Annotated in this window: 55 protein-coding genes, 4 pseudogenes and 1 riboswitch (1 of these 60 running past the window's edge); of the genes and pseudogenes, 34 read left to right on the top strand and 25 right to left on the bottom strand. The window is 43.9% G+C overall.

The window, feature by feature from the left end:
* The 3 genes from DK423_RS08695 to trmL all read left to right on the top strand — a co-directional run.
* Positions 1 to 95: the 3' end of a MetQ/NlpA family lipoprotein gene (locus DK423_RS08695; RefSeq protein ID WP_005559253.1), read on the top strand. Its footprint begins 736 nt before the window's first position; only the last 95 of its 831 coding nucleotides appear in the window; the start codon falls outside the window, past its left edge; the stop codon is at positions 93 to 95.
* Positions 96 to 200: 105 nt separating this feature from the next.
* A complete protein-coding gene (locus tag DK423_RS08690; protein WP_005559251.1) occupies positions 201 to 698 on the top strand; it encodes a YbhB/YbcL family Raf kinase inhibitor-like protein in 498 nt (165 codons plus the stop codon).
* A 118-nt stretch (positions 699 to 816) separates the two neighbouring features.
* Positions 817 to 1293, top strand: a complete 477-nt coding sequence (gene trmL, locus DK423_RS08685) for a tRNA (uridine(34)/cytosine(34)/5-carboxymethylaminomethyluridine(34)-2'-O)-methyltransferase TrmL (protein WP_005559249.1) — start codon at positions 817 to 819, stop codon at positions 1291 to 1293.
* A 95-nt stretch (positions 1294 to 1388) separates the two neighbouring features.
* Here trmL and DK423_RS08680 read toward each other — a convergent pair whose 3' ends face one another.
* Positions 1389 to 2264, bottom strand: coding sequence for a VirK/YbjX family protein (locus DK423_RS08680; RefSeq protein ID WP_061885984.1), 876 nt, complete (start codon positions 2262 to 2264; stop codon positions 1389 to 1391).
* 134 nt (positions 2265 to 2398) lie between these two features.
* Here DK423_RS08680 and yihA point away from each other — a divergent pair, with 134 nt between their 5' ends.
* The 8 genes and pseudogenes from yihA to DK423_RS11050 all read left to right on the top strand — a co-directional run bounded on the left by yihA (position 2399) and on the right by DK423_RS11050 (position 8480).
* Complete coding sequence (gene yihA, locus DK423_RS08675) at positions 2399 to 3013, top strand: ribosome biogenesis GTP-binding protein YihA/YsxC (protein ID WP_005559241.1); 615 nt, start codon at positions 2399 to 2401, stop codon at positions 3011 to 3013.
* 114 nt (positions 3014 to 3127) lie between these two features.
* Positions 3128 to 3547: pseudogene (locus DK423_RS08670) on the top strand (magnesium chelatase domain-containing protein); the annotation flags it as partial.
* Between the two features lie 61 nt (positions 3548 to 3608).
* On the top strand, positions 3609 to 5357 hold the full coding sequence (locus DK423_RS08665) for a hypothetical protein (protein WP_061886717.1): 1749 nt from the start codon (positions 3609 to 3611) through the stop codon (positions 5355 to 5357).
* Positions 5358 to 5584: 227 nt separating this feature from the next.
* Complete coding sequence (locus tag DK423_RS08660; RefSeq protein WP_005585358.1) at positions 5585 to 5935, top strand: hypothetical protein; 351 nt, start codon at positions 5585 to 5587, stop codon at positions 5933 to 5935.
* 9 nt (positions 5936 to 5944) lie between these two features.
* Complete coding sequence (locus DK423_RS11400; protein WP_233428322.1) at positions 5945 to 6715, top strand: carbohydrate kinase family protein; 771 nt, start codon at positions 5945 to 5947, stop codon at positions 6713 to 6715.
* Between the two features lie 58 nt (positions 6716 to 6773).
* Positions 6774 to 7181, top strand: coding sequence for a nucleoside 2-deoxyribosyltransferase (locus DK423_RS11395; RefSeq protein ID WP_325048018.1), 408 nt, complete (start codon positions 6774 to 6776; stop codon positions 7179 to 7181).
* A gap of 35 nt (positions 7182 to 7216) precedes the next feature.
* Positions 7217 to 7813 (top strand): 7-cyano-7-deazaguanine synthase, encoded by a 597-nt coding sequence (locus DK423_RS08650; RefSeq protein WP_005559235.1) that lies wholly within the window; start codon positions 7217 to 7219, stop codon positions 7811 to 7813.
* Complete coding sequence (locus tag DK423_RS11050; RefSeq protein ID WP_005593449.1) at positions 7797 to 8480, top strand: nitroreductase family protein; 684 nt, start codon at positions 7797 to 7799, stop codon at positions 8478 to 8480. Before DK423_RS08650 ends, DK423_RS11050 begins: the two co-directional genes overlap by 17 nt.
* Here the strand turns inward: DK423_RS11050 and DK423_RS08645 are convergent.
* Both DK423_RS08645 and DK423_RS08640 read right to left on the bottom strand, forming a co-directional pair.
* On the bottom strand, positions 8418 to 9245 hold the full coding sequence (locus tag DK423_RS08645) for an 8-oxoguanine DNA glycosylase (protein ID WP_005559233.1): 828 nt from the start codon (positions 9243 to 9245) through the stop codon (positions 8418 to 8420). The genes DK423_RS11050 and DK423_RS08645 overlap by 63 nt on opposite strands.
* A 15-nt stretch (positions 9246 to 9260) precedes the next feature.
* Complete coding sequence (locus tag DK423_RS08640) at positions 9261 to 9920, bottom strand: DNA adenine methylase (RefSeq protein WP_005559230.1); 660 nt, start codon at positions 9918 to 9920, stop codon at positions 9261 to 9263.
* A gap of 271 nt (positions 9921 to 10191) precedes the next feature.
* On the opposite strand from DK423_RS08640, the gene tssI reads away from it, so the two are divergent.
* The 12 genes and pseudogenes from tssI to DK423_RS08580 all read left to right on the top strand — a co-directional run bounded on the left by tssI (position 10192) and on the right by DK423_RS08580 (position 24332).
* A complete protein-coding gene (gene tssI / locus DK423_RS11525; RefSeq protein ID WP_267895862.1) occupies positions 10192 to 13038 on the top strand; it encodes a type VI secretion system tip protein TssI/VgrG in 2847 nt (948 codons plus the stop codon).
* A complete protein-coding gene (locus DK423_RS08630) occupies positions 13013 to 13564 on the top strand; it encodes a hypothetical protein (protein WP_061886716.1) in 552 nt (183 codons plus the stop codon). The genes tssI and DK423_RS08630 overlap by 26 nt, the downstream gene beginning before the upstream one ends.
* Positions 13565 to 13571: 7 nt before the next feature.
* Positions 13572 to 14527: pseudogene (locus DK423_RS08625) on the top strand (hypothetical protein).
* On the top strand, positions 14527 to 15510 hold the full coding sequence (locus DK423_RS08620; RefSeq protein WP_061886714.1) for a hypothetical protein: 984 nt from the start codon (positions 14527 to 14529) through the stop codon (positions 15508 to 15510). The pseudogene DK423_RS08625 and the gene DK423_RS08620 overlap by 1 nt, the downstream one beginning before the upstream one ends.
* Before the next feature lie 3 nt (positions 15511 to 15513).
* The gene (locus DK423_RS08615) at positions 15514 to 17193 is read left to right on the top strand and encodes a hypothetical protein (protein WP_061886713.1); all 1680 of its coding nucleotides are present in this window, start codon (positions 15514 to 15516) and stop codon (positions 17191 to 17193) included.
* 58 nt (positions 17194 to 17251) lie between these two features.
* Positions 17252 to 18061 (top strand): phage BR0599 family protein, encoded by an 810-nt coding sequence (locus tag DK423_RS08610; protein ID WP_109043957.1) that lies wholly within the window; start codon positions 17252 to 17254, stop codon positions 18059 to 18061.
* A gap of 11 nt (positions 18062 to 18072) precedes the next feature.
* Complete coding sequence (locus DK423_RS08605; RefSeq protein ID WP_109043956.1) at positions 18073 to 18318, top strand: hypothetical protein; 246 nt, start codon at positions 18073 to 18075, stop codon at positions 18316 to 18318.
* Positions 18319 to 18321: 3 nt separating this feature from the next.
* Positions 18322 to 18528, top strand: coding sequence for a hypothetical protein (locus tag DK423_RS08600; protein WP_045009121.1), 207 nt, complete (start codon positions 18322 to 18324; stop codon positions 18526 to 18528).
* Entirely contained in the window at positions 18528 to 22904 is a 4377-nt protein-coding gene (locus DK423_RS11610; protein ID WP_325048016.1) for an RHS repeat-associated core domain-containing protein, read from the top strand. The genes DK423_RS08600 and DK423_RS11610 overlap by 1 nt, the downstream gene beginning before the upstream one ends.
* A gap of 209 nt (positions 22905 to 23113) precedes the next feature.
* Positions 23114 to 23629, top strand: a complete 516-nt coding sequence (locus tag DK423_RS08590; protein ID WP_005559226.1) for an Imm15 family immunity protein — start codon at positions 23114 to 23116, stop codon at positions 23627 to 23629.
* A gap of 154 nt (positions 23630 to 23783) precedes the next feature.
* Positions 23784 to 23981, top strand: coding sequence for a hypothetical protein (locus DK423_RS08585; RefSeq protein ID WP_019518355.1), 198 nt, complete (start codon positions 23784 to 23786; stop codon positions 23979 to 23981).
* A gap of 66 nt (positions 23982 to 24047) precedes the next feature.
* Positions 24048 to 24332 (top strand): hypothetical protein, encoded by a 285-nt coding sequence (locus DK423_RS08580; protein WP_019518356.1) that lies wholly within the window; start codon positions 24048 to 24050, stop codon positions 24330 to 24332.
* 118 nt (positions 24333 to 24450) lie between these two features.
* Here the strand turns inward: DK423_RS08580 and DK423_RS08575 are convergent, their stop codons facing one another.
* From DK423_RS08575 to DK423_RS08565, 3 genes are read right to left on the bottom strand one after another with little or no spacing between them, the layout of a single operon-like run.
* Complete coding sequence (locus tag DK423_RS08575; RefSeq protein ID WP_005559223.1) at positions 24451 to 25305, bottom strand: ParB/RepB/Spo0J family partition protein; 855 nt, start codon at positions 25303 to 25305, stop codon at positions 24451 to 24453.
* Positions 25298 to 26146, bottom strand: a complete 849-nt coding sequence (locus tag DK423_RS08570) for a plasmid partitioning protein RepB C-terminal domain-containing protein (protein WP_061886710.1) — start codon at positions 26144 to 26146, stop codon at positions 25298 to 25300. Before DK423_RS08570 ends, DK423_RS08575 begins: the two co-directional genes overlap by 8 nt.
* Complete coding sequence (locus DK423_RS08565; RefSeq protein WP_005559219.1) at positions 26088 to 27668, bottom strand: recombinase family protein; 1581 nt, start codon at positions 27666 to 27668, stop codon at positions 26088 to 26090. Before DK423_RS08565 ends, DK423_RS08570 begins: the two co-directional genes overlap by 59 nt.
* Positions 27669 to 27709: 41 nt before the next feature.
* Between DK423_RS08565 and DK423_RS08560 the strand changes: the two genes are divergently transcribed.
* Complete coding sequence (locus tag DK423_RS08560) at positions 27710 to 28018, top strand: helix-turn-helix domain-containing protein (RefSeq protein WP_019518359.1); 309 nt, start codon at positions 27710 to 27712, stop codon at positions 28016 to 28018.
* 135 nt (positions 28019 to 28153) lie between these two features.
* Here DK423_RS08560 and DK423_RS08555 read toward each other — a convergent pair whose 3' ends face one another.
* From DK423_RS08555 to DK423_RS08530, 6 genes are all read right to left on the bottom strand, one after another.
* Complete coding sequence (locus DK423_RS08555; RefSeq protein WP_019518360.1) at positions 28154 to 28372, bottom strand: hypothetical protein; 219 nt, start codon at positions 28370 to 28372, stop codon at positions 28154 to 28156.
* Positions 28373 to 28495: 123 nt separating this feature from the next.
* Entirely contained in the window at positions 28496 to 29947 is a 1452-nt protein-coding gene (locus DK423_RS08550; RefSeq protein WP_005567030.1) for a hypothetical protein, read from the bottom strand.
* Positions 29908 to 31026, bottom strand: coding sequence for a TniQ family protein (locus tag DK423_RS08545; RefSeq protein WP_109043955.1), 1119 nt, complete (start codon positions 31024 to 31026; stop codon positions 29908 to 29910). The genes DK423_RS08550 and DK423_RS08545 overlap by 40 nt, the downstream gene beginning before the upstream one ends.
* Positions 31008 to 31877, bottom strand: coding sequence for a TniB family NTP-binding protein (locus DK423_RS08540; protein WP_109043954.1), 870 nt, complete (start codon positions 31875 to 31877; stop codon positions 31008 to 31010). The genes DK423_RS08545 and DK423_RS08540 overlap by 19 nt, the downstream gene beginning before the upstream one ends.
* Positions 31877 to 33796, bottom strand: coding sequence for a Mu transposase C-terminal domain-containing protein (locus DK423_RS08535; RefSeq protein ID WP_005559215.1), 1920 nt, complete (start codon positions 33794 to 33796; stop codon positions 31877 to 31879). The genes DK423_RS08540 and DK423_RS08535 overlap by 1 nt, the downstream gene beginning before the upstream one ends.
* Positions 33789 to 34451, bottom strand: a complete 663-nt coding sequence (locus tag DK423_RS08530) for a heteromeric transposase endonuclease subunit TnsA (protein WP_005559213.1) — start codon at positions 34449 to 34451, stop codon at positions 33789 to 33791. The genes DK423_RS08535 and DK423_RS08530 overlap by 8 nt, the downstream gene beginning before the upstream one ends.
* A 162-nt stretch (positions 34452 to 34613) precedes the next feature.
* On the opposite strand from DK423_RS08530, the pseudogene DK423_RS08525 reads away from it, so the two are divergent.
* Positions 34614 to 35291: pseudogene (locus DK423_RS08525) on the top strand (ATP-binding protein); the annotation flags it as partial.
* Positions 35292 to 35302: 11 nt separating this feature from the next.
* Here DK423_RS08525 and DK423_RS08520 read toward each other — a convergent pair.
* The 3 genes from DK423_RS08520 to DK423_RS08510 form a co-directional block, all read right to left on the bottom strand.
* Entirely contained in the window at positions 35303 to 36130 is an 828-nt protein-coding gene (locus DK423_RS08520; RefSeq protein ID WP_005559209.1) for a divergent polysaccharide deacetylase family protein, read from the bottom strand.
* On the bottom strand, positions 36127 to 37386 hold the full coding sequence (gene envC, locus DK423_RS08515; RefSeq protein ID WP_061886222.1) for a murein hydrolase activator EnvC: 1260 nt from the start codon (positions 37384 to 37386) through the stop codon (positions 36127 to 36129). Before envC ends, DK423_RS08520 begins: the two co-directional genes overlap by 4 nt.
* A gap of 207 nt (positions 37387 to 37593) precedes the next feature.
* Complete coding sequence (locus tag DK423_RS08510; RefSeq protein ID WP_005559205.1) at positions 37594 to 39252, bottom strand: phospho-sugar mutase; 1659 nt, start codon at positions 39250 to 39252, stop codon at positions 37594 to 37596.
* A gap of 303 nt (positions 39253 to 39555) precedes the next feature.
* On the opposite strand from DK423_RS08510, the gene DK423_RS08505 reads away from it, so the two are divergent.
* Positions 39556 to 40239, top strand: a complete 684-nt coding sequence (locus tag DK423_RS08505) for a 2,3-diphosphoglycerate-dependent phosphoglycerate mutase (protein WP_005575952.1) — start codon at positions 39556 to 39558, stop codon at positions 40237 to 40239.
* 82 nt (positions 40240 to 40321) lie between these two features.
* Here the strand turns inward: DK423_RS08505 and DK423_RS08500 are convergent, their stop codons facing one another.
* From DK423_RS08500 to hslV, 5 genes are all read right to left on the bottom strand, one after another.
* Positions 40322 to 40816, bottom strand: a complete 495-nt coding sequence (locus tag DK423_RS08500; RefSeq protein ID WP_005538674.1) for a YfbU family protein — start codon at positions 40814 to 40816, stop codon at positions 40322 to 40324.
* Positions 40817 to 40833: 17 nt separating this feature from the next.
* On the bottom strand, positions 40834 to 41577 hold the full coding sequence (locus DK423_RS08495; RefSeq protein WP_032996149.1) for an MlaA family lipoprotein: 744 nt from the start codon (positions 41575 to 41577) through the stop codon (positions 40834 to 40836).
* A 98-nt stretch (positions 41578 to 41675) separates the two neighbouring features.
* On the bottom strand, positions 41676 to 43259 hold the full coding sequence (nikA, locus tag DK423_RS08490; protein ID WP_061886984.1) for a nickel ABC transporter substrate-binding protein: 1584 nt from the start codon (positions 43257 to 43259) through the stop codon (positions 41676 to 41678).
* A gap of 65 nt (positions 43260 to 43324) precedes the next feature.
* Positions 43325 to 44656, bottom strand: coding sequence for an HslU--HslV peptidase ATPase subunit (gene hslU, locus DK423_RS08485; RefSeq protein WP_005559198.1), 1332 nt, complete (start codon positions 44654 to 44656; stop codon positions 43325 to 43327).
* Positions 44657 to 44676: 20 nt separating this feature from the next.
* The gene (hslV, locus tag DK423_RS08480) at positions 44677 to 45204 is read right to left on the bottom strand and encodes an ATP-dependent protease subunit HslV (RefSeq protein WP_005554522.1); all 528 of its coding nucleotides are present in this window, start codon (positions 45202 to 45204) and stop codon (positions 44677 to 44679) included.
* A 214-nt stretch (positions 45205 to 45418) separates the two neighbouring features.
* Between hslV and aphA the strand changes: the two genes are divergently transcribed.
* Complete coding sequence (gene aphA, locus DK423_RS08475; protein ID WP_005559196.1) at positions 45419 to 46126, top strand: acid phosphatase AphA; 708 nt, start codon at positions 45419 to 45421, stop codon at positions 46124 to 46126.
* An 86-nt stretch (positions 46127 to 46212) separates the two neighbouring features.
* On the opposite strand, the pseudogene DK423_RS11385 reads toward aphA, so the two are convergent.
* The 3 genes and pseudogenes from DK423_RS11385 to mtr all read right to left on the bottom strand — a co-directional run.
* Positions 46213 to 46412: pseudogene (locus tag DK423_RS11385) on the bottom strand (hypothetical protein); the annotation flags it as partial.
* A 202-nt stretch (positions 46413 to 46614) separates the two neighbouring features.
* Positions 46615 to 46848, bottom strand: a complete 234-nt coding sequence (locus DK423_RS08465; RefSeq protein WP_005559194.1) for a DUF4298 domain-containing protein — start codon at positions 46846 to 46848, stop codon at positions 46615 to 46617.
* 302 nt (positions 46849 to 47150) lie between these two features.
* Positions 47151 to 48395: a tryptophan permease gene (gene mtr / locus DK423_RS08455; protein ID WP_005559192.1), complete on the bottom strand. Its 1245-nt coding sequence runs from the start codon at positions 48393 to 48395 to the stop codon at positions 47151 to 47153.
* 162 nt (positions 48396 to 48557) lie between these two features.
* On the opposite strand from mtr, the gene ppa reads away from it, so the two are divergent.
* From ppa to ribB, 3 genes are all read left to right on the top strand, one after another.
* Entirely contained in the window at positions 48558 to 49085 is a 528-nt protein-coding gene (gene ppa / locus DK423_RS08450; RefSeq protein ID WP_005559190.1) for an inorganic diphosphatase, read from the top strand.
* A gap of 76 nt (positions 49086 to 49161) precedes the next feature.
* Entirely contained in the window at positions 49162 to 49935 is a 774-nt protein-coding gene (locus tag DK423_RS08445; protein WP_005559188.1) for a M48 family metallopeptidase, read from the top strand.
* Positions 49936 to 50337: 402 nt separating this feature from the next.
* Positions 50338 to 50522, top strand: a riboswitch (FMN riboswitch).
* Positions 50523 to 50614: 92 nt separating this feature from the next.
* Positions 50615 to 51259, top strand: a complete 645-nt coding sequence (gene ribB, locus DK423_RS08440; protein ID WP_005559184.1) for a 3,4-dihydroxy-2-butanone-4-phosphate synthase — start codon at positions 50615 to 50617, stop codon at positions 51257 to 51259.
* An 86-nt stretch (positions 51260 to 51345) separates the two neighbouring features.
* On the opposite strand, the gene trpS is transcribed toward ribB, so the two are convergent.
* Together trpS and ftsY are read right to left on the bottom strand one after the other, a co-directional pair.
* Positions 51346 to 52350, bottom strand: a complete 1005-nt coding sequence (gene trpS / locus DK423_RS08435; RefSeq protein WP_005559182.1) for a tryptophan--tRNA ligase — start codon at positions 52348 to 52350, stop codon at positions 51346 to 51348.
* A 181-nt stretch (positions 52351 to 52531) separates the two neighbouring features.
* On the bottom strand, positions 52532 to 53899 hold the full coding sequence (gene ftsY / locus DK423_RS08430; RefSeq protein ID WP_032996865.1) for a signal recognition particle-docking protein FtsY: 1368 nt from the start codon (positions 53897 to 53899) through the stop codon (positions 52532 to 52534).
* A gap of 75 nt (positions 53900 to 53974) precedes the next feature.
* Between ftsY and rsmD the strand changes: the two genes are divergently transcribed.
* The 4 genes from rsmD (at position 53975) to manZ (ending at position 57503) form a co-directional block, all read left to right on the top strand.
* Positions 53975 to 54559 carry a 16S rRNA (guanine(966)-N(2))-methyltransferase RsmD gene (rsmD, locus tag DK423_RS08425; protein WP_005559177.1) on the top strand — a complete coding sequence of 195 codons (585 nt, stop codon included), beginning with the start codon at positions 53975 to 53977 and terminating at the stop codon, positions 54557 to 54559.
* A gap of 301 nt (positions 54560 to 54860) precedes the next feature.
* On the top strand, positions 54861 to 55838 hold the full coding sequence (locus DK423_RS08420) for a mannose/fructose/sorbose PTS transporter subunit IIB (RefSeq protein WP_005559176.1): 978 nt from the start codon (positions 54861 to 54863) through the stop codon (positions 55836 to 55838).
* Positions 55839 to 55855: 17 nt separating this feature from the next.
* Positions 55856 to 56653, top strand: coding sequence for a PTS mannose/fructose/sorbose transporter subunit IIC (locus tag DK423_RS08415; RefSeq protein WP_005559173.1), 798 nt, complete (start codon positions 55856 to 55858; stop codon positions 56651 to 56653).
* 13 nt (positions 56654 to 56666) lie between these two features.
* On the top strand, positions 56667 to 57503 hold the full coding sequence (manZ, locus tag DK423_RS08410) for a PTS mannose transporter subunit IID (protein WP_005559171.1): 837 nt from the start codon (positions 56667 to 56669) through the stop codon (positions 57501 to 57503).
* Positions 57504 to 57671 lie beyond the last annotated feature (168 nt).

Genomic DNA, 57671 nt, shown 5'->3' with positions numbered 1-57671 from the left:
GAGCCGTACAGGATTTCGTGAAAGCCTACCAAACCCCGGAAGTGGAACAAGAAGCGAAAAAACACTTTAAAGACGGCGTGGTAAAAGGCTGGTAATTTGAAGCCCCGCGAAAAACACCGTAAAATATGACCGCACTTTTCAGCTCCCAAGGGCAAAAAGTGCGGTTATTCTTTTGAGTGTTTTTTAAGGAGAAAATTAAGATGAAAGTCACCAGTTCAGCTATTGAAAACGGGCATTTTGCCGACCAATACGGCAAACGGGGCAATCAGTTCAGCCCAAACGGTATGCCCACCTACTCCATTCCCTTTGAAATCACCGACGCGCCCGCCGGCACGAAATCCTTCGCCGTGGTGCTGGAAGACAAAGATGCCATCACGGCTTCAGGTTTTGTCTGGATCCACTGGTTGATTGCCGATTTAGCACGCACTTCCGTGCAGGAAAATGAAAGCCAAACCGCCACGGATTTTGTGCAGGGTGCAAACAGCTGGGCAAGCGCGCTAGGCAAATTCGACATCAAAGAAGCCTCCGCCTACGGCGGCATGGCGCCACCAAATTCCAATCATCGTTATGAACTGTATGTGTATGCGTTGGATACTAAACTGAACCTGCCACAAGGCTTTCGCTTCAATGACTTACATTACGCCATGCAAGGGCATATTCTGGCAGAAGCCTATTTAGTGGGCTGGTATAACGTTTAATCCGCCCAAAATCGTCCATCAAATCCTCGCGTCGTGCCGAGGATTTTTTATGGGCGCTTTTAGCCGGCAAGGTTTATGCTTATAATGAACCGCTTATTTTTATTCCACCGAGAACATCATGTTAGATATTGTTTTATACGAACCGGAAATTCCGCAGAACACAGGAAATATCATTCGCTTATGCGCCAACACCGGATTTCGGTTACATTTAATCGAGCCCTTGGGATTCACCTGGGACGACAAGAAATTACGCCGCTCCGGCTTGGATTACCACGAATTCGCGGAAATCAAAAAGCACAAAACGTTTGAAGCATTTTTGCAAAGCGAACAGCCCAAACGCCTGTTTGCACTCACCACCAAAGGCACGCCGGCACACAGCGAAGTGAAATTCGCATTGGGGGATTATTTAATGTTCGGTCCCGAAACCCGCGGCATTCCGATGGCCATTTTAAATACGATGCCGCCGGAACAAAAAATCCGCATTCCCATGACGGCTAATAGCCGTAGCATGAATCTTTCCAACTCCGTTGCCGTCACCGTATATGAAGCCTGGCGCCAGCTGGGTTATGAAGGCGCGGTGAATATCAACCAATAACACATTTAAACCGGCAACAAAAAGCCCATCCTGTGATGGGCTTAAATATCTTTAAAAGTGCGGTATTTTTTCACGATGTTTTTTAACTCAAATATCTACCGCGCTTTCAGTGCTTCCGCCATATTTTCCTGCAATTGTGCCAACATGGCGTAACGCTTGCGATACATCGAGCGTTTGTTACTCGGAATATCGTCCATCTTCTTGGTTTCAAAATGCAATGGCAGTTCCCAATAATCTTTTAACGTTCCTGCAGATTCGGCGAAAATCGCATCATAATCCACCACATAACGCTTACTTTGCACGATGCGGGATTTGTTTTGATATTTATGCGGAATCCCCCACAACGCGGTATAGCCCAGAACATGGGTAAGGGCTTTCATGGCTTCCACCATCAAATAGGCAGGGCGTAAACCGTGGCATTTTTTCGTCAGCGATTTCACCATTTCCTTCGAGCCGTCAAAGTTCGGACCTTGAATTACGGCAATCAACAAGGCTTTTTGCACCCGCCCGAAGGTCAGCAAATAAATCAATTCCTGTGTCGGCTTATAGCGTAACTCCAACGCCCAATAACCTTCCATCGCCTGATAATCGTTTATCGTTAAATATAATTCAAAATCGGCAATCACTTCGCCGAAACAAATCGGCTGTTGCCATAAAGGAGATAAGTGAAGTGCGGTCAGTTTTTCCGGTAAAAATGTCAGGTTATCGCACATTTCTTCAAAACGTTGTTGCGTGTTAAAACGCTTATCCAAAAAGCGATGAACCAAGGGATAGCTGAAACTCGGGCGCGCATTAAGCAACGTCACCAACAACGGATTTTGGTTTACAAAACGCTCAAATTTTTTAATGGCTTGCCAATGTAACAGAGAACGTAAATAATAGCGAAAACGCTTCATACGATAAGATTTTTTACCTTGATCCGGATATAACAAAAGCGGATCAGGCCATTGATAAGGACGTTGTTCGGTCATGTGTAGTTTTTACAGAATAAAAAATTGGCGCGTATTTTCGCATAATCCCTTCTTTTTTGCATTTTTTTATCGTTTTTTTCGTGTCGATAAAGTATGCTAGCCGCCAAATTATCATTGTTGAACACGAGAAAACCATGTCGGATATTAAACTGAATTATCACAAAACCCATTTTCTAACCAGCTCGCCTAATCTGAAAAGTTTGCCGGAAGACACCGGCATTGAAATCGCCTTTGCCGGTCGCTCCAACGCAGGGAAATCCACGGCGCTGAACGCCTTAACCAATCAAAAAAACCTTGCCCGCACCTCTAAAACGCCGGGGCGCACCCAGCTAATTAATTTATTTGAAGTGGAACCGCAATGTAAATTGGTGGATTTGCCGGGCTATGGTTATGCCGCCGTACCGGAGCAAATGAAATTGCAATGGCAGCAGGTACTGGGCGAGTACTTACAGAAACGCGAATGCCTTGCCGGTATTGTCATTTTGATGGATATTCGTCATCCGCTTAAAGATGTGGATCAGCAAATGATTGAATGGGCGGTGGCGTCCCAACTGCCGGTGTTATTGCTGTTAACCAAAGCGGATAAATTAAGCCAAAGTGAACGCAGCAAACAGGTAAAAATGGTGCGTGAAGCGATTTTACCGTTCCAAGGCGACATTCAGGTAGAAGCCTTTTCTGCGTTAAAACGCACCGGTATCGATCGCCTGGCGGCAACATTAGACGGGTGGTTTGCGCCGGTTTTTGCCTAAAAAAGATGATTTCTGCGATCCCGATCGCAAAAAAGTGCGGTATGAATTTCTTTCCTTTCGCACTTTTTTTATGTTGTCGCTCCGTATTCCCTGTTCAGTATTACGGAGCCAAACATGTCTTTAGCCATCGTTTACAGCCGCGCATCCATGGGCGTTCAGGCGCCGTTGGTCACCATTGAAGTGCATTTAAGTAACGGTAAACCCGGTTTCACCCTCGTCGGCTTGCCGGAAAAAACCGTCAAAGAAGCCCAAGATCGGGTGCGTAGCGCCTTACTCAACGCCGAATTCAGATACCCCGCCAAACGCGTTACCGTCAACCTCGCCCCCGCCGATTTACCCAAAGAAGGCGGACGCTTCGATTTGCCCATAGCCATCGGTATGCTTGCCGCTTCCGGTTATATTGATGCAGAAAAACTGAAACAATTTGAATTTATCGGCGAGCTCGCCCTCACCGGGCAATTACGCGCAGTGCAAGGCGTCATTCCCGCTGTTAAAATTACAAATAACTGTCAAACGATACAAATAATTGTCGCCTTATAACCCAAATCATTTATAATCTACTTACCTATTTAAGTGGCTGAAAAGGAAGTGGATTATGTCATATTTCAACGAAAATAAATTAGAGAAAGTTCGCTGGCGTTGTTCGCTTAATTTAGAAAAGTATTTTGAAAAACCTCTTCGCGGTTTTTACAATAAAGAGCATGAGTATGTTGCCACTTGGTATGAAAATCGTCTTTCTCTAGATAAATCTAAAACACTCGTTGAAGTCACTTTTATCAATTTAACCAATCCTACCTATATAAACAAGAAAACAGGTGAAGAATGTCAAAGTTTCTTTCGGATTGCTTTGCCTATCAATTACCTGCATAAAGTTCCATTCGGCAGCATCTGGAAAAACGGTGAATCAGAATGTAAGTTCAAACTTAAAGAGTTTAAAGTTACCTTTTCAAAGAGCAAAGGATTGGCTTATAAGGCGCTTTGGACGGATAAGGAATCACCACATCCATTTGAAGCGGATAAATATGTTCATTCGTCTTATTTGAGAACATTTAAAGGGGACGGAAATCGGTTACTTGTTATTAAGCCTGAAGGTGATAGTAAGTCTTATATCGTTCATCCACTACATTTCTTTATGGCTCACTACGGCTATTCTAGCGAGTTAAAACGTATATTGATTACGGATAACTGGAGCAAGGTTGAGAAGAAGTTACGTCTGAATGAGTTTTTCAAAGAAAAGGGTGTATTCGTACCAAATAACCTTTCCACGAAAGATGCGGTATTTCTTTATCACTTGAAATATGATGCTTATACGAAAAAGGTGGTGAAAAGTGTAATGGCTGACGTTATTCTTTCCAAAGGTAAAGAAAAACCGAATTACCTCATTCCTTGCTGGCACGACAAACCAATCATGCTTTCATTCTATGGTATTGAGTTAGGAAATTCAGTGCTTTGCTGCCAAATTACAGGGATTAGCCAACCACAAGGCGAGCCAATTAACCTTTATTACCATTCTGCAATAAAAACAAATAAAGGTGGTAAAGGACAAAAAGACGGAGAACCTCAATACAGAACGCGAAAACAAGAGCGAGAACATGAACTTGAAAAGCCCGATATTGCATTAGATAACGTGAATAACCTTGTAACGGCTGATGTTATTGAACATCTGAAATTACTTGGTGAAGAGCGAACAATTAACCGTATTCAGCTTGTTCAAGAAGCTGAAAAAGGTGGCAAAGTTAAATTCTTAAATTATGATGAACCAGAAAATTACGGTGTAGGTGAGAAACAAGGGAAAACAGGTAATACAGGTATGGCTAACTGCTTCTATGATATTCCTAGTAATCAAGAAATTGAAGGTAAATCACGCCTCAATACCGTTTGGGAACACGCTAAACGCCTACGCAACGAACAAGGTGCGAAGGTCTATTGGTACACACCTAAACTAGGGTTTAACGAAAGCGATAAGTTTACGTTAGTTTCATTAGACGAAATCCTTGATTCTCTGGAACAATACTATCCAGCCGCAGCGTTAATATTGCGAGTAGATGTGCAACAAAGAACATTTTTTGTACTAAGTTTCCCTGCTCGAAATGAAAAAGAGAACTCAGGTTTTAGTAGTGTTGTTTACGAAACTCAAAATATTCAACAATTCTTGTCAAGCGAAGGTGACGTTTATAGCCGAAATGATAATCTATTTAAGTTATTTATTGAAATCGTATCAAGCGGGGGCGTAAATAGCGATTACGTTGATTCTAAAGACGGGAAAATGTCGTTATTTAGACATAAGGAGGCTAAAAAGACAAATAATAATTGGGTTTGGAACGGTATCATTAAATTGCTCTAATACAAGAGAGTAATGAATAAAAAATCTTACGTTATCTTTTTAACCATTTTATATTTTGGCTAAAAAAGAAAGAAAATAGGATTATTCCATAATGTTGGAGAAGTGAAAATCAATTTAAAATGTGATTCACATCACAATATTTTAAGGTTGATATTTACTATCAATAAAAATAAATAAAGTCTAGTAGTACAAATATTTTAAATAATTATCTTACAGGGAGAATACATATGTCTGGCAGCGGTAATAGTGATTTTTCAAATAACCCGATCTTTAATAATGGTATAGGAGGCTTTGAAGGAGGTAATAGTGCGTCATCATGTGAATTACTACAAAAAAGCACTCAATTAATATCACCACAACCCAAAACTATAGAAAGCTTACTTATTGGAGATCGTTTAACTTTACAGATAAACAAACAAGAAGGATTTACATCTATTGAAGCATACAAAAATGATGATAGAGCGGGAGGGATTGTACTTCCACAACTCCTCACTTGCATGGAGAACGGTCATAAATATATAGCTATTGTAGAAAGTATTATTGAAGGACAAGTTCAAGTATCTATCAAACATATCTGAGTCTTAATTATGTCAAATAATAAATGTATTACTGTTATTGGTGGTGTATATATTGAGCGGTGCGCTTGGCCACATTGGGATGAATTATACGGTTCTGGAGGAAGGGCTCTATCAGTCTTACAGTCCCTAGGCTGTGCTACAAAGCTATATTCTTGTTTAAATAAAGATAGTGCTAACATTTTACAAGCGAGAGCTGGAATCTATAAAACTTCCTTCGAAATATGCTCTTCTTTAAAAGAAAGTTATCGCCCGATAAAATTTCACTATTTACACGGGCTATCCACTCCTCAAATTAGCGCAATAACAACTGAATTTGCTCAACAAAATGAAATTATAGAAGACAATATTCTTGTATTTGGAATGCTTGAAGGTAATCCTACTATTTCTGGGAACAAAGTTGTTTATGACCCTCAAAATCCGATTTCTCCCAAGGACTTCTCTGAAAATGGTTCAACTGCAAACGAACTTGCTATTGTTTTAAATACAAATGAGGCATATAAATTAATAAAAAATAGAAATTTATCCCTAGATGAAATTGCTTATGAATTAATTAAAAACAAGGCTAAAGTAGTCATAATCAAGCAAGGAGTTAGAGGAGTTAATATTTATCAAAAACTAAATGATAGATATATTAAGAAGGATAGTGTTCCTTGTTATTTTACAAAAAACGTATGGAAAATCGGTTCTGGTGATTGTTTCTCTGCCCATTTTGCATATCAATGGATATATGAAGGGAAAACACCTACTGAAGCTGCAGAGTTAGCTTCTAAAGCTACATGAAACAAGAGGATATCCAAGCTTTGAGGAATTTACTAACTGGAAAAATCGAGTACAACCCATAACACATAGACATTCTGAGAAAAAAGTAACTGTATATTTAACTGGTCCTTTTTTTACTCTTTCACAGATATGGCTTATTAATGAAACTAGAAGGTTATTGAGTGAGATGGGACTGATAGTATTTTCACCATATCATGAAATTGGAACTGGAGATGCTATAATGGTCGTACCTAAAGATATAGATGGAATAAATAATTCAGATATTATATTTGCCATCTTTGATGGAAAAGATTCTGGGACTATTTTTGAAATAGGATACGCTACAGCAAAGAATAAACCTGTTATTGTCTATAATGAAAATGAAAAATCAGAAGACTTAAAGATGATGGAAGGGACAGATTGTATAGTTATTAAAGACTATGTAAGTGCTATTTACCGCACCCTATGGGAAAGCCAAAAATTATAGTAAAAAAGATTAACTAATTTCTAAGGAAAAATAAAATGAAGTCCGCGATCTTATTATCCGGAGGAATGGACTCCCTTAGTCTAGCTTGGTGGAAAAGGCCAAATGTAGCGTTCACAATAGATTATGGGCAACGTGCAGCAAAAACAGAAATAGCCGTATCAAAGAAAATATGTGAAGAATTAAAAATTGAGCACCATATTATTAATGTTGATCTCTCTGCTCTAGGTTCAGGAGATTTATTAGGGATACAGCAAAATGTAAATGCTCCGTCTACCGATTGGTGGCCATATAGGAATCAGATGTTAATAACATTAGCAGCGATGAAGGCCATCTCATTAAATATAGATGAGTTATGGATAGGTAGTGTGAAATCTGATAGTTACCACATTGATGGTAGTCCCAAATTTATAGATGCAATGGATCATCTTGTAAGTATGCAAGAAGGATACATAAGAATAAAAGCTCCAGCCATTCATTTGACAACGGAGGAATTAATAATAACATCGGGGGTCCCGAAATCATTTCTCTCATGGGCACATAGCTGTCATAAGTCTAATATAGCTTGCGGTAAGTGTAGAGGATGTAATAAATATTTTGAGGTATGGAGTCATATTTATGAAAAAATGGACTGATTTAGGCATACCCACTCCCAAAAAAAGCATTATCCCGTATATGCCAATTACTTGGGATGAGGAAACTGCATATTCACTCTATCAATATGTGCAAATTGAAGAAAAAATTGACTTTCAACAAGTAATTCTTAGTAGATGTTCTAATTATACTTTTTCAGAGATACAACTTAGAGATATTGCTAATATTTTATACCTAACCAATATCGTGAAATCTTTATCTAACAGTGAATATGGTTTTTTATTATCCAAAAGGCCTATTCCATCAGCAGGAGCGATACATCCTATTCATATCTTCTTAATATCGCATCTTCACAAAAATTTGTTAAGATTTGACCCTTTTAGCTTTACCCTGAATGCTGTTCAATCAGAAATTAATATAAATACGATAAGAAACGAGGTAAATACCATAGTGGATGTTCAAGATGGAACAATAGTATTACTGGGAGCTGAATACGGGAAAACAGCTGCGAAATATGACAACCCAGATAGTCTAATCTGGAGAGATTCAGGCATCCTACTATGTGGATTACATATGGCTGCTACATACCTAAACATGTCATTCTGCCCCTTAGGAATTACTGGCGAGCCATGGGTAAGCAAACTATCAGAACAATCTAATTTGTTTGGAGTGGGAGTTGCTATTTTCGGTAGAAATACTGTCCCATGATAGTGCCTGAGTACTCTTTCTTTTTCTAAATATATTTGTTGTCAGCATCATATCATACCAAATAGTAGCATCCAATTCTGAAGTACGCACCCCAAGTGCTTGGGCAAATTCTAAAAACTGCTCCTCTAACTTTAAATAATTTTTTTCAACTGTTAAATTAGTATCAAAAAACTTCGCTACCCTTCCCGCTCTTAATATATGGACATCTAAGATAGCAACATCATCAGCATCAAGCCAATTTCTTGCTATCCAAGACGCCGTTTTATAACCAATTCCTTGTATTTGTAATAACCAATTTCTTAATTGTTTACCATTACCAAATGGTGGGTTGGTTTCTTTCAGAAATTTTAGAGCTTCAGCGAGATAATATGATTTTTGTTTTGCAAAACGATATTTAACTTTTTTTCCATTAATTTGTAATGGTTTAGACAGCAAGTTAAAAATAACTTCTTTATCTGTTGGCATATCAGAAAATACATTCTGAGATTTGAGGTAGTGAAACGCAGCCAAACCAACATATGCAGGTATACCATACCCACCTAAAAGACAAGCGCATACTTCTTCAATAAATGATTCTCCCAGCCGGTATTTGGGAGTGTTATTTAATTCTCGGTTAGATAATACTCGGTAATACCAATAGGCTGGAGAAGGAAATTGTTCAATTTTCCCCCAAACTACACCTGGAAGAACCTCATTCTCTGGGGCGGGGAGGGATAATAACTGCATACAAGAACTATCTGAAAAAACAGCTGCTATTTGTTTCATTTTTATAAACCTACTTTAGATATATTTTTTATTAAGTATTTCCAAAATATAATCTCGCTCAATCGGATCCATTAACTCAAATTTTTGAATCAAACGATTAAGGCGTTTTTTGATAGTATATCTTTCTCGAAAATTAGCTCCTAAAAAAGAAGCATCATGTAGTTTGTCAGCAGGGGGGAAATTAAGCCACACACATTCCTCTCTCACTCCATTGTGAGTTTTAGAAAAAAATTTTTCTTTTCTCCAAAGCGATAATTTCTCATCATATAACTCATTTTCATATCCAGAAATCATAACCATGCAAGGAATTTTGCATAATAAATCCAATAACTCCCCATGCTGCTCATCAGTGTATTCATATTTATATATTTTTTGTCTTCTTCTAGTTGAAAGAACATATGGAGGATCACAATATACTAACTCTTTCCCAGTAAACAGGTACTTAGTTAGAAACGCCAATGCATCATTATTAAAAAACTTATGATTTTCAGGAGAATAACCAATCCATGATTGAATAACATCAAAATCTAGATCTATTCCAATATTTTTTAGTGCTGGTTTTTTATTTCGTAGTACTGCACCACTACCAAGATGAGTTTCAATATATACGTCATGCGGAGGCATTAAATTAATGATTTTTTGGAAACATTTACCTTTTCCACCTGGATATGTCATATTCCCTCCGTCTACCAATTAAAATAATTATCTCCATAATTGAAGATGATGTCAAATATTTAGGGGCTCATTCGGTGCTAGGGAATTTGTCACTAATGATGTTTGAAGCGAAAAAATATGCTTATCACATTAAATGTGTTTTTACGGCGTTGTAGGATTTTGAACCACCACCTTCAAATAAATCTAGATTTTAGAGTATAAAACTTGTTTCATATTCACATATAAATCATACTAGCCAACAAAAATTTAATGGCCTCATAAGGATAACCCCATGACATTACGCTCGGATTCCAAAACACTTGTTGCCTCATCAGGAAGCACCAAAAGTGCGGTTGAAAAAACAGCTAAATCCTCTTCCGGCATTTCCATTCCTACGCTTAATGATGTTGCCTCCCTTGCCGGTAAAATCAAGCCGGTGGCGGCAATTACCGGTGATAAGAAACTGACAAAACGAGCGGCACGGGTTCAGGAACGGGTGGCTCAGGTACAACAGGGTGTGGCGATTGGCAAAGAGGTGATTCAACGGGTTCAACAATGGGGCAAAAAGCCGCCACTCGTCGGTATCGGCGGTGAAGTCGGTGGTACACCGTCCGTTCAGGATGCCTTATCAGCTTTACTTGGGCGTTCTCCAAGCGGTCTGCAATTCACTTTTCACTCGGCGGGCGTATCGTCTGACAGCTTTGAAGTATTAGGTTTTGATTTATGGGATGGTTACAGCGAGCCTTTTACGCTACATCTTGAACTCAGCAGTAAGAATGATGCCATTCCCTTTGTCGCCGTGTTGGACAATGAGGCTTATCTCACGTTCTGGCAAGATGGCGAACAGGTAAGACGCCTCACCGGTATTGTCAACCAATTTGAACAAGGTGACAGCGGTTTTCATAACACCTTCTATCGTTTGCAACTGCGCCCTACCCTTTGGCGTTTGGGACTGCGTTCAAATTCCCGCATCTTCCAACAAAAAGACCTGCAAACCATTCTCGCTACCCTGCTTGATGAAAATAAAGTCACCGACTATCGCTTTATGCTACGTGACTCCCACCCCGAGCGCGAGTTCTGTGTGCAATACCGTGAAACCGACTTAGCCTTCTTTGAACGCTTGGCGGCGGAAGAAGGGCTGTTCTATTACTTTGATGAACAAAGCCGGTTGGTTATCAGTGATGATGCCTCCACATTAAACAACGAAAAAGCCATCACCTTAAACTACAACCCCAATAAAAACGCCCAACTACAAGAAAACACGCTTAGTCGCTTTGCCCACAGTGAACGGGTGCGGGTGTCTCAGGCGGTGTTAAAAGACTACACCTTTAAAAAGCCTCTGTGGGAAGCCACTTTCACGGAAGAAGCCAAAGACCTTGAGGCGCAACGTGCCATGTATGAGCATTATGACTTTCCGGGGCGCTTTAAAGACGGACGGGGTAAACAATATAGCCGTTATCGGTTGGAGAGCTTACGTCGTGATGCCCATAGCGGACGCGGGGAGAGTAACAGTCCGTTGTTAATGGCGGGTGGTTTAATTAACTTACAGAGTCATCCTAATGCCGCCTTTAATACCTTATGGCAATTAAGCCAGGTGCACTATCATGCCGAACAGGCGCAGGGGGCTCAGGGGGAAGCCGGTGAACGCGGCACCCATTTAACCGCCGCCTTTGAATGCTTACCACGCCACCAGACCTGGCGTCCCTTACAACGCACCAAGCCGTTGGTAGAAGGACCGCAGCCGGCTATTGTGACCGGTCCGAAGGGGGAGGAGATTTATACCGATAACTTTGGACGGGTGCGGTTACAATTCTTATGGGACAGGGAAGGCAAGTATGATGACCACAGTTCTTGTTGGGTGCGGGTAACCCAACCTTGGGCGGGTAAAGGCTGGGGGATGGTGGCGATTCCTCGGGTCGGTCATGAGGTGATGGTAGACTTTTTAGAAGGCGACCCCGACCAGCCGATAGTCACCGGGCGAACCTACCATGCGAATATGCCGTTGCCGGCCAAATTACCACAAAACAAAACCCAGATGCATCTGATGTCACAGACCTATAAGGGCGGTGGTTATAATGGGATGATGATGGAAGATGAGCAGGGTAAACAACGCTTGGACTTCCAGGCTCAGCGGGATATGAATACCTTAGTGCTCAATGACCGTGCCACTAATGTGGGCGGGAATCACAAAGAAACCGTCAAAGGCGAACAGAAAGTTAGTGTCGGCAAAGCCCGTTATAAAGAAGTGGCGGGAGAGGAAACCCAAACCATTGACGAGGCGCAAATCATTACTGTAGGCAAGGATTATCAGTTAATCGCCAATAACGGTCCGGTGTCAATGACATCCAAGGCGGATAATGTGATATTTGAGACCGCCGGTGCACGTCTTACCCTATTTAAGAACGGGAATATTCAACTGGAAGGGAAGTCGGTGTGTATTAATGGTAAGCTCATTGACTTGAATCCGGGTGGGGCGGCGACATCGAGTGCTGAAGCTGATTCTGCGCCGGCTTCGGATGACGGTGGCGACGGAGGTGCTCGTGGCGGTGGTGCTGGTGGCGGTTCTGGAGGTGGCGGTGGTGGCGCTTCTGGTGGTAACGATTCTAGTGGTGCTGAGACTGAGAATTCTGACAATAACACAGATGATAGTGGCTTTAACGGAGGAGTTGGAGCTTTTGCTGGAGCCGGAGCAAATGGTTCGGCCAATACAAACGAATCCATTCCTTGTAAAGCAGCTACCGCAGTGGGTCGACCGGTCAACCCTATTCTTGGATTAAAATTACTTACTAATGAAGTGGATTTCGCCTTTGCGGGATTAATGCCATTAGTTTGGTCTCGTAGTTATTATTCCGACCAAATGGGCACAGGTTGGCTAGGACAAGGTTGGTCAGTACCGGGCTGTCAGCATATTGAACGACAAACACGCGGCTTGGTTTATATTGATGAACAAGGTCGCGAACTGTTACTTCCTGCACTAACCGCAGGAAGCCAAGAAATTTATCATCAGGCTGAACAAATTTGGATTCAATACAATGAATCAGGCGAAATTATTATCGCCTCTTTAGATAACCGAAGGGTTGCAAAGCTCTATTGTCGGGCTTGCCAAGGGCACAATGACGCTGCGCGATGCACTGCTTAATCTCGCCAACACGATTTTAAATGCAATTATCCAGCTTGAGGCTAAGCGACTTGCTATGCAGTTAACCGGTGCGGGAAGCAGCCTTTTAGGCTCCATCGGCAGTGCAGTGGGTGGGGCGCTTACCGCCGCAACCGGCGGCTATATCCGCGGTCCGGGCACCGGCACATCGGATTCTATCCCTGCCCGCTTATCGGACGGGGAGTATGTAGTGAAAGCGGCGTCTGTGGCGCACTACGGTGTGGGATTTATGCATGCCATTAACCGCCGCCAATTGCGCTCATTTGCACAAGGCGGTCCGGTATCGGTGCCCCCGCTGCCAAATTACCGTGAGCCCGGCTTAAGTCAATCGCTGCGTGAAGGGCGCAGTGGTGCGCAAGTGGTGGCATCGCCGGTTAGTATCCAGCAAACGCTGGCTGTTGACAGTGCGGAGCTGTTTACCGCGGGGATTAACACAAACGCCGGCGCAAAAGCGGTATTAACCTTGATTCGCGCAAACAAAGAGACATTAAAACAAGATTTTAGTTGAGGTAACTATGGCATATAAAACCGGCACCGCCAAAAATGAGCGCGATTTGCTTGATATTTTAAACACATTTTTAACTACCGACCCTAAGCTTACAGCAAACGGGCAGGCATGGACGCTGTTGTTTGACCGCACATTGCCCGCCACCGCAACGGAAGCCGAGCGCCGCCAAATTACGTGGAAATCCACCGGAACGGGCATCGGGCAAGATATTTATATTGGCGCCGAAACCATCAACAACATTGCGCAGGATACTTACAACATTAACTTTTACGGCGGCACCTTTTTTAATCGGTCAATGGTAACCAATCCGGTGTTTACCAATGGGATTGTTAATCGCTCGCCCGGCGTGGCGTTATGTGCCAATGGGCGCGATTTTGCTTATCACATGGTAGCCGATGGTCGTCATTTTAAACTGCTGACCGTGATCGAAAAGGTTTGTTGCACCGCTTATTGCGGGTTTGTTTTGCCTAATGTGCCGCCGACCGAATACCCTTATCCGCTTTGTATCGCAGGCTGTGCCCAGGCGGGACTGACCCGCTTTTCGGTAGCCAATGATGATATTTCTTCTATTTCGTCCGCGCGCAACAAAAATTGCTGGTTACTGACACCGGACCAAAGCTGGCGCGATTTTGTCTACAGTGATTCCGCGCGCGGTAAAAATGCCGACAGTACCAAGCAAGGCATCCACCCGATTTACAGTAACGCAATAGCCAATAAAGACATATTAAGTAAAATGGCGGCGGTTAATAATCACTATCCGCTCACTCAGGTAGAGCTTTACTCCACCGCGGAATCATCGCAAGGCATGAATCGTTGGGGGCAATGGATGGCATCTACTGGCTGCCCGGCATCGGTACATTAGCATTGGATACAATCAAAACTAAGGATGGACGCAAGCTTATCGTGTTTAACGACGCCTATCGGGTGACAACTACCAGTTATTTTGCAATGGAGATCGAATAATGGCTTATCAAACCGGCACCGCCGGCAATATCGCAGCCCTTTTTGAAAAATTAGCCGATTTTATTAAACCACTTAATTGGCAGGTGGTGCATCAATCGGCGGACAAGCTTTATCTGGAGCAGCTTAAAACACATAAATTTTGGGCAATTGAATACCAGCCAACGCCGGGCAGAGTCGAGCGTAAAGATGTTATCTATATTATGCCGTGCAGCGCAATTGATAAAGATAAAGGCGCTCTTGAACAACCCGGCAGCCCGAATCAAAAAGGCAATGCAGAAAATCAGATGGAGACCTCGGTCAATCTTTTTAGCGACGGTCCGTTTGTCAGTTACGATTTTATGGCAACGGAAGACTATATCCACGTCGTTTTTGAGCGCGAAGCGCGATTGTATCGTCATTTTGGTTTGGGTCAATTAATTAAAGATATTGATTTTGAGGGCGGAGAATATGCTTACGGCACATGGCTTTATAGCGAAAATGAATCGCGCAATAACTCCAATTTGTGCGTCTACGGCATGGGTCAGGGCTATGATATTTATTCGTCCGTACTTCGAGCGGAGGCGCTAGCCGGTGAAAGCCGCAGCCCGTGGTATTTTTGCGGTGCCAACCGAGCCGACAATACCACTGCGGGCGTGCATTTTTTCGGCACTAACACCGGTGCGATGTTAGGCCGCTCTGTCGGGCATACTGCCGATGATGTGCTAACCGCCATCTCAAACTCAACCTTGGGGCAGGTGGTGATGCCGAATCCCAACGTCATCACCGCGCATTTGCGCAATGATACTTACGCCCGCTTGGGCATTGTACCTGACCGTTATCATGTAAACATGTACGGCATCATCCCGCGCACAATCTTAACCATTAATGCTCAAAAATGGTTAATTATCCCGGCGAGCGGCTATCACAACGATTTGGATTGGCGGGTTAAAGAGTTGCCGGATTCGAGCGGACGCCATGGTGTCGCCTATCGGCTTGTGGAGTAAGTGATGGCAGCGCATCAGGGTTATTTTTTAACTAAGCTTAACGCCGGTACGGCATTATTTAAAACCGGACTGGTCACCTACCGCAGTGATAAATGGCGGATTAAAGCCCCGTTTAAAGTCTATAACGCGCATTTTATCGGCAATCAAGAAGCGGATGTTACGCACCAATCGGGCGGTTATATCACGCCCAATTTTTACCTTGATTTATATCGCCGCATTGTGGTTATCCCGCACACGGTAAATCTGGGTGCAATCTCTACCGACCAGACCTTTAACGTGCAAATTTGGAACGCCAACCGCAGTGCGGTGAAGCTTTTATCGGTGTCTGTTGTCGGCGGCGAGGGGATTAAGTTAGAGGGTCCGACATCAGGCATATTTAACCCGCTGGCGCTTAAAAAATGGACGGTTAAGGTTGGCATGCAGGGCCCGCCCACTATTGATTGCGTGGTTACCTTTAATTTTTTGGGCAAAAGCGCGGTTACGCTGCGCATTATAGGCTCGCGTTCAACGGATTGGTCGTTTATGCCCGATTGGTCGCAAGAGGTGACCGAAAATCTGGAGTGGCTCACATCGGTACATCAATCGGTCACCGCCGCAGAGCAGCGCATTGCCCGCCGTCTGTCGCCGCGCCGTACGTTTGAGTTTAAAGTAAGTTTATCGGATGTTGAGCGCCAGCACTTTGAAGCGGCGCTCTATGGTTATGGCTCGCGCGTATGGTCGGTGCCGATTTTTACCGACAGCGCGCAGTTGTTGCAAAATGTGCAACAGGGCGCCACAGAGCTTGCTATTAACGCCGCAGGCTATGATTTTGCCATCGGCGGGCGCGCGATTTTGATAACAGGAAGCAGTAGAGAAATGGTCGAAATCAGCGCCGTTGAACCAAGTAAAATCAAGCTCAAACGCGCGGTCGTGGGCAATTATGAGCGCACTTTAACCACGGTTTATCCGCTCCGTTCGGCGGTGCTGACCGACATGCCGCAGGTGCGCCGTATAAGTGATGGGGTGTCAACCGCACAAATCCGCTTGCAATTACATGAGCACAACGGCTGGTCTGATGATGTGAGCTATTTGCCGACTTATCGCAATCACCCGGTGCTCGAACCGACATCGGATTGGTCGGAAGACATCACCGCGCAATATGCCAGACTGATTAAAACACTGGATAACAAAACGGGCTTACCGCACTACTTAGACACTGCCAAGCGCGCCATGCAAATCACCGCCCATCGTTTTATTACAACAGGGCGGGAAGAACAACGCAAGCTGCGCAATCTGTTTTATTACCTGCGCGGGCGTCAGCGGGCGATTTGGGTGGCGACATCAAGCACCGATGTGACGCCGGTAGGCGACATTTTGGGCAAAGCCTTAGATATTGCTTACATCAACTACACCGGTGCATTGCAAAAGCAAACGGGGCGGCAGGATGTACGCATTGAGTGCACCGACAATCGCATTTTTTACCGTCGCATTGTATCTTCCGCCGTGGTTGACTCAAGCACCGAGCGGCTGGCATTTGACGGCGACACCATCAATATTAAGCAAAATGAGATTTTAAAGATTTCATTTTTGACCCTCTCCCGCTTGGAGAGCGACACGGTGAGCTGGGTGCATCATACCGACGCCGATGGCACGGCAACGGTTAACGTGAGCTTTCGCGGGGTGCGTGATGAACTTGAGCCGTAACTGTTAATTTAACCGCACTTTAAACCCCATTTAAACCGGATTTAAACAGGATTTAAACATGAGCTATTTAGACAAGACGCATTCTATTGCCGATGGTCAGCCCGTCGATTTGTATCAATTTGTGCGCGGCGAGAACGAAAAAATCTGGCGCTTTTGTAATGCCGACAAAGACTTAGAGATTAACGGTCAGCAGTGGCTTGCCACCGCCATCGCCGACCAACGCGACGGTAATAGTGAGGGCAAAATTACAATTAAAATCCCGAGCAATAACCCGGTGGCGCGTCTGTATCGCGGACTGCCGCCAAGTCAAACGGTCAAGCTTACCATTATGCGGCTAAACTGGGGTGATTCGGAGATTCGCATTGTCTGGGTGGGGACTATTGTGGAGGCTAACCGCCCAAGTATTGAGACTACGCAATTAGTTTCCGCCGGGCTTTCCGAGACCATGGAAAGCGCCGGCTTGCGCTTGACCTGGGGGCGTAACTGCCCTTATACGCTTTACGATACGGATTGCAAAGTCAAGCCCGGTAATTTTGTGGTGGCAGGGCTTACAATCAGTGCGATGGACGGGGCGTCCATTACCGTAAATCTGCCGGCAAACCTGCCACAAGGTTGGTTTAATGCGGGTTTTATCGAGTGGCAGGATGATGGTGTGCGCGAGGTGCGTGCCGTGACCATGCATCAAAATAACAAGCTGACATTGATGGGTGGCACACAAAAGCTTTCAATCGGCACGGTCATTAAAGTCTATCCCGGTTGTGACGGAAGGGCGCAAACCTGTCTTAAAAAATTTAACAATATGCTTAATTTCGGCGGCATTCCGCATATGCCGACCAAATCGCCGTATGACGGTTCACGGGTGTTTTAGGGGGATTTATTATGTTTGCATCAATTGCCTGGGCGGTGGTTAAAATCGTCGCCTATGCCGTTGCCAGTTACTACATTAATCGGGCGTTCGGTAAGCGCGGTAGTAACGAACCGGAGGCGGCAAGCGCCAAGGATTTTAACTTCCCGCAAATCGATGAGGGCACGCCGCAATGCGTGTTTTTCGGCGATTGTTGGACAGAGGATTGGCAGGTGCTGGCCTATGGCAACTACCGCACGAGCGAGATTAAAAAAGGGTAAATTATGGATAACATTACTATCACAATGCAAGACATGCGCCGGGTGGATTTTTGTCCTTCGGGTGTCGAGGCATTTTTTCTGCGTGAGGGCTTGGATTATGCCGATTTTTTACAGCATGGCATTGATTCAGACCTGCTTTTAAATACCGGTAGTGTATTTGCCCGCAAATGTGTTGGTGCGGCACTTGAAGCGCACAAGGGAGATAAATAATGGGCGGTAAAAAAGGCAAGTCGGTGACCGTTGGTTACCGTTATTATTGGGATATTCAAAGCGGCCTCGGGCGCGGTCCGGTGGACGAGATTGTAGAGCTGCGGGTCGATGATAAAACCGCATACGTCGGCAAATCGGGCGAGCTCACGCACTCGCAAGCGATTTATGTTGATAAACCCAACTTATTCGGCGGTGATAACACGGGTGGTGAGGGCGGCATTCAGGGGCGGATGGAAATCCTGATGGGTGAGCCGGACCAAAAGCCCACCCAAATGCTGATTAATCTGCTTAAAGGGGTGTATAACCCGTCGGCGGCAAATAATCAAGCCGGGCGCGGGCGCAAGCGCTTAAAAAAAGACGGGCAGCGTAATAAATTTTTTCAGCATGGCAATGTGACGCCCGGTAATGTGGCAACAGACGAGACTATCCCGGGCTTTCGTGGCATTGTCACTACCGTGTTTTCAGGCCTTATCAGCTGCTATAACGCATATCCCAAAAAACACAGCTACCGTCTGCGCCGTGCCCTCAAAGGCTGGCACAATGGGGTATGGTACCCGGAAAAATGCAAAATCGTGCTGCGTAATGACAATCTCAAAATTAAGGGGGTAACAGCCGAGCAAGAAGAAAATTTACGAGAGATTCATGCCATGAACCCGGCGCATATACTGGTTGAATGCGCCACCAATAAAAGCTGGGGCGGCAGAAAAGAGCTATCGGAGCTTGATTTGGACAGCTATAAAAAAGCGGCAGATACGCTTTATGACGAGGGATTCGGGTTGTGTATCCGCTACAATCGGCAAACCTCAATTAAGGAGTTTATTAAGCAAATCGTTGACCATATTGGCGCGGCGCAATACGACAATGTCGAGACCGGCAAGCAGGCGATTAAATTGATTCGGCAAGACTACAACGTCGCCGATTTGCCGCTGTTTAGCTATGATAACGGGATTGTTGCGGTGCTTGATGATGACAGCGCCGCAACCGATAAGCAGGCAAATCAAATCATCGTCAAATACCGTGAGCCCGTGACAAACCGTGAGGACCAGGCGATAGCCAATAATATTGCTGCGGTGCAAATGCACGGCGTCATCAGCAAAACAGTTGAGTATAAAGGCGTGCCGACCTTTGATCTAGCCGCGCGCCTGGCGCAGCGCGATTTAGAGATGATTGCAAGCGGTCTTACCCGTCTTAAAATCACCTTTGACATGCGAGGCAGTGAGTTGCGCCCTGGTGATGTTATCCGTCTTAATCTGCCGGAGCGCGATATTGTTGATGTGGTATTTCGCATAGGCGAGCTCAAAAACGGCGGCAATGAGGGCGAGATTGTGGCAACCTGCCTGCAAGACGTATTCGGACTTCCGGCAGCCAACTACTCAACGCAAAAAGGCGAATCCCTTTATATTCCGCCCGATTACACCGCCAAGCCGATTGAGCAGGCGCGGCTTTTCGAGGTTCCGTATCACGTGCTACCGCTGGTGCTATCCGACGCCGAGCGTGCGTTTATTAAGCCGACGGATTGTTTTGTCTGGAGCCTGGGCGCGCAACCAAGCGCGCTTTCTGTCGGCTACGACATGCTGGTTAACGTGGGCGCAGGCTATACACAAACCGCTACAGGCTCATTCACGCCTTTTATTCGCTTGGCAGATGCCGCAGGCGCTTATCAAACAACCCTTAAATTTAAACTTGAGGGCGATTATGCGGCGCTTGATAACGCCGAAGCGATTATGATTGATGATGAGATTATCAAGATTGATTCGGTGGATTTTAACGCCGGCACAATGACCGTCGGGCGCGGTTGTGCAGATACTATCCCGCAGCCACATAAAGCGGATGCCATGGCCTGGTGCTATCTGCTTGCCGCCGGCACGGACGAAACAAAATACACTGTGGGCGAAAATATTAAGGCTAAGCTACTCACCCGCACCGCCCAGCAAACGCTGGACGAAGAAAAAGCAGCAGAATTAACGCTGACCACCCGACAACGTCAGGCACGCCCTTATCCGCCAGGCAATGTACGTATAGATGGCAGTTACACCAATGCTATTCGCGATGGTTCATCTTTTAAGCTGACCTGGGCGCACCGTGACCGTGACGTGCAAGCCGAGAAGCTCATTGCGCACACCGAGGATAGTACCGTCCGGGGTGAGGGCGTCAGCTACAAACTGGAGTTATTAGACGGCGACACCGTGGTGCGCTCAATTGACACCACGGACACCCAATTTGACTATAGCAATAAGGGCTTACGCACAGCCATGATTGACCCATTAGGCAACCGTACCACCTTTAACTATAACGCCGACAATCAGTTAGCAAGCCGTGTTGACTGCTCCGGCAATATAACTCAATTGGAATACAACGATGATGGTTTACTCACCACCGTCATTGACGCATTGGGTCAAAAAACACACTACATCTATAACAATAATCATCAGCTCATTCAAACAACCTATGCAGACGGTAGCCAAGAACAGTTTACTTATGATACCGCAGGACGTTTAATCACCTATACCGACGGCAAAGGTAACCAAACCGAATATGAGTATAGCGTCGATGATTTACCGGTTAGCCGTAAAAATGCCTTGGGTCACACGTTTGCTTACACCTACGACAACGCCAGACGCTTAGTTCAACTCACCAATGAAAACCTTGTCACCTATCGCTTCGATTATGACCCGATGAACCGTTTAACCGCCGAAATCGGCTTTGACAACCGCAAAACCGTTTATCATTACAACGAAAAAGGTGAACTGGCCACCCAACAGGAATTCGGTACGGATAACCATAAACAGGTGTTGCGTACCACCGAATTTAAACGAGATAAACTGGGTCGAGTCATTGCCGAACAGATTCAACAGTTTGACGGTCAAACCCAACAAACGAGCTATCACTATGACCAACTCGGCAGACTAAGTCAGTTAGAGGATGAGCAAACGACAATACACTTTACTTACGACAATGTAGGCAGAGTCATTGAACATCATTTATCAGATAAAAACGACCACAGCCAAGTGATGCGTTATACCTATGACGCTAACGGCAACCGATTGAAAACCAAATTGCCGAATGGTGAACAGATTGATTATCACTACTATGGTAGCGGGCACTTATCCACAATCAAATTCAACGACCGCTTAATCAGCGACATCACCCGAGATAAACTGCACCGTGAAGTCTCGCGTACACAAGGCAAACTGGTCAAATTGGACGCTATCGGCAGATTAGAAGAACAGTTAGCGACGCTGGAGCAGCAAACAACCCAACAAGCCCTTGTCAATCGAACTTATCGTTATAACGAGGTGGGCAACCTAATACAAAGCCGTGATTTACGCATGGGCAATCAGGATTACTATTACGACAAACTCGGTCAACTGACCATGACCGGCAATGAAGTCTTCGCCTTTGACCCGGCGCATAACCTGATTGAGCGGGAAAGCGAGAAACGTCTAAACAACCAACTACACGAATACCAAGGCATCACTTATTACTATGACGAGTTTGGCAACTTAAGCCAACGTAAACGCAATAACGGTGAAGTACAAACCTATTCCTACAATGCTAAAGACCGGCTGATTAAAGCGGTGATTCAAAGACCGAATCAAAAGGCGGAAACCTGGCATTATCAATACGATGTGCTTGGCAGACGAATGATAAAAGTGCGGTCGGAAAACGGCGCGTTTCTAGCACACACAATGACTGAATTTATGTGGGATGGTAGCCATCTGGTGCAAGAAATCAATCGTGAAAATGACCGCACTTTCAGCTATATTTACCGCAGCCCACAAAGCTACGAGCCGTTGGCGCAGGTGTGCACGGACAACAAACAAAACCATACACAAACGCGCTACTTCCATTGCGACCAGATTGGTGTGCCACGGGAATTAACGGATGAGAACGGCAATCTTTGTTGGTATGGTGATTACCTCGGCTGGGGCAAACTACGTAACAGCCACAACCTCATGGCGAACGTACATCAACCGTTCCGCCTACAAAACCAGTATGCTGATGAAGAAACCGGCTTACATTACAACTTCTTCCGCTACTATGACCCGTATATTGGGCGTTTTACACAGCAGGATCCGATTGGGCTTGCCGGAGGGAATAACCTATATAGGTTTGAGGGCGCGGTACAGAATCAAACCGATCCACTGGGATTATTTGCACCAGTACTTGCGGCACCTTGGATTTTGGAAGGATTAGCCTATGCCGGTACAGCTATGGCGGGCATTCTTATTGGCGTAGGTATAATGGATGCTAAGGAAGAGTATGATAAGGCTCAGGCTCAATCTGCCGCAGAAATTGAAGCGTCTAAATGTGAAAAAGAACGCAAAAGACGTTGTAAGAAGTGGGGGACTGGAACACCCAGGCTAGAAATATAGTTAATATTAATCGTAGAGGACCTAAGGGGATAAAAAGAATTGATAGACCTGAAGAATCAGTTCCTGGCTCCCAATATCATGCCCATGCTTACAATGATGCAGCACTTAATGTAGATGGAACGGTACATGATAAACATCGTGGAATGCCACCATTCTCTAAAGATGATAAAGATTTTCTATTTTGTTACGGCTGGAAAGGAGTATAAAAGATGCAGAGCTTAACATTATTAAATAAATTAGCAAAACTTGAAAAATCTTATCAAGAAAAGAATATTATAGATTTTTTAAAATATCCTGTTGAATTTGAGGAAATACCAATTATTACCCAAAAGGGAAGAGAAGATATTTTTCTAGAGACTTTCTCTAAAAAGGATTTTGATGTTTTCTTTTTAAATGTGGCTTTGTTTTATCTTAATAATATCAAGCTGATGGCGAGAAAGGTGTTAAGTGAGGAAGAAAGGAAAGATCTTTTTTTCTGTATAACATATCCTGATTTAGAATTATCTGACTTATATGGTTTTAACATACCAAATATATGTATTTCAAAAACAAAATATAAAGAAAAATTTGAGGAAAAACCGCAAGTAAATTTAGATCAGATGTTATGGCTAAAAAATTCCTTAGAACAACTTGGATATATCGATACATTTAAGATTGTTTATTCTAAATCTGATGATGGTTTTGGTGGTGAATTCTTTAGAGTATTTTTATTAAATAAAGAATAATATTATTTCCTATTAATTAAGTTAATAACTAGGTTGTCGAAGGTTCCTACTAAGTTAATCAACTCACTTATCTTCAGGATAAACAAAATCTTCAAAACCGTTAAGCTAAGAAGTTGATTTGCAGATTACTGCAAATTCTGTGTAGGGATCATAGATGGTAGATTTCTACAATATATGGAGTGTACAAATAGTTCCTCCTAAAACAATAGGATATCGTCCTCTTGATGTTATTCCTGATGATAAAACAAAGCATGGAGTATATGGTTCTCACCATAATATATTTAAATTGAGTCAAATCAAGCGCTTTATCCAAATTGTAAATGTTTTTGGATTAAACAAAAGTATGTATTAAAAACCACATCAATGAACTCCTGCAATGGTGCCCGTTGAGCCATTTGTAAACTAAAAAGGTATTCTCATGAAACATGCTACCCATAAAAATATAATTCTTAGTGATCTTGTTTATTGGAAAAACTCGTCTCCTTTAGATAAAGGTATCGTGGTTTGTTTGATCGATGAAGGCGTATTTTTAGATGGATACGACTTTTCTTGCTTAAAAGACTCAGGAGGTGGGATAATGATGTTGTTTGATTCTACAGGACTTGTTCAAATCATGGGGGATGATAAAAATATAGATATTGAATTTATTTCTCACTTAACGACTTCAGAGATTAATAATTTTTTGAAGAGTATTTTTTCTTAGAAAAGAAACATAAGTTAACGTCAATAGACACCAACTAGTTGATAAATCACTATTTTAAAGTACATCCCAGCCATAGTAAAAGGCCTAGTAAAAAACAGACTCTTTTACCATGGCTGCCTTATTTCTCACAAACTTCTTTCAGAGCAAGATAAATATCATTCTTATCATTCTCAAGAAATTCTGAGATAACGACATTGTTAAGAAGTCTGTTTACATAGCCTTTGGCTACAATTAGACTAAGTTTTAGATCAGCTAATTTTTCCTCAGAAATTTTATAGTTTTCCTTTAGGCGCTCCATTTCCTTCTGCATAATGGCTATGTCAGCAAGTTCTGATGTAGCTTTAGGCTTGTGTGATTCAACCAATTCTTCTTTACGAGAGCTGAGTAACATCATATTAGCATACGTTACAGTAAATTTATTACTAGCTAACATCATATCAGCTACCTCAATTTGCCGTTCTGGTTTCATTTTTCGTAAAATTCGGAAAATTTCTTTACCAACGGGTTTATTAGCAAGCTTCTCGGAGACTTCTTGAGTAATCCCTTTCAACATTGCCATTTTCTGACGAAGAATTTTTATATCTATATTAAGTGTTCTTGAAATTGCTTCATCAGATACACCACGCTCAATAGCTTTCATTATCATATTATGTTCTTGAATCGCGGTAAGTCGATTAATTTGCTTGTTATAGGTGAAACCTTCATCATCAGTAGCAAGCATACATAATGTTTCCGTCATACCTAACATTTTTAATGCATGAAGTCGAGAATGTCCATCAAGTAATAGGTACTGTCCGTTGTCAGGATAAACAACAAGTGGCTCAATAATACCAATTTCCTGAATAGAAGAAAAAATACTCTGAAACTTAACACTTTTCTCAAGTTTATTATCTATAGGGTGAGAAGAAATAATAACATCGAGTGGTAACATCACTAATTCATTATGAAAAGCGTAAGTAATATTTTTAGGTATAGTTCCCCCTTAAACGCTCACTCAAATCTTTTGGTATATCATTAAGTTTTTCAGATTTCAGGAGAAGCAGAAAAACCTTATCATTAAATAACTTTTTAAGACAGGAAATTAAGACAAATAATTGGCTTTCATCGAACTCAGCTTGCTTAATCATTCTCTGTTGTCGGTCAGTCTCCTCTTTATAAATATTTATGATACTTTTCTGGCTATAAACTGAGTTTTTTATAGCAGTATTTGCTCTTTTACCTATTAATTTCCGACGATGCATAATATTACGAATTTTCGTAATATCTGACTGCTTTAATGTACCGTTTTCATATAATTCCGTAAGTTGTTTCTGAGTCTCCTTATCATCCGCTCGTGCAATAGAGATAGCCACAGTAATAGGCAAGTAACCTTTTTCTACGCCATTAATCAATCTTTCTTCACCTACCTTAAGAAGATGAATAATTCCGCTTATATAAGTCGTATCAAAGCCAACTTTCCTTGCTATGTCAGATGTTCGATACCCACGTTCACTTAAAATACGAATTCCAGAAAGTAATTCCATATTAGTATGTTTGCGCCTTGCAATATTTTCTGCCAGACTAATGAGATAACTTTCTTCTTGACTCACTTCAATAACTCGACAGGGAATAACTTTTTCGCCCAGATGTTTGCAGGCTTCTAAACGCCCCTGACCACATAGTAAGTTATAACCATCAGACGTCTTTGAGACTGTAATTGGTCGTTTTAAACCAACAGACGCAATATTTTCTACAAGATCTGCGAAGATTTTTCGATTACGCGTTCTTGGATTGATAATCCGAATATCTTCTATCGGAATAGTTTGAATATCCATAATGAACTCCTAATAAGATACGTTCTACCATAATGAAGAAACGATCCAAGTTAGAAAATCGATAAATATCAAGTTCAGCTGGGTTGCTTTCCGCCAATCTCAATTTATTACTTTCTCTCCCCTTCATTGGAAATAAATAATAATCAATAATGTTTTCTGCATCTTCGTCAAGACGAACTGCAATAGTTAAATCAGGTTCAAGCCCGGTATCAAAACGAATCATCCAGCGTTTATTACCCCTTGTAGTTGGTCGGCAAGGGCTTACAACCAGAGAGGCGGTAAATTCTTCATTGATTTTTAGAAGATCATTAGGAGCGATAGATACACGTCCACCTAATGCAATAATTTCATTAAGTACCTGTTGAACTATTTTCTTATATTGTTGACGCATTAATCGATTAATTTCAACATAGTGGTAATCACGCTCCGGTTCATAGTGAATCATTGCGTAAGTTCGGATCAGACTACCGAATCGACTACTATATGCGCTACTTGATGGACAATCTTCTGCTTCATCAATAATTAAACCAGATAACTTTCCCTTTACTTTCAGCAATGTTCGAAGTTTGTCCAACATCTCCTCATCAGTCAGTTTTATTGAGCGTTGGTGAATAATGGCTTGTGCTGCATTAAATAAGGGTTGTGGGATAATTGCTTCAAAAGCATTTTCAACTCTTACCCATTGAGACTCTGGATTTTTACCACGTAACTTCCCCGTCTTTGATGTACAAGATTTATTCCAAACATTGTGCCCTACATATTTTTCATTAATTAGAATCTGATGGACTACACCTTTAGTCCACCGTGTATTTCTATCTGTTAAAATACCTTGGGCATTTAAACTATCTGCAATTTGTCGTTCCGTTTTATGTCTGTAAATAAAATCGTGATAGATTTGTAAAATAATTTTCTGTTCAAATTCAGGACCCGCAATAAGAATGACACGATCCGACTGCAAACTCTTCCTGTCACCCGTTTTTAGTTCAAATTTTGGCGAACCATCAGCACTTAATAATAGGCGTCTTAACCCAAATCCAGCTGGTCCACCTTGACGAAATCCGCGCTCAATCAAATTCTTCTGCCCATTAAAAACTTTTTCACCTAGCTCACGACAGTATTCTCCGGCAGACCAACGTTTTACCGCTTTAAAAATTTGAGAACCAATGTCGTTTCCCTTAAAAGGTTCTGCACAGTAATGCACTTTAATCCCCATTTTTGAACAAATTTGTTCATAATGTGCAGATTCATCAATATTTAGAAAGCGCCCCCATCGGCTAATGTCATAAACAAGAATATGTGAAAAATCAGCATTACCGGATTGTACAAAATTAATGAGTGATAAAAACTGAGGACGTTTTTCTGCGCTTAATCCACTCCTTCCCTCATCTAGGTATTCCCTAGTGAGTATAAGCCCTTGTTCCTTAGCATATTTTTGAATGAAGCGACGTTGTATATCCGGTGAAAATTCCTGATGCTCCGTAGACATACGGATATAAGCAACAGCAAGATTTTTATATTCCATATTTCACCTCCACAGTCACTATAACGGAAAAGGAGAACCTTATGTTGCACACAACGGGTAAGATTTTACCCAAAAATTTCAGAGAAGATTTTATCATCGAACTTCGGCAAGAAATGCATGAACAGTTCTGGTCAACACTTGAGTTATCGAAGAAATTAGGTGTATGCGAAAGAACAGTAAAAGCGTGGTTAAGAAATGAAAGGTTCCCCAACGGTATTTACCTTATAAAATTAATGTATCTCTCTGCACATATTCGAAAATATGTTTGGCAAATATCTGGTTCAGGAAAGCAATATATTGATATAGATATGATGAAACTAATTATTTCGAATTTATTAAATAAGCTATAGAAGTAGGGAACGAGAGTTCCCTATCAAAATAAAGTCACTTATTTCATTCTAAAACAGAAACTAAAAATTTAAACAACCTTGAAAAAGCCTTTTCAATTAGAAATTAAAAATAATAATATAATAATTTAGCAGATCTTAAAAAACGTTTCCAATTACACGGTCTATACGAAAATACTTAATCCATTTATATAAGTAACGTTTTTCTAGCCTATTCCCACACACAACAGCCAAGTTACTATCTAACTTAGATAAAATACAAGGTATCTTTACTATAGCTAGTATTTCATCTATTTCCTGCTCTGTTTCAAGCCATAATCTGAACTGTTCTTTAAGCGATAACTGTAATTTTTGCATAATAAACCTCTATTTATGTGCTAATAATAGAGATTAGCTTATCGGTAATTTTCTCTCTATATAGGTTTAGGAAGTAATTTTGTGATTCAGATCGCAAAAATGATATTTTTCAAGTCAAAAACTCTAGGTTATATGCTTATAAATGTCCTGTGGTAAAAAATAATCCCTATTTTCGTAACGATAATAGGCAACTTGATCAATTTTGATGATGTTCTTTCGTTTTGGCGTTTTAATTGTAATGTTGTGTAAACTATATAACACAACGGAAACTAGCTCCATTTGTTCTTTTTCAGTTAAATAAGCTTGTTTATAGAGTTCAATTAATCGCTGAGAACAATGTTTTTTAAGCTGTTTAGCTCTAATTTGCTGAATCAGTTTACGGTCGATTTCAAGCTCTCGGTGGTACTCCGATTTTAAATGATTGATAAAGCCTGTTATAGCTGCCGTTTGACCTGATTTTTCCACAAGATACTGGTTTAGTTGGTCTTGTGTTGGGTAGTCCGTAATCTCGTTAGTACTGATTAAGTCTATCGCAGGCTGCAAGGCTAATCGTACTGATTTAAGTGAGGTTTTACCCTCATCACATCGCCGTTGTAATTTCTGATAATAGCTTGCGATACAAGGTATAGATTCTTTAAGTTTGTTAAAAAGAGCCTGTATGCGTTCTAATTCCGCTAAATCATCTTTTAGCGTTTTATCAACGGCAACTTGATTCGTATCAAGCAACCAGCGTAATACAGTTAAATTGGCACGTAACCCATTTGGTTTAAAGTGTGTTACCAATTCCGCATAATCAGGAATTTTCTGCCAAATATCATCACAATCAATGAAGAAGCGCATAAAATCTGAGCCTTTACGCAAAGCAACGCCGATACCACACTTTCGCATATACCAGAAAATGAATTTCTTATAGGCGGTTTTTATTGCTTTATTGCGAAAGATATGAATATTCAACCGAATCATTTTGAATAACAGGGTTCGTCTTGCACAATCGGGGCAAACATTGCCATAGCCTGATGGCATTTCACCTTTGCATTTCGGGCAAGTTGAAAGTAACTGTTCGTCACATTTCTTGCACAACTGTTTCTCTTGGTTATGAACCTTACGATAACGACGACAATTCTTACAAGTTGCAAAAGTATATCGACGATAGCACTGCAAACAGACCGATTCATTCGTCACGGGTGAACGGTATCTATCGCGTGTCATTTTACCACATTCTGAGCATTCTATTTCCTCTCGAAAATAACGAGTGCAAGAACAACATACCGCACCGTAACGACTTATCATACCGATTTCAAATGTACCAGCTTCTTTACCACAGCGTACACAATCCGTTAATTTTTCGCATTCAAGACAAAGTTTGCCATCACGGTGAATACGTTTGAGTTGTCCGCATCGCTTACAAGTTTTTTGTTTAAACCATTGTGCGTAGCAATTCGCGCAATAATATTCTTTTTGGAACTTGCGTGTTACTTGAGCTTTGCCACAAATAGAGCAACTATTTCTCTTTTGAGAACGGATCTTGGTGATTTTCATGCTGTGATTTTTAGCCGTCGTTTTAAGCGCTCCCATTGACGGTTTAGACTTAAAACAGAATCGGTCTTAGGTTTATTGGTTACTGTTTTACGGCTTACAGTTTTGCCTTCAGGTGCATATTTAAAGAGTATATCAAGCTCCATAGGATACTTTTCAAAGTCGAACGCCTTTTGTGTTATACCGCTTTGTTGAATAGCTTGAATAAAATCCTTACTTGGTAATTTTAGAATTTTAATCGCGTTTACCAATAGATTCTTGCGCTCTTCAACAGGAAGCTGCTCAAATGCAAGGGCGGTTTTGGTTTGGCATATTTCCGCTTGAGAAATACCACATTCTTCCACAAATTTTGCAAAAGCGTGAGTAGATTTTACGACCGTAGCACGCCGAATAAGATTGATGAAGTAACGCAATATAGCAAAGTACACTTGTGCATTCACACGTTTCCTGAAACATTCACCTGAGTTAGTCATAAATACGTTATTAAGTGTTTCCATTGTTGCAATTTCTACTTCATTAAGCGGTGTTGTAACAACCTGTAATTTCTCACCACATTGATGACAGTAATTTAAGTGTCGTTTTTCTGCGGAAAGCAAATGAGGTTGATACAGTTCGCCACAACAAGGGCATTTAGATTCAAGTAAAACTTGATGTTTCGAACAACCAAAATGCCACGCAAAACGCCATTCATTACGCAAATAAGGTGTTTCCCCTAAACAACAAGGACAATAAGATTGACCGACACGAAAAGTGCGATTACGCGAACCTCTTGAAATCACCCACTTCGCTTGACCTTTAATAAGGGTGCTTTCGCCATTAATCGGTCTCAATACGGAATAAAGCGAATGGTTGACTAAGTTTACCTGTTGATTAAACGATAACGCCCTAATATCTTCATAAATCTGCGGTGCAATCGGTTCAAACCCTCTATCTAAATCATATATCCATAGTCGCCACTTATCCCAATAAAATCCAGTAAATGTAATCGGCTCTGTACCACAATCTAAGGCGGCACGAATGAGCCACGAACTGATGCTTTCATTGAGGTAAAGCGGTGTTCGAATAATCCTTGATTTTATCCGATAATTTTTCGTAAGCCCTACGTTGGTTGTACCCATGAATTATGCTCGATAATATCTAATGTAATTTGCTCTGTTCCTGTTGTAATCGCTTCAATGGCGCACGCGGTTAATAAACGATGTACATTCCCTAAATTACCCCCTGAAATCGTATGAATTTTTGTCGCTAACTCTGGCGATTGTAGATTAGAGCATTTTTTCAATGGCAAAATACCTTGAAATTGGAAGAGTAATTTTTGAAAATCCTTATCTAATTTCCATGTTGGCAACTCTGCTACATCAAAACGACTGGCGTGTTGCGGATCGGTGTGTAAAACACGAATTGCATCTTTTGTGCCTACGCCTACAATCGGAATCTGCAACTCATTACATAGCATCTTAATCGCATTCATCACTTGGCGTTGCAAACGCGGTGTCCCCACAAGCAACGAATGGAATTCGTCAATAATCAGCATTTTCACCTTGTACTCACGGAATAAGTGAATCGTCTGATAACGCAATTTAGCTACGCTATCCGTTGGTCGATATGGAACATAAAAACGCTCCAGTAACGAGATATAAAGCTCTTTTTCATTTGCACTCGGCGGTGCTTCTGCCAAAATAATGGGGCGTATACCGTCCGACTGGCTGTCCACGAAAGGTATGCCGTACAAATCATAAAAGTGTCGAATAAGCGTCGTTTTACCATTGTTAGAATCACCGACTACCAACAAATTGAACATGCGAGGGCGTTTCGGCTTATTCATTAAGGAAACCAAATTATCAATGATCTTATTTGCAACGGCATAACCTACCCAACGTGGTTCATCTAAAAACTCAATCCGTTCCTGATTGCTTGCAATCACTAAATGACGGAATTTTTCGTGAACATACTCATATTGTTTTTCCATTATTCAATATCTCCAAACGTGAAATCATTATCTAAAAGCAAGTTAGAAGCAGGTGTTTTGACTGTTTCTGTTGGTTTGCTTTCGGGTAAACTTGTTGGGATCACTACCTTACTTTTCGCGTGGACTTTCTGCCGTTGAGCCTGTCTCCGAGCTTTCTTCGTCCGCTGTGCAGACTGTTCAACCAATTCACGCATTTCAGTTAATGCATCGTGGATCTGCTGCGAGTGAATGAGTTTTTCATCTTTATCTTTCAAGAAATGACGAACTTGTTTGTATTCCCAAATGCTCATATCAGGTAAAGACTGGTCGGCAAACGGAATCGGGAAATAATGTTTCAACTTCGGATCATAGAACCAAATCTTGCCGATATTACGAGGATCTCGACGGAATAAAAATTCCTTGCTCTTACCGTTTTCATCGGAATCATTGATGTACATATTGAGTGCCACATCGTAGTAACGTAAACCATCAATCGTTACGCCATTATGCTGAATAGTTCGTTTTTCGCTTGGTAAGAAATCGAGTAATAACGTTTGTTCATCAACAGGCATTTGCGGATAACCACAACCGACATGATCTTTATCACCAAAAATCCCCAATCGCCATTTTTGAACAGGCGACATACCTAGCGCAGAGTGGGTGCGTTTGTGATACACGTTTACAATATAGTTAATCAGCCACGTTTCAAATTCATCTAAGGTCATTACCGCTTCTGCTTCCGATTGATAGGTATCTTTCTCTTTCGTATTTGAGAATGTTGTACCACTCAAACCGTGAACTTCTTTCATAAACGTACCGATTACACGCTCAATGTGTCCGCCAAATTCAGGACGACCAACAGGGCGGAACTCAAGGGCAATACCGTGTGCCTCACAAGATTTGGATAAATCCAATGAACGGAAGTCTGCTCCATTATCCACGTGGATTTTATTCGGATAACCGAATACCGCCCATTCACCTTTTACATTATGATCTAGTAATAGGCGTTCTTTCGGCAAAATGCTGCGAGCAATACACATTGCAACCGATGTTACCGACGGTGCATCAAGTGATAGATAGTACCCAGTAATCATTCGGCTATATACATCCATTGCCAACGTTAGGTAAGGTCTGCCAATCGGCTTACGATACTGGTTATCTACAATAATTAAATCAACAGGCGTATGGTCGATTTGAATAACACTTAAAGGAAAATCTACGTTAGGGAAACTGTTTGGCTTCGGCGTAAATTTATTTTTCGCTTTCTCTTTCTGCCCGCGTTTACGCAATCTTTCTTCTTCTGAAATACGCAAAATACGTTGTCGGATTGTGCGACGGCTTGGGCTATCAAGCCCTTTTTGACTGGCGACACGCTGCACTTCACGGATCGTCTGCTCAATCGTTGGGCGTTGTTTATGTAGATAAAACTCATTGATAACCGCTGTCACCAACTCATCTTGTTCTTTGCTTAAACGCGAATTACCTTCCGCCCAGCCACGCTTACGACTGACTAAACCAGCGATAGAGCCGAGAGAGTTGTAAGCTTGAATCCAACGATATAAACTTCGATCACTCACTCCAACTTCTTTTGCTCGTTCTTTTACAGAAGCAGGGCAATGTTGTTCATAATTAAGCAACGGCTTAATCATTTCGTATTTTTCTAACGCTTTTTCCCAGTATTCATCGCTGATTGCGCTTAAATCAACAGAAACATCTTCGCGTTCATTCACTTTTAAATTCTCAAGCTGATGAATACTGGAAATTTTACTTTGGCGAGTATGAAGATTTCGGATCATCACTTGTGCATCTTCATCTAAATACTCAATCAGTTCATATTGTTCGCCATCTTCACGATTTACATAAACGTTGCCTTTTTGCAAAATGAGACGACCACGCTCTAATCGACCGTGATAGCGAGGATGAATAAATCCTTTAGTCATTTGAATACCCCCAAACTTCGGTAAATTCAGATAATGGTTCAAACCAGTTGCAAGTAAGCTGCTTGGTTGCTAATAAGTGATATATAATCTGTAACCCTTTGGTTCGATAAAGTGAACCTGTAAAAAGGCGAGAGAGCAGAAAATCTATCGTGGTACCACCGTGTAACTTAACTTGAGTAAGTATCGCTCCAATATCTTCAGGATCGCACTGTAATCGTTTGTAACGTTGAACCGCGTTAATGTTGAATAACGCAAGGTGACGAATTCTATCTTCATCATAAATATGGAAGATGCACTTGTTCTTTTTGCTGAATGCCATTGCCGCTTTCCATTTTTCTTTCCAATCACGCCAATGTTCCTGCCATTTTGATTTCGGTTTTACTTCAATCAAAAGCGATGGTCGTCCATCATTGAAGCGAATAAAGAAATCAGGCGTGTAAGGATAAGTCATTCTATTTTTCACAAACAGAATGCGAACAGGTTGAGAAATGATTTCCTCTACCGCAGGCATATAAGTAAAATAAAGCAAGAGATCTCGCTCAAGCGTAGATTCGTAAGGAATGCTTACTCCATCTTTAAAAGGGAGTAAACCTGATACGCTAAGGCGTGTTGGTTTGATCTTACGAACCTGTTGGAAAATGGGTTCTGTTTTCATGAATAATTTGACCTTTATTGGTATCTTTTAATATATTTTGACAGCTATTTGTAGCTTTTGTGCCATTAAATAGTATCTTCTAAGGGTAAAAAAATAGGCTAAAGCCTTATTCTATCGTTCTAAGTTTTGCCGATTATGCCACTTATTTGTAACTTTGACAGCGGCACAATACCAAAACCGGGCGAAATTTCTCTTGCTCACAACGGCGTGCTTTTCTTAGATGAATTGCCCGAATTTGAACGCAAAGTGCTGGATGCACTGCGTCAACCGTTGGAAAGTGGCGAAATTATTATTTCCCGTGCCAACGCCAAGATTCAATTTCCGGCAAAATTTCAACTGATTGCCGCGATGAATCCCAGCCCGACAGGGCATTATCAAGGCACCCATAATCGCACCTCACCACAACAAATTATGCGTTATCTGAATCGGTTGTCCAGCCCTTTTTTAGATCGCTTCGATTTATCCATTGAAGTGCCCTTATTGCCACAAGGCAGTTTACAAAATAGCGGCGATCGTGGCGAATCCAGTGCAACGGTACGGGAAAAAGTGTTAAAAACCCGTGCCATTCAACTTCAGCGCGCCGGCAAAATTAATGCCCATTTAAATAGCAAAGAAATCGAACGGGACTGCAAACTGACCGACAAAGACGCACTGTTCCTGGAAAATGCCCTGACTAAATTGGGGCTTTCCGTACGGGCGTATCACCGTATACTGAAAGTATCCCGCACCATTGCCGATTTAGATGGGCAACAACACATCAACCAACGCCACTTATCCGAAGCTCTGGGTTATCGGGCAATGGACAGGTTGTTGCAAAAATTGGCGAAAACCTCGGCGTAATGCGCCAAACCTTAAGGCACACCACGCAGTAAAGGCACATTTTCATAAGGTGGGACGGAAGTCGGTGCGGCGGCTTCGCTAAATAAGAAAATAAACGGCTTCGGCGGGATAACTTTTTCATTACGCCATAAACTGCCCATAGAGACCAACTGCACATCCGACGGCAGGTTTGCAATACCAGCTTGCAGCACAGCAATGGTGTTTTTCCGCGGATGCCCGATAGCAATGGCGGTGCCGTGTTTTTGCGCGTATTGTACGGCGGCGTGAAACTGACGTTGCACGTTGGCGAGATCATTGCTGTCATCTAAAAAAATATGTCTATCCAACGCCGGCACGCCCTGCGCTTTGGCAATTTTACCCGCCACACTGCGCCCGATGGTACGGCTATCCAGAAAAAACAAATGGCTTTCTCTAAGTGCGGTCATTAATTTGGTCATTAACGGCACATCCGCCGTGGCGGCGCTGCCCATGTGGTTATTCATACCGATGGCGTGAGATACGATCTTTTTTGCCGTTTGTACACGATGATTCACTTCCTCCTGGTTCATGCCCAAATGCAAACCGCCGCCTTCAATTTTTATTTTGCTGACGGTTTCCATAGGCATGTGAATCAAAATGTCGCGCCCCTGCTGGTGTGCCTGTTGGTTGCGCTGTTTGGCATAAGGCGCAGCGGGAATAATTGCCACGGAAACCGCTTTCGGCAAAGCAAGAATTTGTGCATCTTCTTTCGGGTGATAGCCCAAATCATCAATCACAATGGCAAGTTTGGCGGAATAAGCAACAGGTAGCCATAAAAGTGCGGTAAGAAAAATCAGCGTTTTTACGCTCTTCAACTTCATCGTAACCAACCTACCGGATTGACCGCGATGCCCTTGCGACGGATTTCAAAATACAGTGCGGTTTTTAACTGCCCGCCACTGCTCCCCACTTCGCCGATTTTTTGTCCGGCTTTCACCAACTGCCCTTCTTTCACCGCCAGGGATTGATTATACCCATACAAACTTAAATCGCTGTCGCCGTGCTTCACAATCACCATTAAACCATAGCCCTGCAACCAGTTGGCTAAAATCACCCGCCCGTCGGCAATGGCTTTCACCGGCGTGCCGCTGCCAGCAGCAATGACGATGCCTTTCCAGCGTAATTCACCCATTTGGGTCGAACCGAAACTGTTGACAACTTTACCCGCCACCGGAAAGCCATATTGTTTCTGCGGTGCGCCTAAGCCCAGCGTGCTGCTTAACAAACGTTTTTCCTGCTCTGTCGGCTTGTAGGGTTTATGGGTTTTATTCTCCTCCGCCTGCTGTTTTTGCGCCAACGCTTCGCGCTCACGTTGCTCTTGCTGTTTCGCCGCCTGTTCCGCCCGTTGAATTTCCTGACGTAAGGCGTTTTCATTGGCTTTCAGCGCTTCCAACTTGCTTTCGTCACGGCTCAGATTGCGATTAATCTGATTCAAAGTCGATTGGCGCTCCTGCTGAACTTTCTGCAATGCCTGCCGTTGTTTCTTCTGATCCGCAAGCTGCAATTGTTGGGTTTTCTGTTGCTCGGCGATAGATTCTTTTTGTTTCGCCAACTGCGCTTGAGTATCTTGTAAATCCGCAATGAGCTTCATGCGCGCCTGATTCAAATGGGCGTAATACGCTTTCATGCGATCCGCATTTTGTGCTTTATCGGACAATATCCGCTCCGCCACGGAAGGATTGGCGCCAGAACGATAGGCGGCATCCAACTGCTTCGCCAGTTTCGCTTTTTGTTCTTTTTCCTGCTTTTGTAATTGCTTAATTTGCTTATCGGTGTCGCTAATATTTTTACGGATTGCTTTCAAATCCGATTCCGTTTGACGCAGCTGCCCGATCACATTATTGATTTGATTTTCTTGTGTTTTCAGGGTGGATTGCAACTTCTGTTGCTCGGCTTTCTGCGAAGCAATTTTCTGTTCCTGTTGCTTAATCTGCTGATGGATTTTCGACAAATCCTGCTGCGCGGCAAAAAGAGAAGGCGAGACACATAAAAGTGCGGTGAAAATCCCAAGTGTTTTTATACGTCCTCTGCCCACAAGGGATTTGCCCCAACCTTTTCTTTCACACAATTGCCACATAACCTGCCTTTCCTTTTCATAAACCGCGCTAAATATACCATTAATCAGACAGATTATCCCACAAAAACGTTTGAAAAACCGACCGCACTTCCCCTCAAATTCCCGTTGACGGAGCTGCCCGCGCACTTCACAATACACGTCTGTTTAAAAGAAAACGGTATTCCTCAATAAGAATACCGTTTTTCATTTTTAGTTAATGGAGGAAAATCAACAATCCTGCTTCCCATAAGCCTCTTGGCGCAGAATAGCGCGGACGGCGGCGTCGAAGTCGGCTAGCACTTGGTCGGCGTTTTTCGGGTCAGTGCCGCGGGCATCGAGGTAGAACTTGATTTTCGGTTCGGTGCCGGACGGACGGGCAATTAAACGACTGCCGTTTTCGAGCCCAAAGACCAGAATGTCACTTTGGCGGTCAGTTTTAGTGTGGTCGATAAATTGCGCCACATTGAAACCGCCGATTTGGCTTGGCGGGTTGTTGCGAAGTGCGGTCATTAATTTGCCGATTTCGGAAAGATCGCTGACGCGAATGGAAATTTGCCCGCTCACATAAGCACCGAATTCATTGGTGAATTCAGCGGCATAATCCGCCAAAGTCTTGCCTTGTTTTTTCAGATTACGCACTAAATCCAAGAACACAATGGCGGCAGAAATACCGTCTTTGTCACGCACTTTGTCCGGGTCAACCAAGTAACCAAGGGCTTCTTCAAAGCCAAATAATAAGCCTCCTACTTTGCCGATATATTTGAAGCCGGTGAGGGTTTCTTCCGCTCCGAAACCATAGCGCTTAGCGATTTCCGCCAATGCCGGCGAAGACACGAGAGAACACGCCAATACGCCTTTTTTGCCTTGGGCTTGATATTGTTTCGCCAAATACCAGCCTAAGAAACAGCCTACTACGTTGCCGTGCAACGGCTTCCAGTTGCCTTCGGCATCCGGCACTGCGACAGCTAAACGGTCGGCGTCGGGGTCGTTGGCGATAATAAATTCGGCATTGTTTTCTTTCGCTACCTTAATTGCCAAATCCAATGCGCCTTTCTCTTCCGGATTCGGGAAATTGACCGTCGGGAATGTGCCGTCCGGCCACACTTGTTCGGCGACAATATGCGGTTGCGGTAAACCCGCTTTTGCCAAGGTTTTGCTCAACACTTCATAACCCACGCCGTGCATCGCGGTATAAACATAGTTAATGTCCGTTTGTGGTTCTTTGGCAAGTGAAACGGTTTTGGCAATATAGGCGTCCACCACGGTGTCGTCTAACACCGCATAATCCTGACTGCGCGGTAAATCCTTAATACTGCCGGCGGCGACTTTATCAATAAGCGCGGCAATTTGTTTATCTGCCGGGGAAACGATTTGTCCGCCGCCGTTGGTTTTGCCTAAATAGACTTTATAACCGTTATCTTCCGGCGGGTTGTGGCTGGCGGTGACCATCACGCCGGCGGTGGTGTCGAAATATTGAATGGCATAGGCCAACACCGGCGTTGGCAATTTACGCGGTAATAAATAGGCTTTAATGCCTGCGCCTGCCATGATTTCGGCAGTGTCTCGCGCAAACACATCGGAATTTTTACGTCCGTCGTAACCAATTACGATGGAAGGTTGCTTGTCATATTCTTTTAAGAATAATGCCAAACCGCCGGCGGCTTGCGCCACCAACACGCGGTTCATGCCCATGGAACCCGCTTGCAGGCGACCGCGTAAACCGGCGGTGCCGAATTGCAAACGTCCGTTAAAACGTTCGGCGAGTTCGGACTGTGCCTTAGCATTACCGCCTTTCGCAGCACTTAAAAGTGCGGTCAATTCTGCGTGTGTTTCCACATCCAGATCTTGGTTTAACCAATTTTGTGCGATATCAAAAAGTACTGACATACTGTCTCCTTCCTTAAAGTCAATGTACAAATCTTCCCCTAGCCTATCGAAAAACCACTAAAAGTAAAATGATTATTTCCGATTAATTTGCGACACTTTGATCTATTTCACAAATTCAAAGTGAGGCAATCGATTACATGATTTTAATACAAATTTTATTACGTCAAAATCCGATAAAAAATCAAATTGATCACGCTTTTGACGCCTAAAGTGCGGTAAAATTTTTCGGCGTTTTCCTTTCAAAAAAAACGTTTTTTTGCTATAAATGACGCAGTTTTTTCAATTAATCTTAGGAGACTTATTATGGAATTAGTTTTTATTCGTCACGGCTTCAGTGAATGGAATGCAAAAAACTTATTTACCGGTTGGCGTGATGTGAATTTAACCGAACGCGGTGTGGAAGAGGCCAAAACGGCAGGCAAAAAATTATCAGACGCCGGTTTCGAATTCGACATCGCCTTCACTTCCGTTCTGACCCGCGCCATCAAAACCTGTAACATCGTCTTGGAAGAATCCCACCAATTATGGATCCCGCAAGTGAAAAACTGGCGCTTAAACGAACGTCATTACGGTGAATTGCAAGGCTTGGACAAAAAAGCCACCGCCGAAAAATACGGTGACGAACAAGTTCACATCTGGCGCCGTTCTTACGACACATTACCACCATTACTTGATCCGAAAGATCCGAATTCCGCTCACAATGACCGTCGCTACGCACATTTACCGGATGATGTGATTCCGGACGGCGAAAACCTGAAAGTCACGTTAGCGCGCGTGCTTCCATTCTGGGATGACCAAATCGCCCCTGCCCTCTTAAGCGGTAAGCGCGTTTTAGTGGTTGCTCACGGTAACTCTTTACGTGCATTGGCAAAACACATTGAAGGCATTTCCGACGCGGACATTATGGATTTAGAAATCCCGACCGGTCAGCCGCTGGTTTACAAATTAGACGATAATCTGAAAGTGGTTGAGAAATTCTATTTGTAATCAGATATAAATTCGCCATAAAAACAACCGCACTTTATGAGGGTAAAGTGCGGTTAATTTTTTCGGTGTTTTTTAACCTGATTTAAGCATTCAGAATATTTTGAATTTCCACCATGCTTAAATGATATTCATGCGGACAAGCGCGCCAGACTTCGAGCATACGGGAATATTTGTCCCACATAGGGGTTTGAGAATCGCAGCCGTGTTCGCAACGCATAAATTCCTGATATTTCCCTTCTACGCCGGTGATGAAACGCAGGTAGCTTAGGTATTTCTTCTCACGAATGGCACAATAACCGACGAACTGTAAACGATGTTCGCTTAATTCGGATTTGTTCTCTAAATTGTTGTAAGAAATTTGAAGTGCTTTATACATTTCCAAAGTATCTAACACCGTTTGACATTCGCGTTCCGAAATGTTGGTGAAATCATTTTCCAAAGTGTGTAATTCTAAAGCAAAGCCACCTTTTACAATGGTTTCCAAACGTTGATATTTAGCGGCATTATCACAATCGAGTAGGCTCATTAACTTATATTGATTAGCTAAAATCAAACGTTGAGTAGTTGACATTTCCATAATCATTCTCCCATTTATTAATTGATTTGATTGAGTATATCTTGTGATAACTCTGAATCTGCTTGTTTTCCTTTGCTCTCATTAATACGTTGGTCTAAATTTTGGAAATAAGCCTCACGAAAAGCGACATACGGATCTTGTGCCTGATCCAATAAGGCTTCTTTGTCTATCAGTTTAGCACGTGTATCAATACTTTGCAGACCCGCTTTTAAAAAGCCCCAAGGACCAAGCAGGGAAAGCATCGGGTAAGTGGTATCCGCCAGGTTGCCGATGTCTTGGCGTGGCGTTGCCGGTCCGTATAACGGTAACATCACATAAGGTCCGGTGCCGACGCCGTAGCTGCCCAAGGTATCGCCGAAACGGTTATCGCCTTGTTTTTTCAGCGGATCGCTATAACTTGCCACGTCAATTAAACCGCCCAAACCAAAAATCGTATTAATCCAGAAACGGTTGAAGTGAATCAGCGCTTGCTTGAATTCACCCTGCACCAAACGGTTGGCGAAACTTGCCGGTTCATCCAGATTATCCGCTACATTAATCACACCGGTGCGCACCGGGCTTGGCACATATTCTTTCCAGCCTTTGGCAAGTGGCTTTAACACATAGGGATCGGCAACATTATAGTTGAAATCCCACATTTTACGGTTAAACCCTTCTAACGCATCTTTGCGTTCACCGGTTTCCGGATCGATGGTGGATGAACAGCCGGCCAGCACGACGGAACCGAGCAATAAGGCGGCTAAAAGTTTCTGTGTTTTCATAATGACACTCTGTTTAATTAAAAATGGCTTCATTGTAAACAACTTGCCTGTTAACTACAAAAATTTTTGGAAAACAGACCGCACTTTATGCCGCCCGATTATTTGGTCACGGGGGCTTGTGCGGACGAAAAATACATTCGCTCAAAAGGGATTTCATATTGCGACTGATTAAACCCCACGCCTTTTAATTCATTGGCGAACACTGCTTTGGTGCGGGCATAAGTCAACGGCAGATAGACCGCTTGATCCGCCAGCGTTCTCCATAAATTCACATAAAGTTTCTTGCGTAGCGTTTCATCGGGCGTGATCAATAATTCGCCGATAATTAGGTTTATTTCCGGTTTGTTTTTCAGCCCTTTTTGTGCCTGATAATCGGCATGGGCGGGGCTGCGGAAAGAAGAAATGTAAGACGCGGGTTCATAAGGCTTGCCCCAGGAAAGGGAATATTGCACATCAAAGTCGCCGGTTTTTTGCCGTTCCAGATATGCCGTTTTTTCTTCGCCAACAATGCGTAAATCCACACCGATGTTTTTTAAATCCGTCTGGATAAGTTCGGCAATTTCTTTTTCCGCCGCATTATCGGCGTTATAAGAAAACAACAATGACAAGACCTTATCTTGCTTTTCTCGCACGGATTTCCCTGCCGGCAATTTCCAGCCTGCAAAATCCAATAGTTGGCGGGCTTTAGCTATATCGTAATCGAAGGTTTTCACTTCCACATCACTGTAAGGGACATTTTTTGACATCAGCGTTTGCGCCACACTTTCCGAATTGGCAAACACCGTTTGCGCAATACCTTGCTTGTTGACGGCGTGTTCCAACGCTTCACGCATCGGCAATTCGCCGGTAATTTCCCGTCCGCTGTTTAGTATGATGAAACGGGTGGCGGTGGGTTCGCTTAACAGAGTGGAAAGCGTTTTAGAGGATTTCAGCTTATCAAAGGCATCCATGTTAACCATGTCGCCGTCGGAACCGAAAATTAACTGAATATCGCCGTTTTCCAATGCCGCTAACATGGCTTGACGATCAGATATGACATTCCACACTACAGCATTTAATTGCGGCTTTTGGCCCCAATAATGCGGGTTTACGGTGAAACGGGCGTATTGATTTTCTTCATGCGCCACCAACATCCAAGGACCGGTGCCGGCGTATTCTTTCACGCCATCTTTGGTTTTGCCGTCAATGAAGGATTTCGGTGAAATAAAACGAAACGGGCGGGTTAAGCTCAGTTCGGTGAGGGTCGGGTAATAGGCGTTTTTGAGTTTCAGTTCAATGGTGTAATCGTCAATAACGCGCACGCTGTCGATTTGTTGCACCAGCTCCAACCATGCATGACGGGTATAATTATCCAGCACGGCATCGATGTTCAGCTTCACCGCCTGCGCATTGAATGGTTCGCCGTCGCTGAATTTGACATCTTTGCGTAATTTGAAAATATAGGTTTTGCCATCCGGCGAGATACTCCAACTTTCCGCCAAATACGGCTGCGGACCGAATTCCGTATTCAGCACCAAGGGCTCAAACACCATATTCTGCGCCGCCATTTCACCGCTATACAAATGCGGATTAATATCACGAATATCTTTCGTGCTGGCGTAATCCAATTCGTTGTTTTGCATATTCGCCCAGCTTGGCAAGGCAGTGAAAAGTGCGGTCAGAATTAAAGTTATTTTTTTCATGAATCTCTCCATCTATAAACAAAAGGCATGATACAACTATCATGCCTAAAATCAAAAGAGAAAGATTAAAGAATAAAGCGGCTTAAATCTTCGTTCTCGATGACATCGCCGAGCGCTTCGCTGACATACGCCGCGTCAATGCTGACAGTTTGTCCGTCCATATCGCTGGCGTTGAAGGAAATTTTATCCATCAAACGTTCCATCACCGTATGCAGCCGGCGGGCGCCGATATTCTCGGTTTTCTCATTCACGCGGAATGCCGCCTCGGCAATTTTCTTAATGGCATCTTGGGTGAATTCAATGTTCACGCCTTCCGTCGCCATCAAGGCTTTGTATTGCTCCGTTAAAGAGGCATTCGGTTCGGCTAGAATGCGCTCAAAATCACCGGCGGTGAGTGCCGACAATTCCACGCGAATCGGCAAACGCCCCTGTAATTCCGGGATCAAATCGGACGGGCGCGCCACTTGGAATGCGCCGGAGGCAATAAACAGAATATGATCGGTTTTCACCATGCCGTGCTTGGTGTTAACGATAGAACCTTCCACCAGTGGTAGCAAGTCGCGCTGCACACCTTCACGGGACACATCCGCCCCGCTATATTCGCCTTTTTTACAGATTTTATCAATTTCATCAATAAACACGATACCGTTTTGTTCCACCGCATCAATAGCTTTTTGTTTCAGCTCTTCCGGATTCACCAATTTCGCCGCCTCGTCATCAACTAAAGTTTTTAACGCATCCTTAATTTTCATTTTGCGCTTTTTGGTTTGCCCGCTGGACAGATTCTGGAACATGGATTGCAGCTGGCTGGTCATGTCTTCCATGCCCGGAGGTGCCATAATTTCCACGCCCATCGGCACACCGGCGACATCAATCTCCACTTCTTTATCATCAAGCTCACCTTCACGTAATTTCTTACGGAAAATCTGACGGGTATTGTTTTGTACATCGCGGTTTTCCATTTCGCCCCATTGGTTTTTCGCCGCCGGCAATAAGGCGTCTAAAATACGTTCTTCCGCCGCTTCTTCCGCTTTCACGCGATTTTTTTCAATTTCCGTCTGACGCACCAGTTTCATAGCGCTGTCGGTTAAGTCGCGGATAATGGAATCCACTTCTTTCCCCACATAGCCTACTTCGGTAAATTTGGTGGCTTCCACTTTAATGAACGGTGCATTGGCTAACTTTGCCAAGCGACGGGCGATTTCGGTTTTTCCCACCCCGGTCGGACCAATCATTAAAATATTTTTCGGTGTCACTTCATAACGCATCGGCTCCTGCAACTGCATTCTGCGCCAGCGATTGCGCAATGCAATTGCCACCGCTCTTTTCGCTTCACTTTGCCCGATAATATGTTGATCTAATTCTGATACTATTTCGCGCGGAGTCATCTCAGACATAGTTTATTCCTTATGATTTCTTAATTCGGTAATTCTTCAATGGTGAAATTAGTGTTGGTGAACACGCAAATCTCACCGGCAATTTTCAATGATTTCTCAACAATTTCACGGGCAGATAAATCGGTGTTTTCCACCAACGCACGAGCGGCGGATAAAGCGTAGTTACCGCCGGAACCAATGGCAAGAATCTGATCTTCTTCCGGTTGCACCACATCGCCGATACCGGTGATAATCAGACTTTCTTTTTCATCTGCCACAATCAGCATGGCTTCCAACTTCCGCAATGCGCGGTCGGTGCGCCAATCTTTCGCCAATTCCACCGCACTTTTCAGCAAGTGCCCTTGATGCATTTCCAGTTTACGTTCAAATAATTCAAATAGCGTAAAGGCATCCGCCGTGCCGCCGGCAAATCCCGCCAACACTTTACCGTTATACAAACGACGCACCTTGCGCGCGTTACCCTTCATCACCGTATTGCCCAGAGAAACCTGTCCATCCCCGCCGACAACCACTTTACCGTTGCGACGTACACTTACAATCGTTGTCATCATTTGTCCTTTTTTACCAAGAAAAGATGTGGGCTATATTGTGGTGAATTCACAGAATTCAAGAGAAAAGATCACTGATTATTTCTCCGCCAATTATCCCGACAAAGTGTGACCATGATCAGAATTTTACATAGCAAACGATTGCTTAAATTGCACAATGGAATAGAACAGGTACGATAACTACCGTCAATTAACAACGCACTCAGGAGTTACCATGAAAAACCTCGTTAAATTATCCCTCATCGCCATGCTAACAGCCGCAACCCTTCCGGCAATGGCGGCAAAAAGTGAACCCTATACCCACCAAGGCACCAACGCCCGAGAAATGTTGGTAGAACAACCGATTCACTGGATTTCCGTTGACCAATTGAAAAAAGAATTGGAAGGCAAAGTACCGATGAATGTAAGCTTTGATATTGACGACACCGTATTATTCAGCAGCCCGTGTTTTTATCACGGACAACAAAAATACTCACCGGGTAAACAGGATTATTTGAAAAATCAGGATTTCTGGAACGAAGTAAACGCCGGTTGTGACCAATATTCCATTCCAAAACAAATTGCGGTGGATTTAATCAATATGCACCAAGAGCGCGGCGACCAAATTTATTTCATCACCGGCCGTACCGCCGGGGACAAAGACGGCGTGACCCCGGTGTTACAAAAAGCCTTTAACATTAAGAATATGCACCCGGTAGAATTCATGGGCGGACGTGATCGCACCACCAAATACAACAAAACTCCGGGCATTATCGAACACAAAGTCACCATTCACTATGGCGACAGCGACGATGACATTCTTGCCGCCAAAGAAGCCGGTGTTCGCGGCATCCGCCTCATGCGCGCCGCCAACTCCACATACCAACCGATGCCAACCCTCGGCGGCTACGGCGAAGAAGTGTTAATTAACTCAAGCTACTAGTTTTTAAAAACACATAAAAAGTTGACCGCACTTTGAAGGAGCCCCCTCAAAGTGCGGTCGTTTTTTACGATGAATTTCAGCCTCGGTTAGAAGCGGATTTCGATGGAGGCAGAATAATTACGACCCAGGGCGTAAAAGCGTTCAAGCACTAATCCGTCTCTATCAATGTTGTTTATTGTGCTATTACCATATAAAGCACCCAAGTGTGATACCTTTTATCAAGGGGTTAATACATGCCCGCGCTTAACGTAATATCATTCGTTACCTTATAAAAGCCGAATAAATCAGCAAAACGGAGAATTCCGGAATGCTAACTGAAAACAATGTCTATAAGCCCAACCACACTAACAACAATGTACTATAGAACGGTCCAGACGTATTAATTACTGCATAAGCAGTTAACTTCTCTAAAAAACATAAACTTTGGGGACAAAACAAATGTACTCATTCATAGTAAATTGAAAATGAGCACAGTGTTTTTTAACAAATTACTTATTGTTGTCTAAAATCCGACTGATTAATTTCAGCCACCGTACCGCCAAATCCCGTTGTGTCACACTCGCATCAAAAATCGGATCTTCGCCCAATACGCCGCAAGGCAACTCTTTCGGAACATCGCCACGCTCATGGGCTTCATAATCCGCGCGCCAATCGCCGTCAAAATAATAACGTTCTAAGGCTTCCATTTCGGTGATTTGCTCTAAACGTGCTTTCGATAACATTTAACCTCCAAAACGCTGCAAAAATAACCGCACTTTCGTCTCAAAAGTGCCTTCCCTTAACTTGGACAGAGAAATAGATTTTTAAATACTGAGCTCTGTACTGCACAGACTCAAATTGTTTAGTTCCCTCTGTTCCAAATACAGTTTAAGATGCTCACCACAACCGTAGCCTAAATCTCAGTGCCTGCCCGATATATCGCCCGATAACGGTAATTTCATTCAGACTACAGGGGTTAACCCTGCAGTTTTTGATAAAACACGAAAGAAACGCTCTATCATACACGCTTTGCTTTCCCGACATATTATCCTTTAAAATTCGCGATCCAGCCTAATTGCAATGCCACTTGCACGAAGATATTCAATAACCCGAACAGGATCACGAAATAAATCATGAAGTTACCGCCGCGCACGCGATATGTCGCGTTCGAGAATTTTTTGCGGCTGGCTTTTGCCAATAACGCGGGTACAATTGCCGCCCAAATGGTGGCAGCCAAACCGGCGTAACCGATGGCGATCACGAAACCGAAAGGAAATTGCAGGCTAAGCAATAAAGGCGGTAAGAACGTCACCAAAGTGGTTTTGGTGCGCCCCAAGCGGCTGTCGTCGAATTTGCATAAGTCGGCGATGTAATCGAACAAGCCTAAGGTGACGCCGAGGAAAGAGCTGGCGATTGCCATGTAAGCGAAGAAATTCAGAATAATGCCGATGTAATCCGTTTGAATGTACTTGCTCAACGCTTCCAATAATGCCGCAACGTCGCCGCCCTTGGCGATGATCGGGGCGAACTCGGCACGCGGTAAGTTACCTTGAATGGCAAGTTGCCACAAAATGTAAATGACAAGCCCCAAGCCGGTACCGAGGAAAATGGATTTCACCACGCGATAAGCGTCACGATCGTAATATTTCACCAAGCTCGGCACATTACCGTGGAAGCCGAAAGACACCAAACACACGGGAAGTGCGGTCAAAATATAAGGTAAATATTGCTGTTCGCCTTGTGCCACGGTGTTAAATAAAACGTCCGTTTTCACGGAGCCTAATAATCCCGCAGTGGACAGGAAAAAAGAAATCACCATGCCGGCGATAAGCACGGTACTGAAGCGATCAACGGCTTTTGTGGAGAACCATACAAACGCCGCCAAAACAAGACAGAAAATCAGCGAGCCTGCGCTACGTCCCACTTCCACGTTTTCGCCCAATTGATTGAGGAAACTTTCCGTAATGCTACCGCCGGAGGTGACGTAGGCATACGTTAAAATATACAGCACGAACGCTACGGACAAACCGTTAATGACATTCCAGCCTTTGCCCAATAAATCGGTGACGATGGTGTCGAAACTGGCGCCGGTGGGATAATGCAGGTTGGCTTCTAAAATCATCAAGCCCGATGTGGTCATGCAGAACCAGGTGTAAATTAAGATGACGATGGAACCGGTAAACCAAATGCCGGCGGTGGAGGTGGGATTGGCGAGCATTCCCGCACCGATTGCCGTGCCGGCGATGATCATCGCGCCGCCAAGTAATGAAGGGCGTTTTGCTGTCGTCATAATGCTGTTCCTTTCATGAAAAAAATTTGAACTATTATAATAGTGCAAATGGAAAAGACAATAGGTTTTAATTTGCCGATTCATGTCGTGTAACTCGACAAAGGAAACGGATTCCCGCTATAATTGGGCAGTTTTATTGACACTCAACAGAAGGAATAACAAATGGGCTTAGAAAGCGTACCGGCAGGTAAAGCATTACCTGATGATATTTATGTTGTCATCGAAATCCCTGCAAACTCAGATCCGATTAAATACGAAGTTGACAAAGAAACCGGCACATTATTTGTGGACCGTTTCATGGCAACGGCAATGTTCTATCCTGCCAACTATGGTTATATAAACAACACCCTTTCTTCCGACGGCGATCCGGTTGACGTTTTAGTGCCGACTCCGTATCCGTTACAACCGGGTTCGGTCATTCGTTGCCGTCCTGTAGGCGTGTTAAAAATGACCGATGAAGCCGGCGGCGATGCGAAAGTGGTTGCGGTGCCGCACACTAAATTGAGCAAAGAATACGATCACATTAAAGATGTAGGCGATTTACCTGCATTGTTAAAAGCACAAATCCAGCACTTCTTTGAAAGCTACAAAGCCTTAGAAGCCGGCAAATGGGTGAAAGTGGAAGGCTGGGAAGGTGTTGAAGCCGCCCGTCAGGAAATCCTTGATTCATTTGAACGTGCGAAAAAATAATTGAAATCTTTTTTACCACCGCCCTTTTTCGGAAGGGCGGTTTTTTACACACAACCAACCTTACTGAGGAAAATCTATGTCTAAATTAGGCAAAATGTTCGTGTTAGTTTCAACTATCGGCATCTTAACTGCTTGTGCGGATTCCGCTTCCATTAACCAAGAAGCGGCTATGGGCTACGCACAAATGATCAGCCAGGCACAAGCACACGGACAAGTGGATAACAAATCAAAAACCGCACAGCGTGTACGCAAAATCTTTAACAAGATGGTGCCGTATGCCAATGCCGAAAACAAAACAGGGCAAGCCTTTGACTGGCAAATTTCTGTCATCAAGTCCAAAGAACTTAACGCTTGGGCGATGCCTGGCGGGAAAATGGCGTTTTACACCGGTTTAGTGGATAACTTACGTTTAACCGATGATGAAATCGCCACCGTAATGGGACATGAAATGGCACATGCCTTAAAAGAACACGGTAAGAAAAAAGCCAATATCGGTCAATTCACCGATGTTGTCGCTAGTGTTGCACAAGAAGCGTTAGCCACGAAAATCGGCTCTGACAGCAGCTCAATGGTAGTGGGCTTAGCCAAAGACTGGGGCTTGGACAAACCGTATTCCCGTAGTGCGGAAACCGAAGCCGATGAAGTCGGTTTAATATTAATGGCAAAATCCGGTTACAACCCTGAAGCGGCACCAAAATTGTGGGACAAAATGCAAAAAGCCTCAACCGGCTCTCAAGGTATCTTAGACAAATTAAGTTCAACTCACCCAAGCGACAAAGATCGCCAAGAGAACTTAGTGCGCTTAATGCCTGAAGCAGTTGCCTTATACAAACAAAGCAAAAAACGCTAATCCTAATTAGCAAAAAAGTGCGGTCACTTTCTTCGGCGTTTTTTAATTCACCCAGTATTATGTAGCAGTTACACAAAACCTGAAACTGAATTTTAACTTGCAGTAAAATAACAAGCCTAGCCTGGTAATGTAAGGTTAAAGGTATTTCTTTTGGTTCATTTTGGTAGATTTTCCCTAAAATTTTCCATGATTGAAAATTTGAATTAACTTTTGCGAATTAACGTTAGGCTACCAACAACTCTTGTTCGTACTTCATTCTCTCATTGGACTATTTGAAATAGCTTTGGGAAATTTTTTTAGGGCTGAGTAGAGTTATGCCGATTAACTCGTATTAGACGCGTTAAATCGTCCTTGTGTGCCAAAAACCGATTTTAACACCAGCCCCTTTGCGCTATACTAGGCGCGCATTCTCAGGGCAGGGTGAAAGTCCCTACCGGTGGTAAGCGTGAAGGAATATTTCAACGCAAGCCCACGAGCGTTTATCGATAAAAGTGCGGTCGTTTTCGGTTACGTTTTTTTCGATAAAGTCAGCAGATTTGGTGCGAATCCAAAGCCGACAGTGACAGTCTGGATGAAAGAGAATAAAAAAGCAGCACAGGTTTGTTCAAACCTGTGTTTGTCCTTTTTATCGTCCGCCCTGATTCTGGTATAAATTCATCTTATTAAAAAGGCATTTACTATGAATCAGTCATTATTATCCCCGTTCGGCACCGCTGAAGAACGTGTTAAAACCGCGATCGAAGCTTTCAAACAAGGCGACGGCGTCCTTGTGTTAGACGATGAAAATCGCGAAAACGAAGGCGATTTAATCTTCCCCGCCGAAACTATCACCGCCGCCCAAATGGCAAAACTTATCCGCTATGGCAGCGGCATCGTGTGTTTATGTATTACCGATGAATTGTGCAAACAACTGGATTTACCGCCGATGGTAAACCACAACACCAGCGTGAATAAAACTGCCTTTACCGTCACCATTGAAGCTGCCGAAGGGGTTTCCACCGGAGTGTCTGCCGCCGACCGCGTGACCACTATCAAAGCCGCCATTGCCGATGGCGCCAAACCGAGCGATTTACACCGCCCGGGACACGTTTTCCCATTACGTGCTGCCCCGAACGGCGTGCTACAACGCAACGGTCACACCGAAGCAGCGGTGGATTTGGCGCGTTTGGCAGGCTATAAAGAAGCAGGCGTGATCTGCGAAATCACTAACGACGACGGCACCATGGCAAGAGCGCCGGAACTGGTGGAATTCGTGAAACAACAGGGTTATACGATTGTGACCATTGAAGATTTGATTGCATACCGTCAGAAATATCACTGCTAAACGGTTTTGCTAAACATCTAAACTAAAGTGCGGTTAAAATTCATGATGGATTTTAACCGCACTTTTTTACTTCTGTTTAAGATTAATTACTTCACCGCAATAAACCCGACGGCTTCATACACTTTCGCCAGTGTTGCTTGCGCGCGGGCTTTGGCTTTTTCCGCGCCTTCTTTGGCAATTTGGTGCAGTAATTCTTCGTTGTTGCGGAAATGGTGGTAACGTTCCTGTAAAGTGGTCAACATGGCGGAAACCTCGTCTGCCACGGCACCTTTTAAGTGACCGTACATTTTGCCTTCAAATTCCTGTTCAAGTTCTGCGATGGTTTTGCCACTGACGCCGGAAAGAATATCCAGCAAGTTCGACACACCCGCTTTGTTTTTCACGTCATAATGAATCACCGGCGGTTCGTCGGAGTCGGTCACCGCGCGTTTGATTTTCTTGGCAACCGCTTTCGGGTCTTCTAATAAGCCAATGACGTTGTTGCGGTTTTCGTCGGATTTGGACATTTTCTTTTCCGGCTCCAGCAATGACATCACGCGCGCGCCCGCTTTCGGGATAAACACTTCCGGCACGGCAAAGTGCGGTCCGTATAAGGCGTTGAAACGTTGAGCAATGTCGCGGGTGATTTCCAAATGTTGTTTTTGGTCTTCGCCCACCGGCACTTGATTGGCTTGGTAAAGCAAAATGTCCGCCGCCATTAACACCGGATAAGTGAACAAACCCACATTGACGTTTTCCGCATAACGGGCGGATTTGTCTTTGAATTGGGTCATGCGGCTCATTTCGCCGAAATAAGTGTAGCAATTCAGCACCCAAGCCAGTTGCGCGTGTTCCGGCACATGGGATTGAATGAAAATGGTGGATTTCGCCGGGTCAATGCCACAGGCTAAATAGAGCGCCAACACGTCTAAGGTCGCTTTGCGCAATGCCGCCGGATCCTGGCGCACGGTGATGGCGTGCTGATCCACGATACAAAACAGGCATTCGTAATCATCCTGCATTTTTACCCACTGACGTAACGCCCCGAGGTAGTTGCCGATAGTCAATTCACCCGATGGCTGTACGCCGCTGAATACGATAGGTTTGCTCATTTTTACATCCTTAATTTTTTACATCTTATTATTGATAACTCGCGATGGCGCGCGTTTCCCAACCACAACTACTCAAAACATTATAATACATTGATACTTCAAAAATATTTTGCCATTTTCCGTTCACAGGGGAAGGAAAGTGGTTGATTAGGCGAATAAAAAAACTACAAGTCTAATCCTCCTAATGAGCAAATAAAGCCGCAATAAATTCTTCTGCGTTGAATTCGCGTAAATCTTCAATTTTTTCTCCGACACCGATGTAGCGGATCGGCAGCTTGAATTGGTCGGCGATGGCGAAAATCACACCGCCTTTGGCGGTGCCGTCCAGTTTGGTCAGGCTGATGCCGGTTAAACCGACCGCTTCGTGGAATAATTTGGCTTGGCTGATAGCATTCTGACCGGTGCCGGCGTCCAGGGTGAGCATGATTTCGTGCGGGGCGCTTTCGTCGTATTTTTTCATCACGCGTACGATTTTTTTCAGCTCGTCCATCAGGTTATTTTTATTTTGCAGGCGCCCTGCGGTGTCGGCGATCAGAATGTCGATATTACGCGCCGCCGCCGATTGCATGGCATCAAAAATCACCGAGGCGGAATCGGAACCGGTGCTTTGCGCCACCACCGGAATGTGGTTGCGTTCGCCCCACACCTGCAACTGCTCCACTGCCGCCGCGCGGAAGGTATCGCCCGCCGCCAACATGACGGATTTGCCCTCCATTTGGAATTTGCGCGCCAACTTGCCGATGGTGGTGGTTTTGCCTACACCGTTTACGCCCACCATCAAAATCACATAAGGCTTTTTGCTACCGTCGATGTGTAACGGTTGTGCCACCGGTTTCAGGATTTCGCCCATTTCCAGCTTTAGCTGTTGATACAACGAATCCGCATTTTGCAACTGCTGACGGCTGGCGTGCTGGGTGAGATTATTGATAATTTTGGTGGTAGTCGGCACGCCGATGTCGGCGATAAGCAATTGTTCTTCCAATTCTTCGAACAGGTCGTCGTCGATTTTTTTGCCTAAGAAAAAGCTACGGAAGCCCGCGCCGATATTTTGTTTGGTTTTCACCAAGCCTTTTAATAACCGACTGAAAAAGCCGCCTTCGCTTGGTTTTTCCTGTGTTTCCACCATGTCGGCAACAGCGCTTTCTTCTTGGTGTTCATGAAATTCATCGGAAATTTCCACCGCACTTTCGGCTTGCGCTTCCATTTCCTCGTCTAAAAGTGCGGTCGAATTTGCAAGCGTTTCGATAGCTTGATTGGATTCAGACGCCATTTCCGCTGATGGAACAGGCTGTACAGTTTCCTCCTGTTGAGATATTTCAGGTTGAATTTCGGCGACTTCCGGCTCTGACTGTGCGTCTTCGGTATTTGATTCATCTAAAAGTGCGGTGTTTTTTTCCATCGTTTCTTGCGTTTCAGGTTGTGGTTCCTGAACGTGCTGATTCGTCTCTTCTTGTGGTGCTTGTTCCTGCGGTTCTTCAGGTTCTTCCTGTTTATTTTTGCCTAATCCGAACCAAGACCAAAAACCGCCTTTTTTCTTTTCATCCGACATAAATTGTCCACTCTCGTTTAAACTTGGTAAAATGCCGGCTATTCTAGCAAAAAAACACATCATTTTCCGATTTATATGAAAAAACCAACAATTCCACAAAGCACGAAAGGCGAGGTACGCATTATCGCCGGGTTATGGCGCGGGCGAAAATTGCCGGTGCTGTCTTCGCAAGGACTGCGCCCCACCGGCGATCGCGTGAAAGAAACCCTGTTCAACTGGTTGATGCCTTACATTGCCGGCAGCGAATGTTTGGATTGTTTTGCGGGCAGCGGCGCCCTCGGCTTTGAAGCCCTTTCCCGCCAAGCCGCGAAGGTGACGTTTTTAGAATTGGAAAAAGCGGTAGCGCAGCAGTTAAGTAAAAATATTCAGACGCTGAAATGTGCCGACCGTGCGCAGGTGGTGAATCAAAACAGTGTGCAGTTTTTAAATCACCCGCAAAATCAACCGCACTTTGATGTGGTTTTTCTCGATCCGCCTTTCCATTTTGATTTGGCGGAACAAGCCATTACGCTGCTGGCGCAACATCATTGGTTGCGTCCGCAAGCCTTGGTTTATGTGGAAACGGAGAAAGGCAAAGATCCCCACGTGCCGGCAACCTGGGCATTATTGAAAGAAAAAGACAGCGGTCAGGTGAGCTATCGGTTATATCAAACGGAATGAGCGGGCTTAATCGGTGGTTGCGCAAGATCACTCCCGCCATTTCCTCGCCCCCGTTAAAATATTTTGCAACAATTTCTTAAACTTACCTCACATAAAATAACATTTCATCGCCAACATATTGTTTTTAATGCCATCAATTCATCGTACTTGTTGATCATGATCACGATTTTTGAACTCTCTATTTGACGGCTTTCATCAAATGAATACACTTAGCCATTATGCAAACGTTTGCGATCGTTTTGAATTTTTCGCTGAAACGATTCAAATGTCTAATTTTTACAATAATTTAAAGGAGGTTTGAATGACCCACATTATCGTTGCAACGCATGGTAAGTTTTCGGAAGAAATCGTCAACTCCGCCGCAATGGTGTTTGGCGAAGATGAAAACTGCCATGTTGTTACTTTCCTGCCGGGTGAAGGCGGTGAGCATTTGGTTGAAAAATACAATGCCATTATCGCCACATTGCCGGAAAACGAGCCGGTGCTGTTTTTGGTGGATTTATTCGGCGGCAGCCCGTATAACGCGGCGGCGCGGGTAGCCACCGGTCGGGAAAATACGGATATTGTGACCGGTATCAGTTTGCCGATGTTGCTGGAAGTGTTGGACACGAAAGACGGCTCGAGCCTGCCGGAATTGGTGGAAACCGCCAAAGAAGTGGGCGTGGCGGCGGTGAAATCTTTCCGTCAGCCGAAAGAAGACGCACAACCTGCCGCAGCACCGGCGCAAACCGCCAAACCTGCCGAAGCGGAAAAAACGGCGGCAAAACCGACCGCACTTTCCGGCAATATGAACATTTCTTTACTACGTATCGACAGCCGTTTGATTCACGGTCAAGTAGCGACCTCTTGGGCGAAAGCGGTGAAATGCGAAGCGATTTTTGCGGTAAATGATGATGTGGCGAACGATCCGCTGCGTCGTGATTTGCTGTTGCAAGTTGCGCCGCCGCACTTGAAAGCCTACGTCATTCCGGTGGAAAAAGCGATTAAGGTGTATCACAACCCGAAATACGCAGGCAAAAATATTCTATGGTTGGTGACCAATCCGTCCGACATCGTGCGTTTAATTGACGGCGGTGTGAAAGTGGAGAAAGTCAACGTGGGTGGAATGACTTACCGCGAAGGCAACAAATTGCTTTCCCAAGCGGTTGCCGTCAACCAAACCGACGTGGAAGCCTTCAAACAACTGTTGGATAAAGGCGTTGAACTGAGCCTGCAACAAGTCGCCGCCAATCCGAAAGTGATGTTGACCCACAAAGAACTTGATGCCGTTAAATTCTAATTAGAGGATTATTTACCATGACAACAATGGAAATTATTTTAGTCACACTGGTCGCCGCCATTTGCGGTATGGGAAGTGTGTTGGACGAACGTCAGACCCACCGTCCGTTAGTCGCCTGTACCCTGATCGGGCTGGTGCTCGGTGATTTACAAACCGGTATTATCGTGGGCGGTACCTTGGAATTGGTCGCTCTCGGCTGGATGAACGTGGGTGCGGCAATGGCACCCGATGCGGCGCTTGCCAGTGTGATCGCGGCGATTTTGGTGATCAAAGGCGGTCAGGACAAAGGCAGCGCCTTAGCCATCGCCATTCCTGTGGCGGCGGCCGGTCAGGTGTTAACCATTTTCGTGCGTACGCTCACCATCTTCCTGCAACACAAAGCGGACGATTACGCCTCACAGGCGAACTTCCGCGGCATTGAACTCTGTCACTTTGCCGGTCTTTCCTTACAAGCCTTGCGTGTTGCCATCCCGACCTTCTTCGTGGCATTGGTTGCCGGCACCGACACCGTCACCCACGCGTTGAACTCCATTCCGGAAGTGGTCACCCGCGGGTTACAAATCGCCGGGGGCTTCATTGTGGTGGTCGGTTACGCCATGGTAATCAACATGATGCGCGCCGGTGCGTTAATGCCGTTCTTCTTCCTTGGCTTCGTAATTGCCTCCTTCTCCGGTTACAACCTGGTGGGCTTAGGTATTTTAGGTACCTGTTTGGCAATTCTCTACATTCAATTAAATCCGCGTTTCAATCAGGCGGCATTGCCACCAAGCAGCGCCAAACGCGAATTAGCCGATGATGAACTTGAAGGACTTTAAGAAGGAACAGATCATGACTGAACAAAATAAACTCGCTTTAACGAAAAAAGATATTCATAGCACTTACTGGCGCTCAACCTTCTTATTGGGTTCCTTTAACTTTGAACGTATGCAGGCGATGGGCTTCTGTGTTTCCATGATTCCTGCGATCAAACGCCTGTACAGCAAAAAAGAAGATCAAGCGGCAGCATTAAAACGCCACTTGGAATTCTTCAACACCCAACCTTGGGTTGCTTCTTCCATCATCGGGGTCACCTCCGCGATGGAACAAGAGCGCGCCAGTGGGGCAAAAGACATTGACGACGCGGCAATCAGCGGGGTAAAAGTGGGTCTTATGGGTCCGCTCGCCGGTGTGGGCGACCCGATTTTCTGGGGTACATTGCGTCCTGTGCTTGCCGCCCTCGGCGCAGGGTTGGCGATTACCGGCAGCCTGTTAGGACCGCTGTTGTTCTTTATCGGCATTAACCTCTGCCGCGCTTTAACCCGTTGGTACGGCTTCAAATACGGTTATGAAAAAGGCACCGAAATCGTGAACGACATGGGCGGCGGTCGCTTACAAAAACTGACGCAGGGGGCGTCTATCCTCGGTCTCTTTGTGATGGGCTCGCTGGTGTCGAAATGGACCAGCATTAACATCCCGCTGGAACTGTCACGTTATAAAAATCAAATGGGCGATGAAGTGGTCACCACCGTGCAAAGCGTGTTAAACGACTTGCTCCCGGGCTTGGCGGCATTGTTGCTCACTTTCTTGTGTATGTATTTGCTACGCAAAAAAATCAACGCCATGTATATCATCTTCGCGCTGTTCGGCGTGGGTATCGTCGGCTACCATTTTGGTGTGTTGGCGTAATTCAACATAAACATCACAATGGCAATAATGATGGTGCGCGTCTCCTGACCACAGCTGTTCGAAACATTATAATTCATTGATATTTTTTAAATATCTTGCCTTCCTCCGTTTACGGGGGAAGGTGCCCGAAGGGCGGAAGGGGGGATTTATCTTGATGTTTTCACAAGA

The sequence above is a fragment of the Aggregatibacter actinomycetemcomitans genome, assembly GCF_003130205.1.
In the GTDB taxonomy this organism is placed as follows: Bacteria; Pseudomonadota; Gammaproteobacteria; order Enterobacterales; family Pasteurellaceae; genus Aggregatibacter; species Aggregatibacter actinomycetemcomitans_A.
Note: the sequence above shows the minus strand (reverse complement) of the source record. Positions and strands in the feature narration are given on the sequence as shown.

What these genes read in the sequence shown, in the direction of transcription:
- DK423_RS08690 (WP_005559251.1), top strand. Translation starts at nt 201, where the DNA reads ATGAAAGTCACCAGTTCAGCTATTGAAAACGGGCATTTTGCCGACCAA.
- trmL (WP_005559249.1), top strand. Translation starts at nt 817, where the DNA reads ATGTTAGATATTGTTTTATACGAACCGGAAATTCCGCAGAACACAGGA.
- DK423_RS08680 (WP_061885984.1), bottom strand. Translation starts at nt 2,264, where the DNA reads ATGACCGAACAACGTCCTTATCAATGGCCTGATCCGCTTTTGTTATAT.
- yihA (WP_005559241.1), top strand. Translation starts at nt 2,399, where the DNA reads ATGTCGGATATTAAACTGAATTATCACAAAACCCATTTTCTAACCAGC.
- DK423_RS08665 (WP_061886717.1), top strand. Translation starts at nt 3,609, where the DNA reads ATGTCATATTTCAACGAAAATAAATTAGAGAAAGTTCGCTGGCGTTGT.
- DK423_RS08660 (WP_005585358.1), top strand. Translation starts at nt 5,585, where the DNA reads ATGTCTGGCAGCGGTAATAGTGATTTTTCAAATAACCCGATCTTTAAT.
- DK423_RS11400 (WP_233428322.1), top strand. Translation starts at nt 5,945, where the DNA reads ATGTCAAATAATAAATGTATTACTGTTATTGGTGGTGTATATATTGAG.
- DK423_RS08650 (WP_005559235.1), top strand. Translation starts at nt 7,217, where the DNA reads ATGAAGTCCGCGATCTTATTATCCGGAGGAATGGACTCCCTTAGTCTA.
- DK423_RS11050 (WP_005593449.1), top strand. Translation starts at nt 7,797, where the DNA reads ATGAAAAAATGGACTGATTTAGGCATACCCACTCCCAAAAAAAGCATT.
- DK423_RS08645 (WP_005559233.1), bottom strand. Translation starts at nt 9,245, where the DNA reads ATGAAACAAATAGCAGCTGTTTTTTCAGATAGTTCTTGTATGCAGTTA.
- DK423_RS08640 (WP_005559230.1), bottom strand. Translation starts at nt 9,920, where the DNA reads ATGACATATCCAGGTGGAAAAGGTAAATGTTTCCAAAAAATCATTAAT.
- tssI (WP_267895862.1), top strand. Translation starts at nt 10,192, where the DNA reads ATGACATTACGCTCGGATTCCAAAACACTTGTTGCCTCATCAGGAAGC.
- DK423_RS08630 (WP_061886716.1), top strand. Translation starts at nt 13,013, where the DNA reads ATGACGCTGCGCGATGCACTGCTTAATCTCGCCAACACGATTTTAAAT.
- DK423_RS08620 (WP_061886714.1), top strand. Translation starts at nt 14,527, where the DNA reads ATGGCTTATCAAACCGGCACCGCCGGCAATATCGCAGCCCTTTTTGAA.
- DK423_RS08615 (WP_061886713.1), top strand. Translation starts at nt 15,514, where the DNA reads ATGGCAGCGCATCAGGGTTATTTTTTAACTAAGCTTAACGCCGGTACG.
- DK423_RS08610 (WP_109043957.1), top strand. Translation starts at nt 17,252, where the DNA reads ATGAGCTATTTAGACAAGACGCATTCTATTGCCGATGGTCAGCCCGTC.
- DK423_RS08605 (WP_109043956.1), top strand. Translation starts at nt 18,073, where the DNA reads ATGTTTGCATCAATTGCCTGGGCGGTGGTTAAAATCGTCGCCTATGCC.
- DK423_RS08600 (WP_045009121.1), top strand. Translation starts at nt 18,322, where the DNA reads ATGGATAACATTACTATCACAATGCAAGACATGCGCCGGGTGGATTTT.
- DK423_RS11610 (WP_325048016.1), top strand. Translation starts at nt 18,528, where the DNA reads ATGGGCGGTAAAAAAGGCAAGTCGGTGACCGTTGGTTACCGTTATTAT.
- DK423_RS08590 (WP_005559226.1), top strand. Translation starts at nt 23,114, where the DNA reads ATGCAGAGCTTAACATTATTAAATAAATTAGCAAAACTTGAAAAATCT.
- DK423_RS08585 (WP_019518355.1), top strand. Translation starts at nt 23,784, where the DNA reads ATGGTAGATTTCTACAATATATGGAGTGTACAAATAGTTCCTCCTAAA.
- DK423_RS08580 (WP_019518356.1), top strand. Translation starts at nt 24,048, where the DNA reads ATGAAACATGCTACCCATAAAAATATAATTCTTAGTGATCTTGTTTAT.
- DK423_RS08570 (WP_061886710.1), bottom strand. Translation starts at nt 26,146, where the DNA reads ATGGATATTCAAACTATTCCGATAGAAGATATTCGGATTATCAATCCA.
- DK423_RS08565 (WP_005559219.1), bottom strand. Translation starts at nt 27,668, where the DNA reads ATGGAATATAAAAATCTTGCTGTTGCTTATATCCGTATGTCTACGGAG.
- DK423_RS08560 (WP_019518359.1), top strand. Translation starts at nt 27,710, where the DNA reads ATGTTGCACACAACGGGTAAGATTTTACCCAAAAATTTCAGAGAAGAT.
- DK423_RS08555 (WP_019518360.1), bottom strand. Translation starts at nt 28,372, where the DNA reads ATGCAAAAATTACAGTTATCGCTTAAAGAACAGTTCAGATTATGGCTT.
- DK423_RS08550 (WP_005567030.1), bottom strand. Translation starts at nt 29,947, where the DNA reads ATGGGAGCGCTTAAAACGACGGCTAAAAATCACAGCATGAAAATCACC.
- DK423_RS08545 (WP_109043955.1), bottom strand. Translation starts at nt 31,026, where the DNA reads ATGGGTACAACCAACGTAGGGCTTACGAAAAATTATCGGATAAAATCA.
- DK423_RS08540 (WP_109043954.1), bottom strand. Translation starts at nt 31,877, where the DNA reads ATGGAAAAACAATATGAGTATGTTCACGAAAAATTCCGTCATTTAGTG.
- DK423_RS08535 (WP_005559215.1), bottom strand. Translation starts at nt 33,796, where the DNA reads ATGACTAAAGGATTTATTCATCCTCGCTATCACGGTCGATTAGAGCGT.
- DK423_RS08530 (WP_005559213.1), bottom strand. Translation starts at nt 34,451, where the DNA reads ATGAAAACAGAACCCATTTTCCAACAGGTTCGTAAGATCAAACCAACA.
- DK423_RS08520 (WP_005559209.1), bottom strand. Translation starts at nt 36,130, where the DNA reads ATGAAGTTGAAGAGCGTAAAAACGCTGATTTTTCTTACCGCACTTTTA.
- envC (WP_061886222.1), bottom strand. Translation starts at nt 37,386, where the DNA reads ATGTGGCAATTGTGTGAAAGAAAAGGTTGGGGCAAATCCCTTGTGGGC.
- DK423_RS08510 (WP_005559205.1), bottom strand. Translation starts at nt 39,252, where the DNA reads ATGTCAGTACTTTTTGATATCGCACAAAATTGGTTAAACCAAGATCTG.
- DK423_RS08505 (WP_005575952.1), top strand. Translation starts at nt 39,556, where the DNA reads ATGGAATTAGTTTTTATTCGTCACGGCTTCAGTGAATGGAATGCAAAA.
- DK423_RS08500 (WP_005538674.1), bottom strand. Translation starts at nt 40,816, where the DNA reads ATGGAAATGTCAACTACTCAACGTTTGATTTTAGCTAATCAATATAAG.
- DK423_RS08495 (WP_032996149.1), bottom strand. Translation starts at nt 41,577, where the DNA reads ATGAAAACACAGAAACTTTTAGCCGCCTTATTGCTCGGTTCCGTCGTG.
- nikA (WP_061886984.1), bottom strand. Translation starts at nt 43,259, where the DNA reads ATGAAAAAAATAACTTTAATTCTGACCGCACTTTTCACTGCCTTGCCA.
- hslU (WP_005559198.1), bottom strand. Translation starts at nt 44,656, where the DNA reads ATGTCTGAGATGACTCCGCGCGAAATAGTATCAGAATTAGATCAACAT.
- hslV (WP_005554522.1), bottom strand. Translation starts at nt 45,204, where the DNA reads ATGACAACGATTGTAAGTGTACGTCGCAACGGTAAAGTGGTTGTCGGC.
- aphA (WP_005559196.1), top strand. Translation starts at nt 45,419, where the DNA reads ATGAAAAACCTCGTTAAATTATCCCTCATCGCCATGCTAACAGCCGCA.
- DK423_RS08465 (WP_005559194.1), bottom strand. Translation starts at nt 46,848, where the DNA reads ATGTTATCGAAAGCACGTTTAGAGCAAATCACCGAAATGGAAGCCTTA.
- mtr (WP_005559192.1), bottom strand. Translation starts at nt 48,395, where the DNA reads ATGACGACAGCAAAACGCCCTTCATTACTTGGCGGCGCGATGATCATC.
- ppa (WP_005559190.1), top strand. Translation starts at nt 48,558, where the DNA reads ATGGGCTTAGAAAGCGTACCGGCAGGTAAAGCATTACCTGATGATATT.
- DK423_RS08445 (WP_005559188.1), top strand. Translation starts at nt 49,162, where the DNA reads ATGTCTAAATTAGGCAAAATGTTCGTGTTAGTTTCAACTATCGGCATC.
- ribB (WP_005559184.1), top strand. Translation starts at nt 50,615, where the DNA reads ATGAATCAGTCATTATTATCCCCGTTCGGCACCGCTGAAGAACGTGTT.
- trpS (WP_005559182.1), bottom strand. Translation starts at nt 52,350, where the DNA reads ATGAGCAAACCTATCGTATTCAGCGGCGTACAGCCATCGGGTGAATTG.
- ftsY (WP_032996865.1), bottom strand. Translation starts at nt 53,899, where the DNA reads ATGTCGGATGAAAAGAAAAAAGGCGGTTTTTGGTCTTGGTTCGGATTA.
- rsmD (WP_005559177.1), top strand. Translation starts at nt 53,975, where the DNA reads ATGAAAAAACCAACAATTCCACAAAGCACGAAAGGCGAGGTACGCATT.
- DK423_RS08420 (WP_005559176.1), top strand. Translation starts at nt 54,861, where the DNA reads ATGACCCACATTATCGTTGCAACGCATGGTAAGTTTTCGGAAGAAATC.
- DK423_RS08415 (WP_005559173.1), top strand. Translation starts at nt 55,856, where the DNA reads ATGACAACAATGGAAATTATTTTAGTCACACTGGTCGCCGCCATTTGC.
- manZ (WP_005559171.1), top strand. Translation starts at nt 56,667, where the DNA reads ATGACTGAACAAAATAAACTCGCTTTAACGAAAAAAGATATTCATAGC.